Origin of the sequence: Halodesulfovibrio sp. MK-HDV (genome assembly GCF_009914765.1) — a bacterium.
Taxonomy (GTDB): domain Bacteria; phylum Desulfobacterota; class Desulfovibrionia; order Desulfovibrionales; family Desulfovibrionaceae; genus Halodesulfovibrio.
This window is the reverse complement of record NZ_WYDS01000023.1, coordinates 1-57,671: the sequence shown is the minus strand read 5'-3', so window position 1 is coordinate 57,671 and position 57,671 is coordinate 1. Positions and strand designations below refer to the sequence as shown.

Sequence of the window (57,671 nt, the reverse complement as noted above, 5' to 3'; positions counted from 1 at the left end):
CGTTTTTAAATCGATAGGTTCCATAATTACTCGTGTACCATCTTTCTCGTTTGAATTCTAATCTTGCTTTTTGAGCTGCTTAAATCTGACATCTCGTAAATATCATTCCCATCTATACCAGTGATACATAGCTTAATGATAGACTTTAATCTCAACACGTTATGCCATGAAAAAAAAGTATCTCACTTCTATTATTATTGTATGCGCTGCTCTCGCCTCATTTCTGTATCTGGCGACGCCATGTCTTGCGCTGGAAATACACCCATCAGGAACATTACAAGTGTTCACGCAATGGTCAACAGGTTCTCTTCTGGGATTTGCTTCTCCATACTCAGGCAGAGATATCAACAACAACTTCCGAGCTTCCCAATATTCCCGATTCCAGTTTGATTTCAATCCACATCAGGTGGTTTCCGCCATGGCGCTATTTGAAATCGACACCTTTTGGGGCGTTGATAAGGAAAACAGTGAATTTGAAGGCGGTCAAATAGGCACAGACGGCGTTAACATCCAAACAACCTATGCCTTTCTGAAAGTTGAACCTAGAGACATTCCACTAAAGGCAAGAGCCGGTCTCACGTCTGTCCATCTCCCTAATCAGGTGGGTGGTTCCATAATTCTTGATGACAACTTGGCTGCCTTCGTTCTTCAATATGAATTTACAGACAAGATGAACGGATCCTTCATTTGGGGTAGATCATATGACCGATTAAACCAATCCCGTTCAAATGAAACCATGGATCTCTTTGCTGCCACTTATACCTACGCTCCAGACGATCATGTTTTCACACCGTATATCGTATGGAGTGATTTTGGAAAAAATGTTGCGGGTGATCCATTAGGCTCAGCGTGGGTCGATGGCGGCAATATAGGGTTATGGAATGGATTTTCTAATTTTTCAGGCAACCCATGGGCTTTTTGGGGAGGATTTTCAGGTCGATATCACGGAATTCGCAACCTAACAGTGAAAACTGATCTTATGTGGGGAACATTGCATGGCGGCACTGATTCTGCCAGCAGGCAAGGTGCTGTTCTTTTAGGTGAGGTAGACTGGGCATTCGATTTTATGACTATTGGTATTCTTGGCTGGTGGGCAAGCGGTGATGATGACAATGCATATGAAAACGGCGCAGGAAGAATGCCCTTTATAACAAACCAATGGGGTCTTACAGACTTCGGGTATTACAAGTACGCAATTACAACAGAATCATCACTTCTCATTCAGGATGCTACAGGTCGTTGGACATTAGGACTTGTTGTTGATGATCTAGTCTTCACTGAAGACCTTACAACATCCTGCAAATTTCTGTACATGCATGGCACCAACAGTACGGATGCGGTACAAAACAACAGATTTTCTCCTGAGCTCCTTCAAGGTGGATATAGAAACAACTGGGGAACCTATCTCACCAACAAAGATTGGCTTGTTGAAATAGATTCTGAAACCACACTGAAACTGTTCGAAAACTTTAGTATAATTTTACGCCTCGGATATATCCATATCGAGGTAGACCCTCAAGTTTGGGGAACTTCCGATACCCGTGACGCTTACCGTGCCGTACTTCTTTGGGATTATCAGTTCTAGATAAAACCTTCTGCTGTGTCATTTTTACCGCCGTAATGCTCTCGACTTTTCCGACACCCTCTTATAAGGATGGGGCGTCGGATTTAGTTTTATGAACCTTATTTGATTAGGAGCCAGTATGCCCTGTCGTATGATCAGCTACCAGTCCAAAAAGGATTGGAAGGGGATCAGGGAACTTCTCGCTGGACGGGATAACCCTGAGAATTCTGTTGAACCTGTGGTGCGTGAGATTCTGCATCATGTGCATACAGAAGGGGATAAGGCTCTTGTTCATTACACGCAAAAGTTTGACTGCCCTTCGTTTACCGAAGATATGGTGCGAGTGTCCGAAGCAACCTTAGCAAAGGCTGCACAAGACATTCCTGCAGAAGATTTTGATATTATCAAAGAAGCTGCACACAATATCCGCACGTTCCACGAAAACCAGAAAGAGAAATCCTGGTTTACCACAAGCGAAGACGGAACAATTTTGGGACAGGTTGTTCGCCCTGTTGACCGAGCCGGACTGTATGTTCCGGGCGGCCAAGGTGGCGACACCCCGCTTATCTCCAGTATGCTTATGAACGTTATCCCCGCACAGGTTGCAGGCGTAGAAGAAATCTGCGTTGTATCACCACCGCGCGCTGATGGCGTTCCGAACCAGTATATCCTGGCAGCCGCACATCATCTTGGCATTACAAATGTGTTTGCCTGTGGCAGCGCATGGGCAATTGCAGCCCTTGCTTACGGCACAGATACCATTCCTGCTGTAGATGTTATTGCCGGCCCTGGAAATATATTTGTGACCACCGCTAAACGCCTGTTTATCGGTACTGTAGGCATCGACATGGTTGCCGGTCCTAGCGAGATTCTAATTCTTGCTGATAACACCGGAAACCCTGTGCAGATCGCCGCAGACATGCTCTCTCAAGCAGAGCATGATCCGCTTGCTTCCGCCATGCTTGTTACTGACGATGACCAGCTTGCTAAAGCTGTTCTCGAAGAGCTTGGCACGCAAACCGGTTTGCTCCCGCGCAATGAAATTGCCGCAACAGCCCTTAAAGACTGGAGTGCTATTGTTGTTACTCCGGACATGGCTACCGCAGTGGAGCTTTCCAACAGTGTTGCACCTGAGCATCTGGAAATAATTGTTGAAGATCCTTGGGCGTTGTTACCGACTATCCGTAATGCTGGCGCTATCTTTATGGGCGCTAACTCACCGGAACCTGTCGGCGACTACTTTGCAGGCCCGAACCACGTACTGCCAACCAATGGCACTGCGCGTTTTTCATCGGCTTTGTCCGTTGAAACCTTCACAAAAAAATCCAGCATTATTGCTGCGTCTGCTTCCTTCACGCAAAAGAATGCGCCAAAAATTGCGCGCCTTGCACGTCTTGAAGGACTGGAAGCACACGCCCGTTCCGCAGAAACCCGCTTAAAGAAATAGCCCCTTGCAGGAGTTCTCGCATGAAAATCGTTACGAAGACCACTATCACGGATTATCCGCTTCTTTCTCGCGGTAAAGTTCGCGATATCTACGAAATTGATGAATCCAGTCTGCTTATTATTACTACCGACCGCATGTCAGCATTCGACGTGATCATGGCAGAACCTATCCCGTACAAAGGTGTTATCCTTAACCAGATCACCCTGTTCTGGATGAAAAAGTTCGAGCACATCATAGCCAACCACCTCATCGCATCTGACGTAAAAGATTTCCCTGAACCGCTGCATAAATATGCAGATGAACTGGAAGGACGCTCCGTGCTTGTTAAAAAAGCAAAGCCGCTTCCTATTGAATGTATTGTACGTGGTCACATTTCCGGTTCCGGCTGGAAAGACTACAACAAAACCGGTTCTGTGTGCGGCTATGAACTGCCGGAAGGTATGCTTGAGTCTGAAAAATTTCCGACCCCGCTCTTTACCCCTTCCACCAAAGCAGAACTGGGCGACCACGACGAAAACATTTCTGTAGAGCGTGCTACAGAAATGATCGGCAAAGAACTTGCTGAAAAAGTAGCAGATGTAAGTTTGCGCATTTTCTCTGAAGGCCGTGAATTTGCAGAAGAAAAGGGCATCATCATTGCTGATACCAAATTTGAATTTGGCATGGTTGATGGAGAACTGACACTTATTGACGAAGTTCTCACTCCAGACTCTTCCCGCTTCTGGCCTAAGTCCAGCTACACCCCAGGTCAGGGACAGCCTAGCTTTGACAAACAGTACTTACGTAACTGGCTCAGCGCACAGGACTGGGATAAGACCCCGCCAGCTCCTGCTCTGCCAGACGAAGTTGTTGCCGAAACAGGCAAAAAGTACGCTGAGGCCTACACTATACTTACAGAGCAAACACTGCTACTCTAATGAGTGCAACCACAATAAATACCGAAGATGTCCGCTACCCTGCGGACAAACTGAAATGGAGTTCATATGCTTCTTGAAGGGAAACGAGCCCTCGTCTTGGGCGTTGCCAACAACAAAAGCATTGCATACGGCATTGCCAAAGAATTCAAAGAAAATGGCGCTAAATTAGCGTTTAACTTTCTTGGCGATGCTCTGAAAAAACGCGTTGAGCCTATCTGTGAAGAGCTTAATGGTGATTTCATCTTCCAGTGTGATGTAAGCAGCGATGAAGAAATTGCTGCAGCAGTGAAATTGGTTGAAGAGAAATGGGGTGGTGTGGATATCATTGTTCATTCCATCGGTTTCGCAGACCGTAAAGATCTTCAGGGACGTTTTATCAACACATCCCGAGATGGCTTTAAACTTGCCATGGACATTTCTGCTTATTCGTTGACTGCAGTCTGTGGTGCTTTTGAGCATCTGTTAACTGACAATGCGTCAATTATCACTATGTCCTATTACGGCTCTGAAAAAGTTATTACTAACTACAATGTAATGGGTGTGGCAAAAGCTGCTCTGGAAGCTAGCGTACGTTACCTCGCTGTTGACCTTGGTACTAAAAATGTACGTATCAATGCTATCAGCGCAGGTCCTATTAAGACTCTTGCAGCTTCCGGTATCGGTGGCTTCCGTAAGATCCTTAACTACATCGAAGCAAACGCTCCAATGCAGCGCAACGTTACCATCCAAGATGTTGGTAAAAACGCACTGTACCTTGCTTCTGACCTTTCTGCCGGCGTTACCGGTGAAGTACTCCACGTTGACTGTGGTTACCACACCGTAGGTATCGGTATCAGAAACGAAGAAAAGAAATAGTGGAGCGCCTTCTCAGGAGACCCTATGCTTGGATACCTAATTCCCCTAGTGGGACTAGTAATTATAGCACTCGTCTGTATCAAAGTTGTTCCAAAAGGCCATAAACCCTCGGGTTGAGGCATTAGCTTTGACGGACGGGGAGGCTCCTCGTCAGGATGCTCATGCGGTTCTGCAAACAAGAAAAAGCACAACTGTAAATAGCTAGTAAAAGGGCGGCATTTATGCCGCCCTTTTTATTTGATTTCCTACTCCGCCTGTTCTAAAGTTCTTCTAACGCAAACCAGTTGAGCTTCTGAACAACAGAGACTCTACTATCTCAGTAGATATAACATGAACACAGTTGTATCACCCACAACAAGGTAGCACACCTAATGTCATGTTCATTTTTTGGAGGCTTTGGAAGCTTCGGAGGTTTTTCAATGAGTCATATTTTTTCTATATTAGCACTCATTTTCGTAGTCTTTTTTTTCGCGAAAATGATTCGTAATGGCGGAGGCTGATGCCCCGGTCATCATCGGGGAGGCTCCCCGAAAGACAAAAACGATACTCACGACAATAAATAACATTGTAGGACGGCACTTTTGCCGTCCTTTTTTTATTTTTTTTTGCTTTTTCGCTTGCCAAGTACTATCCTGTTTGCTAGTTATCCACCTCGACGTGGAGAGGTGTCCGAGCCCGGCTGAAGGAGCACGATTGGAAATCGTGTGTACTGGCAAAACTGGTACCGAGAGTTCGAATCTCTCCCTCTCCGCCACGTCAAAACTTACCCTAATTGAGTAGGGAGTCGGGCGGCATATACGCTGTCAACTCGGTCAGGTTCGAAAGAAAGCAGCCGTAGCAGTTGTATGTGGGTGTCCGACTCCCAGAAGGCGCAAGCAGAAATGTTTGTGCCTTCTTTTTCACATCGCGGAGAGGTGTCCGAGCCCGGCTGAAGGAGCACGATTGGAAATCGTGTGTACTGGCAAAACTGGTACCGAGAGTTCGAATCTCTCCCTCTCCGCCAGATGATTTCAATAAACCCCTTTGATTCAATGAATCAAAGGGGTTTTTTTGTTCTCACATCAAGCCTAACAATTCCAGATACATAATCACCTCACCTTCCCAAATATCTTACACACCTCTCCCCTCAATATAATATTAAATTTTGCGTTTCCCCAATTGTAGACTACAATAGTGTTCGCCTCAGTCTTGAACATAAGACTGATGACCTATAACACTTGAGGAAGCCTTTATGAGATACAAGATAATCCGAAAAGGTGAAGCTGAAGCCTACAGCCAACGAAGTGGTGAAAACATAGCGTTTCTTGCGACAGGGAGTGATACGGATGGAAAAGTATCCATCTTCGACAGCATTCTCACAAAAGGAAATGGTGCCCCTCTTCATTATCATGAAATTGATGATGAAATTTTCTATACTATCTCGGGCCAAGTTGAGTTTACCATCAATAACGAGACACTCACCACCACCGAGGGAGATTTGGTCATCGCTGGCCCTCAAGTACTTCGAAGTTTCAAAGCGCTTACTGATAGCCACATATTAGTAATCAACGCGCCGGGAGGCCCTTCCGAAGGATTCTTACGAGAAGTCTTAAGCTTAAACAAAATTTCTGAAGCTGATAAAAAGCGTTTTGCGGAAAAATACAAAATTCACATCTTATAACTCGATCTATGCAAATCAGCATTAGCTCGTTAATAAGTTTTCAAAACCTCATCTTCCTAGAATGCATCCTTTTTGTATTTTTTGCTTGCAACGCTCCCACACCTTTGATAGCTACACATTCGCAACGCGGAGAGGTGTCCGAGCCCGGCTGAAGGAGCACGATTGGAAATCGTGTGTACTGGCAAAACTGGTACCGAGAGTTCGAATCTCTCCCTCTCCGCCAGATAGAAATTATTGTCCAAAGCTTAACGCTTTGGACTTTTTTTTGTATCCTTAAATCACCGCCAACAAGACTTCCCATATCAATTTCCCTTTCTCCTCGCACTCCCCATTACAATTATCTACATCTAATTATCATAACTGAAGAATTAACCTTTTGCTTGTTTTCCCTATGCCCCTTGAGTCAATGCAATTGTCGGGCTATGAGTTTGGCACTAAGGAGCAAGACATGAACAACACGCTACGCACCAATCCACAACAAGGGCGTGCGATCGCGACTATCAACAGCATTCTTGAAGCTTCTAAACGCGTACTGCTTTCACAAGGCTATGAAAGATTTACCACCAATCGCGTTGCTGCTGCATCAGGCTTTAATATCGGGACCGTGTACCGCTACTTTCCGGACAAAGAAAACATCATTAGTCAGCTTTATCAAAAGCGTCTGGACGAATCTTACCTATTCCTCACCACACAGCTGACAAATGGCACAACCTGGTCAGGCGTTGACGAGTTCTTTGGCCACCTGCTCAGAGAGTACATTGCGGGACACTCAAACGAAGATCACGCCATTGCAGTGGAGCTTACTAAGGCAGCCGTCATGAATCAGCACGTTAAACAACTAGACAAAACCCATGACGAGCGAATCCTTACGACTCTTAACCAAGCTATACATGAACGCTTTGATACAACCTTCGAACACCACTTGATTAAATTTTTTCTCGAACTCGGAATGCATCTCGCTCTCATGGTCAGCATGAAGCCAGAAGAGAACCGCGAATTCACAGCTCAACAGGCCGTTATCTCTGTTATTGCCGCAGTCCGCATACACACGATGCACCGCACCGCCACTTAGTCATAAAAAAAACCGCTACAATCCATAGCGGTTTTTTTGTGTTTGCTGATTACTTGCAGCTATAAAAAATCTCTCCAATCTTCCTCGTGCCTCTTCGCCATAGTCGCCAGTAGCTGCTTAATCGGGGAATACAGCATAGTACAACCAAGTCCTGTAGCAAGACCGCTAAATGTGATCGCCGGATCGGGATCAATCTCAAGCAGGTTAAATGCAGTTCCGCCAAGGCTGGCAATGCCGATAATCAAAGCAACATACCATGCTGCCCGTAATCCCTGTTCTGCACCGTTTGCCAAATTAAGCAGGAATAATCCATAAAGAACAACAGCAAGAATGTAGGCGGCCATATGCACAAATTGAGCAAACGGTCCCGCATAGAGAAAAACGCACAGCATTGCAGTGAACACAGAACCAAGCCACAAGCCGGACTGAATATTCATCCCCGTCTCGTTATCAAGACGTTTGAGAAGATAACAGAAAAGCAAGCCTGAACTGAGCAGACATCCTGCCACCACTGTCCATTTGACCGGTACAAAAAAACCTGCACTAGCCATTACTGCTGCCAAAATAGCGATTCCAGCACTTGCAACATCAAACTCGCCATCACGGACAAATGCACTCATTTCACCTAACAGCATCGCACCGATACACCCCAAGATGCCACCGAATGCAATAGCCGCAAAGACGCTACCGGCAGCGTAGAATGCACTCAAGAGCAGTAACAGACATATGCTCCACATCATCCAGAATGATCGGCATTGTGCGGCAAAAACACCACACAGATCACCCCACTTTGTTTGCATCGACTGTTTCATTTGGTACCCTTTTTTCCTTTCCTTTATTGGATGGGGAACTACCATATATAGTCCCTGCCTGCTACCACCTCTTTTTTGACATCCAAGTGGCACAGAAAAATAAGCACCTGCAATTCAACACGACATGCTCAAGCTTTACAAGAGTGTAAAAAAAGCAATATATAACAAGAATACCCAACAAATATTGCGCATTTTTACAACTCAAATCTTCATTTTTTCGTTATCCATCTTTCAACACATCTCTAAGGTACTATTTTTCATACTTTTGAGTGTTTAATCAGACTGCTAATTCTTGTTTACAATTTTGTTAAATCATACTTTTTGTTTGCATTTTGACAGTTTTTTCTGATAGCAGCGGAGACGAGACTTGAATATTTTTGTGTTTTCAATTTGGAGTACTCTGTGATTCGTTTCGAACAAGTGAATAAGTGGTACGGTAGTGACCACCATGTGCTGAAAGACATAAACCTTGAAATAAAACAAGGCGAAGTAGTTGTAATATGTGGACCTTCTGGATCTGGCAAATCAACTCTTATTCGCTGCATAAACAGACTTGAGCCCATCCAGCAGGGCAAAATAATCGTCGACGACATGGATCTTCATAACCCACGTCTTGACCTTACGACATTGCGTGCAGAGATTGGTTTTGTGTTTCAGCAATTCAATCTGTACCCGCATATGACAGTTTTGGAAAATGTGACACTTGCACCTACAATGGTACGCAACATGCCTCGTGCAGAGGCTGACCGGCTTGGCATGGAACTACTTGAAAAAGTAAACATTCCAGACAAAGCGGGTGCGTTTCCCAGCCAACTTTCCGGTGGACAGCAGCAGCGCGTGGCAATTGCCCGCGGCCTTGCTATGAAGCCAAAAATCATGCTTTTTGATGAACCGACATCCGCTCTTGATCCTGAAATGATCAACGAAGTTCTTGATGTAATGAAAGCGCTTGCCCGCGAAGGTATGACCATGGCGTGCGTTACGCATGAAATGGGTTTTGCCCGAGAGGTTGCTGATCGCGTTATCTTCATGGATGAAGGCATCTTAGTAGAAGAAAACACTCCGCATGAGTTCTTCAACAATCCACAGCACGATCGTAGTAAAGAGTTCTTAAGCAAAATTTTGTCTCATTAATTGAGCCGCTGCTCGTAATTTTGCTTTTTTGTCATTCTGGAGGCTTACCGCTTTTGCGGTAGAAATTAATACACCGAAACTGGGAGTTGACCATGCGTATTAGTAGAGTTCTTGCTTTAACATTGGCTCTCGTAATGATGGCGTCCGTTGCTTTTGCCGGCCCGTCTTACGACCGTATCATGAAGGATAAGAAAATTCGTATCGGCATCATGACCGACTCCATCCCTGGCGCATTCTTTAATGACAAAGGTGAGTGGGTTGGTTTTGACTATGATGTTGCTACCGAACTTTCAAAACGCCTTGGTGTTGATATTGAACGTGTAAAAGTGAACAACAAAACTCGTATCGCTTTTATTCAGCAGGGTCGTATTGATGCATCTGTTGCAAACATGACTCACACTCGTGAGCGTGAAAAATCCATCGACTTCTCTATCACATATTTCTTCGACGGCCAGAAAGTTCTCGCTAAGACTGGTAAATACCAGTCTCTTGCCGACATGAAAGACAAAAAGATTGCTACCATGCAGGGTACAACTTCCGAAATTAACGTAAAACGTGCTCTTAAAGCTATGGGTGTTGCCAATCCTGCTGCACACGTTATTTCTTTCCAGAAAGAATCTGAATGCTTCCAGGCTCTTCAGATGGGTCGCGTTGCTGGCTGGTCCACAGACGCAACTATTCTTCTTGGGTACGCCTCCAAAACTCCTGGTAAATTTGAGCTCGTAGGCGAATTCCTTTCCGACGAGCCTTACGGTATCGGTCTTCCACAGAACGATTCCAACCTGCGCAACGCTGTTAACGCCAGTCTTCAGGATATGTGGCGTGACGGCACCTACATGACCATTTACAACAAATGGTACGGTGCAGACACTCCTTTCGCTATGCCTATGTCCGGTTCCATCGAACTCTGGCCATAAGCGTCTGATCTACTGATCATTATTCGTACGTCCGGTTTGCGCCGGACGTACGTTTTACCACTACCGCACAACAGCAGTAGGCACTTTACGCTGTATCCATTTGCTAAAAGGTTCGCTATTTCATGCTACGCTATTGGTTGGAAAAAGTTTGGGTTCAGAACACAGTTCTCGCTGTGCTCGGCATTATCAGCCTCTATTACTGGGGCTGGGTCTTCGATTTCGGGTACGACTTTCAGTGGCCGATTCTCTTCACTGTTAACGACACCTACCAGCTCAACTTCGGTGTTGAGATTCTGAACGGTCTCTGGCTTACCGTTAAAATTACCCTTATCAGTTCTATCATTGGCATTTCCCTTGGCACAGCCCTCGGCCTTGCCCGCCTCTCGGACTTCAAACCCTTGAACTGGACAGCAACCTGTATTGTAGAATTTTTCCGTAACACGCCACTGCTTGTAATTCTGTTCTTTTTCTATTTCGCTTTCCCGCAGGCATTGCCGGAAGCAGGTAGAGAACTTCTTTTTGAAACGCAGTTTGAATTCTGGACAGCCACCTTTGCCGTCGGCATATACACCAGTGCGTTCATGGCAGAAGTTATCCGTGCAGGTCTTCAGTCCATTCCGAAAGGCTTACTTGAAGCAGCATATTCTTCAGGCCTGTCGTATGTTCAGGTACTGCGTAAAATCATTCTGCCTCTTGCATTCCGAGAAATCATTCCGCCTCTCGGTAGTGAATTTCTCAACAACATGAAAAACACTTCCCTTGCTATGGTTGTAGGCGTTGCAGACCTCACATGGCAGGCACAGCAGGTAGAAGCACTGACATTTAAGGGATTCGAAGCAACTACAGCTGCGTCTGTGCTGTATCTTTCCTTCTCTCTTGTCATTGCTTTTGTAATCAACGGAGTTGACGGACGCATTCGTTCTTCAAGCAACGGAAAAAACAGCCTGCCGGTTATGTTCATTAACTTGCTGCTTATTCCTATTAACTTCGTAAACAAAATTTTATTCCACCCTGCTGCTCAGTTTTTACGTCAAAGACGTAGAAAAAACATGCAGGCCGGAGTTACCACAAATACAAGCCAGTTGCTCCTTAAAAAGCTCTACACCGTGCTCGTGCTTATCAGTAAAGGGGCATTTCTTCTCATACTTGCGGGTCTGGTATTCTCGCTGGCAAAAGGCTTTTACAACTTCGACTGGTCTGTCATTTTAAAAGAACTACCAACCATGCTGGTATGGCAGTTCCCGAACGCAACAGGTGATGATCTCTTTATGGGGCTGGGTGGTTTCTCCCTTTCCTTCATCATTGCCATTGTTGCTATCTTCGCAAGCTTCTTTATCGGACTTATTGTCGGGCTTGGACGTAGCTCCACAAACCGCATCTTCCGCATTCCAAGCTTGATCTACATTGAACTTATCCGAGGAAACCCGCTGATTATTGTAATCTACTGGGTATACTTCCTCATCCCTGTTTTGTTTGACAGCTTCATCAATACAGTATGGTCAGCAGCCATCGCTCTTACGCTTTTTACAGCAGCGTACCTTGCTGAAATTGTACGAGGCGGCATCCAAAACATCCCTCCGGGACAAGTCGAAGCTGCAGTCTCATCCGGCCTTTCCTACTGGCAGACAATGCGTAAAATCATCCTCCCGCAGGCTCTGAAGCAAATGATTCCGCCAATCGTAGGTTTGTTCATTGCAATCTTTAAGGACACATCACTTGTCACTGTTCTTGGTGTAATGGAGCTTACCTCTGTAACCAAGGCACTCGATAACCGACTGATGATTGCATCAATGGAGCTCTGGACAACAGCAGCTGTTCTGTATTTCCTCCCTTGCTTGCTTATGTCCAAGTACGCAAAGCACCTCGAAAGGAAGCTCTCACCGGAGCAGATTAACTTGAAGATGTAATCTGATCCATTGCACGTAAAGCGCCCCGCAATAGTTATTGCGGGGCGCTTTTTTGTTAGCTTTATTTTACCAAGCAAAAAGCATCATCAAAGAAATTAGCTTCATTCATCTCTTGATTACTTTATGAATTTGGTGCCTTTTTGCCTTCTTTCATTTGCCCTAAATCCTGCACATGGCACAATACGCATTCAGAGAACTTATAGTTTTTACAGGCAGGTGAACTATGCGAATTCGTTCTTTATTCAGCTCTTCAAACAAAAGCACCAACTACACAGCAACCACTCTGGACAAAACTATTGCAGTTGCAATATCTGACGATGTCCTTTCCCCCTGCCCTATCTCTCCCAACTGCGTTTGCAGTAAATTGCCTCAAAGTGACAGTCATTACGTAGAGGCGCTTGTTCCCACAGCAAGCACTCTTGCAATATTCCCCATGCTTGTAGAATACGTTCAGCAGCTTCCCAACGCTGAGCTGGAAGAAAAAGCAAGCCACTATATCCGCGTTAGCATCCGCTCCATGTTTTTTGGTTTCACAGACGATCTGGAGCTGTTTTTTGCAGGCGACAAGATCCATGTGCGTTCTGCATCACGCACTGGCTGGTACGATTTCGGTGTAAACCGAAGACGTATTGAATCTATCCGACGGTTCATGGAAGACGAGCTCGAAGGCTGATTTTTTTCACCCTCTTCACACAGGACAACCGATGGGTACAAGTGCCTACGAAATTCTGACGCACTACATTCCCACGTTTCCACGTAAACGTGCAGGTAGAATCGTCACCAATACCACAGAGTTTATGTCCATTGATTATGGTGACGTAATGCTCCTTGATGGAAAACATCATCTTGTGACCAAAAATCTTTCTGAAAGACGATTCGGGCTTGAAGACCCAAAATACTGGGTGAAGCGATGTAGGGAATTGGAAACTGGGAAGCATCATATTATTAAGCTGGAATTTTATGAAAAGTTTGACATTTCCATAGGAAGCATCCGCTCCAGTTGCTACCGGAGCCCGCGTAAGGAATCCAGAATACTCGAGCTTGTTGATGGAGATATGCGGTTTATGCAAGGCAGAACAGTTCTGGATGAAAAGGGAAACTGTGTCAGAATATTAGACATCATCCACGGGTCAGAATTGGATATAGCACTCGACCGTATTGAGCTGTCGCACGAAGAATATTTCAATACTATTTTTCCGGACTACTTTGCAAAATTTATTGGCGCCGCTAAGGCCATTGATCATCTACATCAAAATCACGAACAGCATGGTGATATCCGACGAGATCATTTGCTTGTTGAGGCCGGAACCAAAGAGTGGCGCTGGATTGATTTCGACTACACTTTCGGCCTACGGGATAATCCCTTTGCACTGGATTTATTCGGCCTTGGCAGCATTCTTCTATTACTTGTCGGACAACGGGAAATTACTGCCAGACAAGTCCTCGCACTAAACCAGAACATAAAAGTAGCTTCAGAAGACATGGCACTTGCAATGCCGCACAGACTGGCAAACATTCAAAAAAGATATCCGTATATCCCCGACACCTTGAACAATATCTGCATGCACTTTTCGGCAAAAAATAGCGTTTTTTATTCATCAGTTACGGAGTTTGTAAGCGCGCTGCTTACATGTTTTCACGAACTCCCCGTATTTAAGTCAGCCCGTGGGAGGTATCCTGAAGTATGAACATCTACAACATCCTTGTGGCATTCGATTCTTCCAAGCCTTCTTTTGAAGCTGTGGAATATACAGCCAGAATGATTCGATCCATTCCAGACGTACTTGTGACGCTGCTCATTATCGAAAGGCTTCCAGACAAAGATTTATTTGAATCTGAGTATCGGTGGCGTGCTGAATGCGCCGAACTTGTCGTTGAGTATAAACAAAAGCTGGCAAAGGCTCGAGGCCTACTTGCCAGCAACAACATTAGTAATAGTGCAATTAATGATGAATACATCATCAGTTGCAGTTCACCTTTTGAAGACGCAAAAGTCTGCACGACAGGTGAATCCATAGCGGACGACATTCTTGCTATTCAGAAAGAAGGGAACCACGGCACCGTAGTCATCGGACGCCGAGACATAAGTAAAGAAGAAGAGTTCCTCTTCGGAAGTGTTTCTAGTGACCTGCTCCGCCAGTTTACAGACTGTGCTCTCTGGGTGGTTAACTCCAAGAGTGAGTAGCCAACCTTACATATCACCTGCCTAGTACGTTTGGTTAATTCAAACGTACTAGGGTGTGTTTCTTAATTCACTTAAGAAACACACCCTAGGCATACATCTACTTAAAAAGTCACAGTAACGGCTGAAGAAGCACGTTTAGCTTTGGCTTTTGCCTTCTCAATATCTTCATCAAGGGCAAGTGCTACACCTAGACGACGCCGTCCCTGTACTTCTGCTTTACCAAAAATAAGAAGCTGGGTTTCCGGTTCGCTCAAGGCTTTATCGAGCCCTGAGAATGTCGCACCTGTGCCATTTCCTTCCACCAGAACAACGCTAGATGCTGCTGCACCACGCTGAGTGATTTCCGGAATCGGAAGTCCGAGGATAGCACGGGCATGCAAAGCAAATTCACTCAAGTTCTGAGAAATAACAGTCACAAGACCTGTGTCGTGTGGACGTGGTGAAACTTCGCTGAAGATCACATCGTCACCTTTAATGAAAAGCTCAACCCCGAAAATACCAAATCCGCCTAATGCATCTGTTACAATGCGGGCAATTTCCCGTGCACGTTCCAGCGCAATGGCGGACATAGGTTGCGGCTGCCATGACAACCGGTAATCTCCATCTTCCTGATAGTGACCTATGGGATCGCAAAAGCTGGTTCCACCGGCATGACGAACTGTCAGAAGTGTAATCTCGTAATCAAACTTTACGAAGCCTTCAATAATGATTCGTCCACCACCGGTACGTCCGCCTTCCTGCGAATATATCCATGCGGATTCAATATCTGCTTCTTTTTTGACGGTGCTCTGTCCTTTACCGGAAGAACTCATAACCGGCTTAACAACGCACGGCATACCCACTTCTGCTACAGCAGCGCGGTATTCTTCTTCGGTATCGGCAAAACGGTAAGGGGAAGTCGGCACACCAAGGTCTTCTGCTGCCAGGCGGCGAATACCTTCACGGTTCATGGTGAGCCAAGTTGCTTTAGCAGTCGGAACAACAGTTACGCCTTCTTTTTCAAGTTCAAGAAGAGTATCTGTTGCAATTGCTTCGATTTCAGGAACGATCAAATCCGGCTGTTCCTTTTCCACTACATCCCGCAACGCTTTGCCATCAAGCATATTGATAGCATAAGAGCGATGAGCAATCTGCATGGCGGGAGCATTCTCGTAACGATCAACCGCAACAACTTCCGCACCAAGGCGCATTGCCTCAATGGCTACTTCCTTACCAAGCTCACCCGAGCCAAGTAACAAAATTTTAGTTGCAGAATGAGTTAAGGGGGTTCCAATAGATGCCATGTCGCTGCTCCTGTCAAATTAGGGAATCACTATGACTATATTTACGCGTGCACAATGCACCTTTTCTGCGGGGGGTTTGTCATACTTTTTCGCCTGTTGCAAGGGAGTGTCTAATGTTGTCTCACTACTCTTCCAGCTTCGCAAAAAGCTTTATAGAACATAAAAAAAGAGAATGATGTCGAGCAACTACTCAACATCATTCTCTTTCGCATTTGTTACTACATATCTCTACACAGCGACGTTGTCAGTAGCCTCTGAATACATGGATATCGTATTTTTTCCTTCTTTCTTAGACTCGTACATGGCGGCATCTGCCCGCCTCATCAAGTCATCAGGGCCTGTCACGTTCTCATTCCAGTCAGCAATACCGATACTTGCTTTAACATACACTCTACTGCCGCATTCTAAAACAACAGGAGTTTCAAACGATGTAAGGATATTAAATGCAATCTCTTGTGCCTTATCAGTGGTCGGCATCCTTTCTAGAAGGATCGCATATTCGTCCCCACCAATTCGAGCAACCGTATCTGTAAGACGTACATTTTTACGGAGTACAGATGCCACATGGCGGAGCACAATGTTACCTGACTCGTGCCCGTATCGATCGTTTACAAACTTGAAATCATCCAAATCAATGTACATAACAGAGAACTGAATGTTGCTTATTTTGGCTTTCTCACAGGCTTCTTCCAATTTAATGAACATATGCGGCAAATTGGAGAGCCCTGTTAACCAGTCGTGATGTGCCAAAACTTCCAGTTCTTCTCTGTGCTCCTGACTTCGCTGGATGGATAACAGTGTAAACCATAAGGTACAGCCAGTAATGAACGAAATAACTATCCACGCCAACAAACACGTTTCATAAATTGAATCTCTGATAGCATTGAGTTTTTCAATGCTTACATGCTGCATTACAACCCATTGATACGGGCTGACAGCCACAGGCGGATAAGCTTGCTGGCCTTTGCCAATTTTTGGAGAAATAGCAAACGCAGGACTTACCGTTGTCCATGTGAACATTCCGTCCTCATTCTTAATTTGACCGGTAGCTCCCTGCTTCACCATTTTCCAAATAGCTGGATACTGCGCAGCAAAAGCTTTTTCGCAAAGCTTTGTCGGATCTTTTTCAAACATAAAAGCCCAGCACGCTTCTTCATGGTCAGAAACAAGCCAGTGCCCTTCATTATTCAACAGCATCGCGTTGCTCATAATATCAGAAGCGACATCCTGAAAATGCATGAGCATTTCAGCTGCATAAAAATTAAGAATCATTAATCCCCTTCGCACACCAGTATCGTCCACAACCGGAGTCATAAAACGAATTACAGGTACATAAGGAGTTTCTATTTTTTGATTTTCTATATTGAGGTCAAGACGGGAAACAAACACATCACCAACACCAAGCTTTTTTGAGGCTTTAAAATACCCGCGATGTGCTTTTTGCTGCAATTCATCCTGAGGAACCACGCGGATTCGTCCACGTTCTCGGTTAATACGAATTTGCTCATATCCCTGAGCATTCAGAAGACGTACCTGACCATACCCGCGTTTATTCTCTGCAAATGAATACAGCACACGCAAGGCGTCTTCTTTGTAAAGGCTGTAGCTGCTTATTCTGTATGACAAAATATCTGCAAGTATACGAACATCAGCAAAAGGGACGTTAAAGTCCTCCATCAGGCTGGATTTTCGAATACTCACGGCTCGATTCTGATCAATTCGTATCAACTCTTCTTTGTTGGCAACTTTATCTTGGTAAACAGCAGTTATCGCGAGAAAGATTACATAACAGCAAACGATGAATATTAGAAAAAATGGCTTTAACAAGCGTGCCTTCAACTTCCATCCCATATACCCCCCAAAGAACTCTTAATCACATATAAGAACATATAAACAACATGTGGTTATTCTATAAAAAGATAGTAAGCACTACACAACTTAGTCAACGATACGTAAACCTTATGATATTTACAAATATGTATACAGAAACATAAATCTAAAACAAAGTAAAAACATTTACCAAAAGTAAAAAAGGCTGAATTGCATTGCAATTCAGCCTTTTATCGATACTGCTAACAATAGTTTTTCTTATAAAAACCAGAGTAAAAAATCATTCTTTGAAAAGTCTACAACTAAGAAGAATAACGCAAAGAAAAGTTGCATGAAAATAACGAGGATATACAGTATAAGTTCCTCAGATCTTTTTATTACTTCGACGAAGCGAGATTCGCCATCAGCAATATCCCGTATTGCCCATAGCAGGAACATAATCCCGACGCCCCATTGCCAATTTAAAATAATACATATCAACGCAAAAACCAGTGCGCAGATCGTACGCCATCTCTTTGCAAACATATTCCACTCCCTTCCTCCTGCCGGACATGCAGGGCTTTAACTCAATTACAGGATAATGGAACTATAGTACCTTCCTACGCATCTTTCGGGCAACAAAAATACCTATTTATTCTTTAAAAAAAACATAGTTATACCCAAAATACACAACACGCATCCTAAATACGAACCTGCACCGTATATTTTCCTGACGAAAATTGTTGACAGCCAATCAACCTATCGATAATAGGAACCTGTATCAATAATGAAAACATCAGGAGTTACCCATGGAAGCAAAAGTACTTGAAGCAATGAAAAACGCAGGCAAGCCTGTCCGTCCGGGTGAAGTAGCAGAAGTTTTGGGTGTTGATAGTAAAGAAGTATCCAAAGCTATTAAAAAATTAAAAGAAGCTGGTGATATTCACTCACCTAAGCGTTGCTACTACGCTCCGACAGAATAATATATCCGCCTGAATGCGTGTATGCCAAACCTCCTTCACCTTTGTTAGCAGCATAAGCACGTATCTAGAGCAAAAAAACAGCCTGTATCATTTCTGATACAGGCTGTTTTTTGTGTATTTTCTAACAGAGTCTATTCTTCATCAAGGCGACAATGTGATGGAAGGTCTACATCGTACTGACGAATCAGCTTAGAATGTTCACGTAAAATTGCATACGTGGAGGACTTACGGAAAGAGCTGTTACGGTTGGTTCTGAACAGCAGGTTCAGATCCCAGATTGTATCAACATCGTTCCAGTCCGGAAGACGGATAAGTTCGAGGTCTTCTTTCTGAATTTTCGCAAGAGTTGCACGGTACACGTCGCGTGTAGACCAAGGAATATCGTCGAAGACTTCAGGAATGAATGTGTCTTTTCTGAAACCGATCAGGTAGTAGCCGCCATCGTATGACGGGCCTACAGCTGCATCCTGTCTATCAAGATCTAAAAATGCTTTTGTAAGTAATTCCGGTGGGAAATCCGGAATATCGCTGCCGATAATCAATACACGGCGGAAACCTTCAGCAAAAGCGGACTGCATAGCGTGCTTCATACGCGCGCCAATATCGTCACCCACCTGCTCACGGTATTCGTACTGAGAGCCAAGCCAGCCCTTAAAGTCCTTTTCCGGATCTTCAGTTCCGCAAGGTGCATAACAAATACGCAGCTGTGATTCTACCTTCTCAAATCCCTTGAGCATATCCTGTACGAAATTACGGTACAATGAGGTAGCAACTTCTTCGCCAATAACTTTAGCGAGCCGTGTTTTAACATTGCCGTGATTCGGATACTTAATGAAAAAAAGAATACATGTGTCGGTCATTAAAGCTACCCCTTCATGGCGCGATACCAATGCGAAAGTGTTTGAGCAGAAACTCCTGCCCCGTATAATAAACGCAACAGCACGTTGCGTAACGTACATCTATACATACCTTCCGTCTCCCACCTGCGTGCAGATGTAGAAACCGGAGCATCGATGACTGCGATAGGTTCGTTACGTCCACGAATCCTACGCATTATCTCCACGTCTTCCATAAGTGGAACGGGAGCATATCCTGAAAGTTCTTCAAAATATGATCGTACAAAAAACTGCGCTTGATCACCGTACGGTGTACGGGTGAGCCTGTTACGCCAATTTGCCAACGCGCTTACAAGATATAAAAACCTGTTGTCGCTGGCAATGGACAAGGTAAATGCGCCCGCCTTTGCACTAACTTCTGCATGATTGCTCTCTTTCAATGCATCCTGAATTAAATCAAAAGCACCGACGGGGAGAACCGTATCTGCATGCAGAAACAACAAAACTTCACCCGTTGCCTGTGCTGCCCCTGCATTCATCTGCGCAGCACGACCTTGAGGAGATTGTATGGAAATAACCGCGTCATGCTCAATTGCTGCAAGCGTTGTTGCCTCTGAATCACCATCAGCAACAATGACTTCTACAGCAGTAGCACACAGCGATTCTGCCGCGCGTTGAAACACATGCGCGATGCGTTCATTAATTCCAGCAGCTTCATGCCAGACGGGTATGATTACGCTTACAGAAAAAGAGTCCATATCCCCTCAGAAACAATAGATGTATTGCCATAGTACATAGACAGCACAAAGCCTGCAAGCCGTGCCGTCCAATACTACTAAAACGTTTTATTTGCGGTTCTGTTTGTACGCATGAGTAGCAAGCCGTCCAAGTTCTTTAAGACGACTATCAACACGGCCAAACAACGAATCTTTAGTGAAAGAACCGTCTTTACGTCTGGAACCGCATTTCATGCCGGTAAGAAGCTCCAAAGCTTGCTCAATGTGTGTCACAGGATAAATGCTGAAGAGACCTTCTTCCACCTTGTCGGCAATCTCACGTTTCAGCATCAACTGATCCACATTGTCTTTAGGCAAAATAACGCCCTGCTTGCCTGTGAGGCCACGGCGGGAACAAATATCGAAGTAGCCTTCGATCTTACGAGTTACGCCGCCTACAGCAAGAATTTCACCGCTCTGAGATACAGCACCGGTGAAGGCATACGATTGTGACAACGGCACCTCTGCAAGAGCAGAAAGCAGCGCGGCAAGTTCTGCACCGGAGGCTGAATCCCCTTCAACTCCGGCATAGCCCTGCTCGAAATATAATGAACCGGTCAGAACCAGTGGCTTGTTATGTGCAAACATACCGATGAGATAACTTTTCAGGATCATCATCGCTTTAGTATGAATAGGGCCACTCAGCTCCGCATCACGTTCAAGGTCAATAACACCGCCATGACCTACGCCTACAGTCGAGGCAATCTGATGCGGCAAACCAAATTCGAAATCACCATACATGGACACAGAAAGTCCGTTAACACGACCAATTTTTTCACCCTGCATGGTTACTTTAATCAGATCGCGATCATACTCTTCAAAGAATATTTCTTCGTACAGGTTGTTTCTGTAATGACGAGTAATCAGCGTCTTATGAACTATGGCACCGTCCACAACTTTCTTTTTATCCATTGATGCAAGCGCAGACGCTTCAATCATGATTTCTCTGACCAAAGGAAATTTGAGAGAAAGACGAGTCTGGTCTTCCACAATGCGGGAGCCGTAATCGATAACTTCTGCCATTGCTTCTTTAGTGAACGGCAACAGATCGCAGTCATCAATAATACCGGCCATACGGTGCAGGTACACACCATAGCCTTCCTTGCCTCGTGGCATAGCATCATTAAGGTGCGCTTTAATCTTAAACAGTTTCGGAAACCGATCATCGGATTCGAGCAACTGTTCGTAAATTTCTTCGCCACCAATCAAGATGACTTTAAGGTCGAGTAAAAGCGGCTCAGGCTCAATACCTTTGGTCTTGGTTGCCTCCTGCCCTTCTTCGCTGTCTTCGATACGAACCAGACCGGAACGAAGCGCACGCATAAGCCCTTCCCAAGAACCATTCTGGGAAAGAATATCTTCAATATGCAGCAGCAGAAATCCACCGTTTGCCTGATGCAGAGAACCGGATTTGATGAGGGAGAAGTCAGTAATCAACGCACCCATTTCGGCTTCGCGCTGAATACAACCAAGTAAATTTGCAACTGTAGGGTGATCGTCCATAATGATCGGGGCACCCTTAGTTTCTGAATGATCAACGAACACGTTGATATCATACGGTGCAGTAGCGTCTTCCGGATGCTGTTGCTGCAAAGCTTCCGGCAAAGACAATGGAGCATTGGACGGTTCTTTCGGCAACAACGCTTCAACGTGCTCTAAAATATCTGCTTTTGAAGCTTTGAAAAATTCTGCTAGTGGTTCACTGTGGCAGCATTCTTCGTATTGTTTAATGACCGGCTGCAACAGTTCATCAAGAACTTCTGTAGTCAGTTCATTATCTAAATTTTTCTCTTTGGTACGAAGCCCCTGTTCAGCATTGCTCATATTGCGGAGCAATGCGTTCAGCGCTTGAAGAAGCTTGTCACCCTTTGACTTCAAACTCTTTTTCAAAACAGAATCAATACGTTCAAACTCATCTTCTGAAAGACGCTTACCATCAATAAGCGGGTACAGTGTAATACTGCCCTGCTCATCAAGATCCATATGGAAGCCTTCTTTGCCTGCAATCGAGTCCATCTCTTTGAACAAGGAATCACGTTCTTCAGCAAACTGATCCATAATAATGGTACGTTTTTTTAAGTAGCTGTCGCTTTCAAAACGTTTTGGCAGTTCTTTGCGCACATTGGAAATAGCCTGAGAAAAATCCTGTTTCAGCGAGCGCCCTTTGCCTGCCGGAACGGTGAGCAAAATCGGTGCGTCTGGATCATCAAAGTTATTCACGTAAAGCATATCTGGCGGAACAGGCAAAGCCTTTGCCCTCTCACGCAAAAATTCTTGCAACATGTAGTTGCGACCAAGGTTTGCGCTCCCTGCCAAAAAGATATTGTAGCCGATATCTTTTATGTGCAGTGCAAGTTCGAGCGCCTGCATTGCCCGGGGCTGGTGGGCATGAAAGCTGGTTGCATCTAATTTAATATCGGTGCTGCTTTTGTACGGAATGTGAGAAAGCGCGAGTTTGGCGCGCAATTTCTTGGCAGAAAGAGGCCGGATCTTGCTCATGGTGCTCCAGTTATTATTGGTAACTGATTTGAGATTTGATAAATATCGAACGAGTATTGAATTGCGTCGCGGCTAGCCTACAAAGTCGCGTGCTGTACCTATTGTAAACATACCTGTTTGATATTTGAATGTCACTACAAGGGTTTCTAAATGTTCTTTTCATACCACCCTCAGACACTGCAACTACTATTGCACTTAGTTAGTGCATAAATACCACTTTTACATCGTACACAAAAACGCACGTGAATAAAAGAAAGACCCAAACACGCAGGACGTGTTTGGGTCATACTATCTATGGGAAGCACTGTCCCCATGCAGCTTATTTCTTCAACTGCATATCGCAGTCAGAAAAAGTATCTCTCACGCGGTGTCGGAAAGGATCCTTACCCGCCAGAGACAAAAGACTACAGTCTAGTCTTAGCGCATGGTTTCTTCAGCAGCTTCTACAACATGCTCAACGGTGAAACCGAAGTGCTTGAAGAGTTCGCCTGCCGGTGCAGATTCACCAAAGGTGGTCATGCCGATTACGCGACCTGCAAGGCCAACATATTTGTACCAGAAGTCAGCCGCAGCTGCTTCAACAGCAACACGAGCTGTAACAGAAGAAGGCAGAACGCTTTCTTTGTATGCAGCATCCTGTGCGTCAAATACGTTAGTACAAGGCATGGAAACAACGCGAACTTTACGACCTGCGGTGGTGAGGCGGTCGTATGCTTCTGCAACGAGACCAACTTCAGAACCGGAAGCGATAAGGATACACTCAGGAGTGCCTTCACAATCGCGGAGTACGTAGCCGCCACGTTTAACGTTGGCGAGTGCTTCTTCAGTACGTTCCATGAATGGCAGAGTCTGACGGGACATGGATAAACAAGAAGGAGCAGTCTTTGTTTCAACACCGGATTTCCATGCTTCGATGGATTCAACGGTGTCACAAGGACGCCATACGTGGCAGTTAGGGATCAAACGCAGACTTGCAAGGTGTTCTACTGGCTGATGAGTAGGACCGTCTTCGCCAAGTCCGATGGAATCATGAGTGAGTACCCAGATAGTACGGATGCCCATGAGAGCGGAAAGACGAATTGCGTTTCTTGCGTAGTCAGAGAAGACGAGGAAGGTACCAGCGTAAGGAATGATACCGCCGTGCAGTGTCATACCGTTCATCATAGCACCCATGCCGAACTCACGAACACCGTAGGACATGTAGTTGCCGTTCCAGTGATCTTTAAAGAGCAGCTCATACTGATCCCACTTGGTGCCTACAGAACCGGTAAGGTCTGCAGAACCGCCAAGGAGTTCAGGCATTACAGGGCCGAATGCGTTAAGAGCAACCGGGGAATCTTTACGGGTTGCAGCAGATTTAGCAGCAGCGTTAGCTGTATCAATTGCTTTCTGTGCAAGAGCCTCGAAAGATTCAGGAAGGTCACCAGCCATGCGGCGGATAAATTCTTTAGAAAGTTCAGGATGTGCAATCTGGTAGCTTGCAAACATGCCGTCCCATTCTTTTTCTGCTGCTGCACCACGCTCACGAGCGTTCCATGCGTCAGCAATGTCAGCAGGGATATCAAATGCAGGATGATCCCAACCGATTTCTTTACGGGTAGCTACAATCTCGTCGTCACCAAGAGGTGCGCCGTGAGTAGCTGCAGTGCCCTGCTTGTGCGGGGAACCGAAGCCGATGATGGTGCGGCAACAGATAAGAGAAGGTTTCTCAGTTTCTGCTTTAGCTTCTTCAACAGCTTTTTTGATTGCTTCAGGGTTGTGACCGTCAACGTCACAAACAACATGCCAACCGTACGCTTTGTAACGGGCACATGTGTCTTCGTTGAACCAATGGCCTACTTTGCCGTCAATGGAGATACCGTTATCATCCCAGAATGCGATGAGTTTACCAAGACCCAAGGTACCGGCAAAAGAACATGCTTCATGAGAAATACCTTCCATCATACAACCGTCACCCATGAATGCATAGGTGTAGTGGTCTACAACGTCAAAGCCATCGCGGTTGAAGTGGGCAGCGAGTGTTTTTTCAGCAACTGCCATACCAACTGCGGTAGCAATACCCTGACCAAGAGGGCCAGTAGTGGTTTCAATACCCGGGGTCATTCCGTATTCTGGATGACCTGGAGTTTTTGAACCCATCTGGCGGAAATTTTTAATATCTTCGATGCTCAAGTCGTAACCGGAGAGGTGCAACAAAGAGTAGATAAGCATTGAAGCGTGGCCGTTAGACAGAACAAAGCGGTCACGGTCAGCCCATGCAGGGTTGCTTGGGTTATGCTTAAGAAAGTCGTTCCACAGAACTTCAGCAATATCTGCCATGCCCATTGGCGCGCCTGGGTGGCCAGAATTTGCTTTCTGTACAGCGTCCATGCTTAAAGCACGAACAGCATTTGCGAGGTCTTTACGAGACGGCATCGTTTCCTCCAAAAGAATGGATGCAATAAATTTTTTCCAACTGGTTGCTGAGGCAGTCGATAGACATTAATCGCCGCCATGACAACCACTGATAACAATTTTCAAAAAGTCCGCTATGCGTTGCGGGCTATTTCTTCAAACGTCTTCAAGCGTTCAGCGTACGGTGGGAAACCAAAAAATGCAGAACCGGATACAAGGACATCTACGCCGTTACGTACCAATTCTGCAGTGTTATTAGGATCAACACCGCCATCAACCTGAATAAGGGTTGAAAGACCACGCTGTTTAATCATGCTGGAAAGTTCTGCAACCTTGCGCATGCTGAATGGAATAAATTTCTGTCCGCCGAAGCCCGGGTTAACACTCATAATGAGTACCATGTCGAGTTCGTCGAGAACATAATCAAGAACAGAAAGAGGAGTATGCGGATTAAGAGCAACACCAGCCTGTGCACCTTTGCGTTTAATTTCCGCAATGGTACGTTCAAGGTGGTGAGTAGCTTCAGCATGAACAACAACCATGTCTGCACCGGCATCCACAAAGTCGTCTACATAGCGCTCTGGCTGCTGAACCATCAAATGCACATCGAAAAAGAGGTTACTCTCTTTACGCAGGCGCTTGATAATTGGTGCTCCGAGAGTAATATTAGGTACAAACATGCCATCCATGACATCCCAGTGTACCCATTTAAGTCCTGCCTGTTCGAGTGCCTGTAATTCTTCAGCAAGTCTGCCGAAGTCAGAAGACAATAACGAAGGTGAAAGGATCATAGTTATGTTCTCTGTGGCTTTCGCCGGTTATGGTGCTATGTTGGTGCGCTCGTCCACTACGGACAAACCACACAAAAAGACGGGTGCATCAGCGACGCCCCGTTAAAAGCATATCACGGAGTGATGTGAGCTCGGTTATTATCTCCTCAACATCAACAGCACCGGTCGCCTCTTGCCCTAGCAAAAGAGTCTCAGTGCCGCTCCCCGTACAAAAAGCCTCTATCTCCGGCCCGGGTTGTTCCGGACCGGTGATAGAGCCATACATTTCTTCATATTGACCAAGCACCTTTCGGGCACCTTCAATGGTCAATCCGCGTTCGTAAAGCAAATGCCGTACCGCCCGAAGCAGAAGCACATTCTGTTCGGAATACATACGCTGTCCCTTTTGGGTGCGTATAGGGATAAGCTGTTTAAATTCTGTTTCCCAAAACCGTAACACGTACGGCTTTAAGTTAAGCAGGGTAGCAGCCTCTCCGATACGATAGATCTTTGCTTTCATACGTCTCCCTGCAGGGCTGTTTGCTACTAGATGCGAACAGGCAATGCGTTTTCGAGAGATTTAACCACCTTTTTACGCTCTTTGTCCACATCCTTATCTTTTAACGTCTTAGAACTATGACGAAAAGTAAGGCGGAAGGTCAAATTGCGTGTTTCTTCAGCATCTTCTGAAGATTCAGGCACGAACACGTCGATCAGTTCCATTTTCTCAAGAAGTGGCAACTTAGTAGCTGCAACCTGATCAAAGATAGACTGAACATTAAGTGTAATCGGAGCGATTACAGTGATGTCATTCCAAGCAGACTGATGCACAGCAAGGCCTTTAAACTTAATGCAGCTTGCTACATACAGTTTGCTCAGCACGTCTGTGTCGAGGTCTGCAAACCAGACATCTTTTTTAGCGTTGTAGGCATCAGCAATCTCAGGGTTGATTCTGCCGATAGTGCCGACCTTATGGCCGCCCGCTACAACGTCTACAGCTGGAGACATCCATGCATGGGACTCTGCAAGAGTGAAGCTAACTTCACCAGCATGCAGGTGTGCAAGAAGATGTTCTACACAACCTTTAATATCAGCATACTCTGCTTCAGAAGCCATACGCGGGTACGCAGAATCAAAACGATCACCGTAGAACAGAATGTTCAGACGACCGGATTCACGTACAGTTGTATCACTTGTTTCGTCAGCTTCAAAGATATGCGCAAGTTCAAACAAGCGCAGACCTGTGTTGCCATGACCCAAGTTGTGACGAAGGTTCTGCAAAAGACCCGGAGCAAGCTCAGTACGCATAGCATCCTGCTCAGAGGAGAGCGGGTTCATGATAGTAATGCGGTTGTCTTTCGGCAGATTAAACAGATCAAGATCTGCATGACCAACAAAGGAGTAGTTGATTGCTTCGTTAAGACCGAGACCGCAGCCCCAGCGCTTAATGAGAGACCAAAACTCGTATTCGTTGCAATCGTCGTTACGTGCTTCGAGAGTACGTTTTACCTGAGGAAGAATAGGCTCGATACGGTCCATGCCGTATACGCGCGCTACTTCTTCAATAAAGTCTACTTCACGCTCGTAGTCAAGACGGTTGCTAGGAGGTACGATAGTCCAGTTTGCTGTATCGGAACCGGAAATAGTACAACCAAGCTTTTCAAGGGTAGCTTTGCAGAAAGAATCTTCTACATCTACACCGAGAAGGTCACGACAGCGCTGCGGGCGGAACTGAAGCTCTGGAGCGATCCAAGGCTTAGGCTCTGCTTTACAAACGCCTTTGCGGATTGTTGCGCCAGTGAGTTCGGCAAGCATTGCTGCTGCGCGATCCATTGCCTGTGGGCAATTTAACTGGTCAACACCACGTTCAAAGCGGAAAGAAGCATCAGATGAGAGAGTAAGGCGACGAGCGGTACGACGCACTGATGCCGGATGGAACACAGCAGATTCAAGGAAAATGCGTGTTGAACCATCATGGATTTCGCTGTTAGCGCCACCCATAACACCAGCAAGAGCAACGCTTCTGCTGCCGTCTTTGATCAGGAGGTCTGTTGCTTTAAGTGTGCGTTCCTGCTCATCAAGAGTAGTAAACTTTTCACCTTCAGCAGCAGTATCCACAACAATTTTGCCACCTTCAAGGCGATCAAGATCGAATGCGTGGAGAGGCTGACCAAAGCCCATCATGATGTAGTTGGTTACGTCTACAATATTAGAGATAGGACGTAATCCAACAGCTACGAGACGGTAACGCATCCATGCAGGAGACTGACCAATGGCAGCACCTTCAAGAATACGACCGTAGTAGCAGTAACATTTATCTGCATCGGCAATTTCGATTGCAACTTCTTCAGAGCAATCAACGCCGGATTCAACAAGATTGTACTCAGGAACGGTGAGCGGCAGATCAAAAGCAAGAGCAACCTCACGAGCAACACCAAGTACGCTCAGAGAATCTGCACGGTTAGGAGTGATGGAAATATCCAGCACTTCTTCATCAAGCTTGAGAGACTCAACAAGGTTTGCACCCGGCACGAGCCCTTCAGGAAGCTCCATGATGCCATCATGTTCGTCTGAAAGACCAAGCTCACGCTCGGAACAAATCATGCCGAAGGATGGAATACCGCGAAGTTTTGTCTTTTTAATCTTAGTGCCGTCAGGCATTACAGAGCCAACTTTAACTACAGCAACTGTCAGTCCTTTACGAACGTTCGGTGCACCGCAGACAATAGTCAAAGGCTCTTCATCGCCGACTTCAACCTTACAAACAGAAAGTTTTTCTGCTTCCGGGTGTTTCTCACACTCAACAACGTGACCGATAACCATTGGCTTAATGCCTTCAAATGGACGAATGACTTCTTCCACTTCAAGACCAAGCATGGTCAGCGCGTCGTCAAGTTCCTGAATTGTTCCGGTAAACGGAACAAACTCTTTCAACCAGTTAATACTTAAAAGCATGGTACTATTCTCCCCTGCTATATGAACTGGTTAAGGAAACGCACATCGTTCTCGAAGAACATGCGGAGGTCGCCAATGCCGTATTTGAGCATTGCAACACGTTCCACACCAAGACCGAAGGCAAAACCGGTGTATTTTTCCGGATCATAGCCAACTTTCTTGAACACTTCAGGATCGACCATGCCACAGCCAAGGATTTCAACCCAACCGGTCTGCTTACAAACACGACAAGGCTGACAGTCCACTTCACCTTCACCACCGCACATGCAGCAAGAAATATCTACTTCTACGCTAGGCTCGGTGAACGGGAAGAAGCTAGGGCGGAAACGAACTTTTGTTTCCGGTCCAAACACTTCCTGCAAGAAGGCTGTAAGAGTACCACGAAGCTCCGCGAGGCTTACTTTTTCGCCAACCAGCAGACCTTCGATCTGGTGGAACATAGGTGTGTGTGTAATGTCGGAATCACGACGATACACTTTACCCGGTGCGATAATAGCAAGCGGTGGCTTCTGCTTGAGCATGGTACGTGCCTGCATTGGGGATGTGTGTGTACGCAGAAGAATATTATCTGTTACGTACAGGGTATCCTGCATGTCACGCGCCGGATGCTCTGGAGGCAGATTGAGCGCTTCAAAGTTATAAAAATCGTTCTCAACTTCAGGACCGGTTACAATGTCGTAACCAAGACCTTTGAAGATGTCACAGATCTCTGTCATTACCTTAGTAACAGGGTGCAATGAACCCTGCCAAGGCATACGTCCCGGCATGGAAGGGTCAAACTTGGCAAGTTTGTCCGCTTCTTCTGCGCTTTCCAGTTTGGTTTTGTATGCATCAAGCAAACCAGTAAGTTTGCCTTTTACGATGTTTGCAGTTTTACCAACTTCCGGACGCTCTTCTGCTGACAGTTCTGGAAGACGTTGCATGATCTGCGCGAGTTTACCCTTTCGGCCCAAAAAGGCTACACGCAAATCTTCCACTACGGTTAACGAAAAAGCCTGATCCAGGCCGCTGTTAAGCTCCTGAACCAGGCTTTCTAATTCATGTATCAGGCTCATATACCTGAAACTGCTACTTAGCTCAGCTTAGCTTTTGCGATTTCGCAAAGCTGTGCAAAGTGCTCTTTTTCACGAACTGCAAGGTCAGCAAGGACCTTACGGTTCAGTTCAATGCCAGCCAGGGCCAGGCCGTGCATGAACTTGCTGTAGGAAAGACCGTTCAAACGGGAACCTGCGTTGATACGCAGAATCCAAAGACGACGAAACTCACGTTTCTTAGTCTTACGGTCACGGTAAGAATATACTAATGCATTTTCTACTGCTTCACGTGCGGTACGGTACAATTTAGAACGACCGCCACGGAAACCTTTAGCCATCTTCAGATATTTCTTATGGCGACGATGGGCCGCCAAGCCTCTCTTGACTCGCATGGATACCCTCCAGGGTCTTTGTCACTCCGTGAGGCGAGAGAACTGCCAACGGAGCGCGTAAAAAAGTTATTTACTAAGTTGATAATGTCTTATGCGTATGGAAGCATACGACGAACAGCTTTCTCGTTGCTTTTATCAACAATAGCAGACTGACCGAGGTTCATTTTACGCTTAGCACTTTTCTTTGTCAGGATGTGACGAAGGTTCTGCTTGCGACGTTTGAACTTGCCGGTACCAGTCAAAGAAAAACGCTTTGCAGCGCCACGTCTGGTTTTCATCTTTGGCATGTTAATCTCCTTACCGTTATTGCTGTACTGTCATTCTACAGCGTAACGACAGCACGCGAGAGAAAACCCCCTGCAATACAGGGAGTTTTCAAAAAATTCCTCTGAGCAATGCGCAGAATAACAAGTATGACTACGCGAAACGGGGATATTGCTCCAAATCAATCACAAAATCAAGTCAGAATGCTTATTTCTTTGCAGTCGGTACCAGCAACATGTGCAGGGTACGTCCTTCGGAACGTGGCATCTGATCTACTTTTGCGATATCTTTGGTATCCTCCATAGCCCGTTCCAATATTGTAAGACCGCGATCTTTATGAACGATTTCACGTCCACGGAAGAACACAGTAACTTTACAACGGTCACCGGCTTCGAGGAAGCGACGAATGTGCTTGAGTTTGGTCTGGTAATCATGCTCGTCAGTTTTTGGACGAACTTTGATTTCTTTAACCTGAACTACAGCAGCATTTTTCTTTGCTTCCTGTTTCTTCTTCTTCAGCTCAAACTTGTACTTACCATAGTCCATAATTTTACAGACTGGTGGCTCAGCACTAGCGGCTACCTCTACGAGGTCGAGTCCTTTTTCTTTGGCGATGTCGATGGCCTGGTTTCTTCCGAGAATACCCAGCTGCTCACCTGTTTCACCAATAACACGAACCTCACGCGCACGAATTTGTTCGTTGCGCTTTGTCATATCCTGCGGCTCTTGCCTACGATACTTAGGAAAAGCGATAGCTTAACCCTCCGCTTTTAAACGGTTCTTCACAATCAGCTTTAATAAGCTCTGCCACTTCCGAAACGGATTTCAGACCAAGGTTTTCGCCCTTACGCATGCGTACGTTCACACCTTGCTCTTCAATCTCTTTATCCCCGATAACTAGCATATACGGGATCTTAGAAACCTGGGCTTCACGAACTTTGTAGCCCAGCTTTTCATTACGAGTATCTGCCTCAACGCGGATGCCTTCTTTAAGAAGTTCCGCTTTGATTTTTTCTGCAAATTCGTTGTGTGCATCAGTAACAGTCAACACGCGAGCCTGCATCGGTGCAAGCCAAGTCGGGAATGCACCAGCGTAGTGTTCAGTCAGAATACCGATAAAGCGTTCAACCGAACCAAGGATAACGCGATGGACCATTACAGGACGGTGGCGTTCACCATCTTCGCCGACGTACCCCAAGTCAAAGCGTTCTGGCAAGGTAAAATCACACTGAACGGTAGCACATTGCCATTCTCTGTCAAGGCAGTCACGAAGCTTAACGTCAATCTTAGGTCCGTAAAATGCCCCATCACCTTCGTTAATCTCGTAAGGAAGATCAATGACTTTGAGCGCTTCAACCAAAGATTCTGTTGCCAGATCCCAGTCAGCGTCTTCGCCAATGGATTTTTCAGGACGGGTGGAAAGCTCAAGTGAGTATTCAAAACCAAAAACATTCATAATGTCTTTAACGAAGTTAAGAACACCAACAATCTCTTCCTGAAGTTGGTCAGGGCGGCAAATAATATGAGCATCATCCTGAGTGAACTGACGGACACGCATAAGGCCGTGCAATACGCCGGACTTTTCGTGACGGTGAACCACACCAAGCTCAAAGTAGCGCATTGGAAGGTCACGGTAGCTGCGCATGTGAGACTTATAAATAAGCATGTGCGCAACACAGTTCATAGGCTTAACGCCATATGGTACATCATCGATTTCGGTGAAGTACATATTTTCGCGGTAGTTCTCGTAGTGGCCGGAACGTTCCCAAAGCTCACGCTTAAGAATCTGTGGTGCCTGTACGATATCGTAACCGCGTTTTAAATGCTCTTTACGTTCGAAGTCTTCAAGGATGGTACGGACAAGAGCACCTTTTGGATGCCAGTAAGCCATACCAACGCCGCCTTCTTCCTGAAAGCTAAAGAGGTCAAGCGCAGCACCGAGTTTACGGTGGTCGCGTTTTTTCGCTTCTTCAAGACGATGAAGGTACTTTTTCAATTCTTTAGGATCAGCAAAAGCGGTACCGTAAATACGAGAAAGCATCTGGTTCTTTTCATCACCGCGCCAGTAAGCACCAGCAACAGACATGAGTTTGAACGACTTAACGTATCCGGTAGTCGGAAGATGTGGACCACGACAAAGGTCTGCAAATTCGCCATGACGGTAGATAGATACAACTTCATCATCAATGGCATCGATAAGCTCAAGCTTGTAGCTTTCGCCCATATCTGCAAACAGCTTCTTCGCTTCATCCTTGGAAACAACTTCGCAAGTAAATGGAGCGGCCTCACGGATGATCTTAGTCATTTCCGCTTCAATTGCTTCAAGGTCTTCCGGTGAGAACGGGCGCTCTACGTCAAAGTCGTAGTAAAAGCCGTTTTCAATGGAAGGACCAATAGTAACCTTAGCAGAAGGGAACAGACGTTTTACTGCATCAGCCATAATGTGTGCAGTGGAGTGTCTGAGCAAATCAAGACCTTCCGGCGTGTCCACGTAGACAGGCGTGATCTCTTCACAGCCCGTCGGAATAGTTGCTGTGAGATCAAGCGTTGTCGTGCCGCACTTTGCAGCCAACACAGTCTTGAATTTTTTACCGCTGAGTACTTCTCTCAGGGCATCTCGGAAGCTTGCATCTGCTGCTACCTCTACAACTTGTCCTTCAATAGACACGTTCACGATGGCATCTCCTGAAAATTTTCGATATATATAAAAAAAAGGGAGGCTAACGCCTCCCTACAATCCGTCAGTGTTGGTAGGCACGAGCAGTATCGAACTGCTGACCCCTACCATGTCAAGGTAGTGCTCTACCACTGAGCTACGCGCCTACACCGTTACGGCGAAGATGGTATTTACGCATTCCCAACTCACTCGTCAAGAAGAAAAAATATACTTTCTCCTTTTTTCTTGCAAGCAAACGGCAAATAAATGCGCGAGAAACGCTGAGTACACCCTATATAATGTCCCTCACAATGGGAACATGAGAAATTCAATACGATAAAAGTAATACCGTAAAAAATGTTTTTTTGCGCACTACCCATGTTTTTTGACTCGCGTCACAGAATAAAACACATGGGATAGGTAGGTTGCATTCAACAGCAACGAACTTCCTTCTTACATCACCTATTTTGATGAATTGCTTTCCAGTTGCTGTTAGATGATATACACAAAAATTTCCTATACCATACGAGGTGTACCAGTATGTTAGAATTCTTCAAAAAGCTTTTCAAATCAGACGAAGCAACTCAAGTAAATGTACCTTCAAAGGAGTTATCTATGTTCTGTAACCAGTGTGAGCAGACAGCCAAAGGCATCGGCTGTGATAAAATCGGTGTATGCGGCAAAAAAGCAGACGTCGCAGCCCTTCAAGATCTCACAGTTTATGCACTTCGCGGCCTTGCTCTTGCAGCACTTAAAAAAGGTGACAGCAGCAACAACCTTGGCCACTTCACTGCCAAGATGCTCTTTACAACACTTACTAACGTAAACTTCGCTCCAGAAGATTTTCAGAAATACATCAACGAAATCGTTGCACACCGTAAAGCTCTCGATACTCACTTCCAGAGCGGTCCGGGCGCATTTGAGCCAGCAGAAACCATTGAAGGCTTAATCGCTCAGGGTGAAACTCACTCAACAAAAGATTTCGATGCTGACGAAGATATCCGTTCAGCTAAACAGCTTCTCATTTACGGTATGAAAGGTCTTTGTGCCTACGTAGATCACGCTGGCGTTCTTGGTCAGCAGGACTCTTCTGTATATCACTTCATCTACACCGGCCTTGCTGCAGGTTACGATGGTGAAGAACGCAATCTTGAAGCATGGCTCGGTCTTTGCCTCAAATGTGGCGAAGTTAACCTTCGTGCAATGGAACTTCTTGATACTGCTAACACCGGTACATTCGGTCACCCAGAACCAACAGAAGTACCTCTCGGCCACGTACCGGGTAAAGCTATCCTCGTTACCGGTCACGATCTTCAGGACCTCTTCCTCCTTCTCAAGCAGACTGAAGGAAAAGGCATCAATATTTACACACATGGTGAAATGCTCCCATGTCACGCATACCCAGAGCTCAAGAAGTTTGATCACTTCTACGGCCACTTTGGTACTGCATGGCAGAACCAGCATAAAGAATTCCCTGAGTTCCCTGGTGCAATCCTCTTTACAACTAACTGCATTCAGAAACCTCAGGACGTCTACAAAGACAACGTATTCACAACTGGTCTCGTTGGCTGGCCTGGTCTTACCCACATTGGCCCCGGCAAAGATTTTACTCCAGTTATCGAACGCGCTCTCGCACAGCCAGGCTTTACTGAAACAACAGAGAACGGCAGCGTACTTTGTGGCTTCGGTCATAACACCGTAATGAGTGTTGCAGACAAAGTAATCGAAGGCGTTAAAGCCGGTTCAATCCGTCACTTCTTCCTCGTTGGCGGCTGTGATGGCGCAAAACCTGGCCGTAACTACTACACTGAATTCGTAGAAAAAGCTCCAGAAGACACCGTAATTCTTACTCTTGCTTGTGGTAAATTCCGCTTCTTTGATAAGAAACTCGGCGACATCGGCGGCATTCCACGTCTCCTCGACATTGGTCAGTGTAACGATGCATACTCTGCAATCCAGATTGCAATCGCTCTTGCTGGCGCATTTGAATGCGGCGTAAACGAACTTCCATTGTCCATGATCCTGAGCTGGTACGAGCAGAAGGCTGTTGTTATTCTTCTCACCCTTCTCTCTCTCGGTATCACCGACATCCGTCTTGGACCTACACTTCCTGCATTCATCAGCCCGAACATCCTTAACGTTCTGGTAGAGAACTACGGTATCAAACCTATCTCTACTCCAGACGAAGATCTCAAAGCTATCCTCGGATAGTGTCCTAAGCACGAAGGCCCCTCTCGCATTACGCGGGAGGGGCTTTTATTTACTGCACACCCTGTCAGCCTGTCATGAACCAGCAACTACTGTGCTGCTTTATGACGGATTGACAGCTTAAAAATAAGTATAGCGATTTTTAGCTTCCCTTTCTCGCTTTTGGAACACCCAACTCCCCAAGTTCCTATGTCCGGTACGTTTGTTGTGATATGTACATGCAATCGTACTGGAGCTTATAAAAGCACAATGTCACTTTGATGACGTCTAATTTATTCAGCAATATGATAAGACTCTTCTTAGAAGCCGTTACCTCCTTGCGAGGCGATTTCAACTTTCGTTATTTTTAATGATGTTGTATTCACCTCTTGGCTATCAGTGATAAAGCGCCCTGTGGCAACGTACAGGGCGCTTTTTCTATGCCTATACCAGTTGAAATCACTTGAGAACACACCACAAAAACAACTCTTATGAGCTTTATAGCTTTTTTTAACTTCTCCTGAACATTGTTCATGCGATACGAGTTGCAGATTGTGCTGCCCTCTTTGTCCTCATACAGCATAAAAGTATTCAGACCCAACGGTTCATCATCAATGACATGATGAGGAGATTCTACAATGAAACACTCACAAGCAATTCACGCAGGACAGGCCATATACACAAAACCTGTCCTTTCCTTATACGATATATGGGTACTCGGCGTTTCCAACTCATTCATCTGGCGTTGCCCGACCAAACACCTACGCCATCACTTTCGTAAACACGTTACGCTAAACCACCTTGATGTCGGTGTCGGCACCGGCTACTTCCTCGACAAATGCCTGCTCGAACAAAAACGCCGCCTTGCTCTGCTAGACTTAAACAATACAAGTCTCGAAACCGCAGCAGCACGCGTTAAACGCTTCAATCCAGAAATATATCAGGCAAACATTCTTGCACCGCTTAACCTGCCATGCGCAAAATTTGAATCCATAAGCATTAACTACCTCTTCCATTGCCTCCCCGGAGCAATCAAAGAAAAAGCCGTGCTTCTGGACACTCTTTCTGAGTACCTGCACGACGGTGGTAAAATATTCGGCTCAACTATCCTGAGCCACGGCGTACGCCAGAACTTTGCCGCACAAAACCTTATGGCTTTCTACAACAAAAGAGGCATCTTCTCCAACAATCGCGATTACCGTAACGGACTGCGCGATGTGCTGGAGTCCCGCTTCTCCAATGTTAAAATTGAAGTCAAAGGTTGTGTTGCCATGTTCAGCGCACGCAAAGACGATAGATAGCAACAAACAAAAAAAGAGCATCCTTAACAAGGGTGCTCTTTTTTTGTGTCTGCGGTGCTTTTTTCTTTTTCTTTTTCTTTTTTTGCCTGCGGCGCTTGAGTTTTTCGTGCCTTCGGCGAGTCTCCGACGGCTGGAGGAAACCCTTTTGGAAAAGGGTTCTCCCCCAGACCCCCTTCCTAAAACTTTTATTATGCGAAGAACGCCCGTAGATAATTTTCGCACACGGCTTAACATTACTGACTTGAACAACAAAAAAGGCTGCCCTAATATTTTAGGACGGCCTTTATAAATTTCTGGAAAGGTAGTGAGGCATAAGCCGCGAGCCTACGTAAAAAATAAGCTTATCTCGCAAATAAAAGTCTTTGGAGAGTCCAGAGAAGCCTTTCTACAGAAAGGTTCTCTGGCCGCCGGAGGCAAGCACAGCAGGTTCGCCGAAGGCATCCCGCTGGTAAGCCCGCCGACAGGCGCCGTCGGAGACAGCAGCTCTAAACATCCGCTCCAAAGCTTGCTAACACTTGTTCAACAACTAGATCAATTTTTTCATCTGTCAGACCAAGCACGTTGCCGGTTTCCAACTGTCGTGCTGCGAGAGATGATAGGTACGGCATGGAAACCACTTGCTTGGGGAGTCCTTCAAGCAGTGGGAGTTTTGGTGTTTCTATGTCAGAACGATTAAGAACAAGAACTTGTTTATTCAATCCTAGATCTGCTGCCATTGCGCCCACATCGGCAGCAGTTTGCAGCCCGCGCATACTTGGTTCAGATACCACAACAAGTCCGTCTACGTGTGCAACGGTTCCGCGCCCTAAGTGCTCCACTCCTGCTTCCAAATCTACGAGCACCCAATCGTTTCTTTCGAGAACGAGGTGCGCGAGAATGGCTTTAAGAAGTGTGTTGGCAGCACAGGCACAACCGCCTCCGGCTCCTGTCACAGTACCCATCACAAGCAAGCGTTTTGATCCGGCAGTTGTACCTTGTTCAATGTCTCCTGTAACTGGAAGCTCTACGGAAAGAGCCTCCGGCAAGTCACTAACCTCAGGATTCAAGGTGAACATGCTGGTATTTTCCTGCCGAATTCGCTCGCGAATCAAATCTTCACGGTGAATAAGGGCTTCTGGTAGACTGCTGCGATCAATCCCGCAGGCTTCGCCTAGAGAAAGTGCTGTGTCTGCGTCTACCAGCCACACATTCTGCCCTTTTCGGGCAAGATAATCTGCCATCCATGCGGTGAGGGTAGTTTTACCCACGCCACCTTTGCCTGCAAATGCTAACTTCATTCTACATTATCTCCCATGCCGTACCGAAAAAGCAGCTAACGTAGTGCGGGGGATGCAGCGCCGCACTACGTTAAGCCGTACTTTACTTATTATTCAGAAAGACCAAGACCAAGACGCTTCATACGGATGCGTGCATCCAGAAGCCCTGCGGCTTTCACGTAGTCTTCTTCCACAACAAAGTGGGCGCCTACGATGTCTTCCAACCCTTCAAGGGCAATGTTGGTTACAGTTTCGGAACCCAGAATGTTCGGCGGCAGACCAAGGTGAGTCATAACACCACTTGCTACAGCATACATGCCGATTGCAGCAGCTTTCTCTGAATACCATTCTGGAGAAGAAGCACCTACTGGAAGATCGGAGATGTCCACGCCAAGCTCTTTTGCAACAAGGCCGCAAAGGTGCATGATACGTGAGTTATCTACACAACTACCAAGGTGAAGTACTGGCGGAATGCCGAGTGAACCACACACTTCTTTAATGCCCTCGCCTGCCATCTCGATACCTTCAGGTACAAGAAGCCCAGCTTTACCGGCGGCAGTTGTTACACAACCGGTAACGAGAACAAGAATGTCGCGTTTGAGGAGCTCTTTAGCAAGGCCGACGTTTGCGGAATCCTGTTTTATTTTAGGGTTGTTACAACCCACGATGCCAACAATACCGCGAATTTTGCCAGCTTTGATAGCATCAATCAGAGGAGTAAGGGTTCCGCCGAGTGCAGAAAGAATAGCTTCGTTGGAGAAGCCGGTCATAATTTCTACTGGCTCTACTGGAATCTCCACACGACCGCTGTCGCGCTCTACGTATGCTTTAATAGACTCTTCAACAATTGCAGTTGCCTGCTCAAGAGCATTGTGCGGATGAACTTCAAAGTGCATTGCACCGGTAAATTTAGCTTTTTCCGCAGTGGTGATAAAGCGGGTATGGTAACACTGTGCAACAGTTACCATGGAAGGCATAATACACTGGTAATCAACAACAACTGACTCAACAGCACCGGTAACGATGGCGAGTTCTGTCATGAGATGGTTACCAGCCATAGGGATACCCTGACGCATAAGCAGCTCGTTACCGGTACAACAAAGACCGGCTACGTTGATACCAGCTGCGCCAGCAGCTTTTGCTTTTTCAACAAGTTCAGGAAGACGTGCTGCAGCAAGAATCATTTCGGATACAACAGGGTTATGACCGTGTACCAAAATGTTTACTTTATCTTCTTTGATAACACCGAGGTTGCTGGTGGAACGAGACGGAGTTGGAGTACCGAAAATAACATCGGAAAGCTCTGTACCAATCATGGAACCACCCCAGCCGTCTGCCAGTGCACAACGTGCTGAGTGAAGGAGCGTGTTCGGTGCATCGTTGTCACAGCCCATGTGAGTACGGTGCATCATTTCTGCAATTTCGCGGTCAACACCACGCGGGGTAATGCCTACGCGATCCCACAACGCAAGACGCTGTTCTGGAACTCGGGATAAAAAGGCAAGGGAGGAACGACGGGAGCCAAAATCTTTATAACATTCATCAACAAGATCAATTGCAATGTCGTTCAATTCGCGGCCTTCGGTGGCAATGCCAACCTCTGCTGCGATGCGAATAAGCTTTTCTGGTTCGGTAATCTTGTAGTGCTTGGTGTCACCTTCAACAATCGCTTCCAGTACTTCAATCAAATCACGACCGTGATCTGAGTGACCAGCGCTACCACCAGCGATAAAGCGACCAAAGTTACGGGCAACCACAACGTCTGCGTCGGCACCGCATACGCCAAGGTTCATTTTTGCACCCGGTTTAGTACTGATTCGGCAAGGCCCCATGATACAGTTTCGGCAGGTTGTGCCAAGATCACAGAACTTACAGTGTGGAGTTTGACGCTCCAATCTGTCCCACGCAGTTTCAATGCTTTCCGCTTTCGCTTTACGGATCATTGCTTGCGCGTCTTCCCACATAGAAAGATCTTCAGGTCGTTTTGGTTCTTTTACCATAAATGCTCTCCTCCAAAAATTTTTGTTCAGTCTCCTCTATTGCACACTCACAAATCTCATTCTGTCGGCAAGCTGACAATTACTTTAAAAATAGACGAATAGGCATTGCATTTCTATTTATTAAGCTCATCCAAACGTGTTTCGTCTACAATTTCAAAAACTCCGCGTTTTACCCGAACCAGAATGCCGGATCGAACCATATCATTAAGCAAAGTTGAAACAGTCTGACGAGTGGAACCAACGTGTTGTGCAAGTTGTTCACCAGTCATACCAAGCCGAGCTACGAGTTTTCCGTCTTCTTCTTTTGCTACAGATAACAAGAAATCAGCAAGACGTGTAGAAGCATCCCCGAAAACAAGACCATCAATAATGCCGAAAGTGCTTTTCAGCATATTACCGAGAATACGAACCATGACTTTACTTACCTGCGGAATATCGCGCATGTAGGTATGGAACACAGGGATACTTGTGGTAAGCAACACTCCTGAAGTAAGTGCCTGAACAAATGTTCCGGTATGACAGGTATAAATATCACCCTTTTCCAAAATAGACAGTGTAAACTCTTTACCTTCTGCCGCGAGGAAAACTCTCAAACGCCCTTCTTTAACAATGAAAACACTACCGGCACCGGATGCATTCGGTTTTGATATTTCATCAATTGAAGGATCAGAAGGATCTGCTATCATCTCGGTGGCAACAAATTTTCGCTCGTTCATTGCGGCGCGTAAATCTTTAAACTCAGGCTTTGCTAGCTCTGAAAGCAAGTTTATTTCAGCGAATTTCATGGATTTTTCCTTATTAAGAGCTCTTTAAGCAATTCACTACACACTAAAGATTGCCCAAGAGAAGCGAAACTTGCAAGTCTACTTTTGTAATTTTATAAGCATATATTCTGCAACCAATGGAAGTTATGACTACTGAAAAGTTTTTCAGAAAAAAATGTAATTATTAGAGAAAAAGTCCTTATTTTTGCCGTATGTCACAACATGAAAAAACGAATCGAGTATTGTGAACTCAACAGACAAGGAATTAAAGCGACTTCGCTAAAAGGAGTTTTTATGAATAAAGTAATGCGTAAGATTATAGAGATTGATGAAGAACGTTGTGATGGCTGCGGCTTGTGCGTTCTTGACTGTGCTGAGGGTGCTATCCAGATCATCAACGGCAAAGCAAAAATCGTTAAAGATGAATACTGTGATGGCTTAGGCGCATGCCTTGGTGCATGTCCTCAGGACGCATTGCATATTATTGAACGAGAAGCTCCTGAGTTTGACGAAGAAGCTGCAATGGAATGGGTAAAAGAGCGCGACGAAAAAGAAGCACCTCAGTCCAGTCCGTGCGGTTGCATGGGATCTCATGTTAAAAGCATGAAGACTGTTGAGATTGCGGTACCGGGCAGCAAAGTTTCCGGCCCTGGTCACTGGCCTCTCAAAATCCGTCTTGTTCCACCGACTGCTCCATACCTTAAAGACGCAGACGTGCTTGTTGCGGCAGACTGTGCAGCAGCAGCATCACCAATTTTCCACAGTGAGTTTGCAAAAGATAAAGTTGTTCTCATTGGTTGCCCTAAATTTGATGATACCAACGAATACGTAAACAAACTTGCTGACATTATCCGAACCAGCGGCATCCGCTCCATCAGCGTTCTTCGTATGGAAGTACCTTGCTGTACCGGTCTTTCCCGCGCATTAGCAGACGCAATTAAACTTGCCGGTGTTACTATTGAAGCTAATGAAACTATCATGACTTGTGGTGGCGGCAGAGCTCAAAAAACAATGTTCGGCTAATCGACCCAAACAATATTTTCTCCACAGAACGACACGTTCACCTTACCAGACAAAGTTAGAAAAAGGCCGCAGTACCAAGTACTGCGGCCTTTTCATATGAATTTCTTGTGCGGCATTGCAATGTGCCTGCACAGTTAAAATGTTAGTTACTTAACACGAGGGTAGCCAGCCCACCATCTGCCACAAGGGGACAGACAACGACTCATGCAAGCGCCACGGTACATTGGACGTCTAACTTTGCATTTTGATGCATTAGAAAGAACTCTATTAATTGCCATCTGGTTGCAAGGAACAGATAATACAGCAAATTGTGGACAAGGTGAGCAAGGAACTACCTTCTCAACAACTACTGGCGGTGGGCACGGCTTTGGACACGGCATTGCAGACGGTAACGGCTTAATGCACGGTTCAGGACGTACACACGGTGCAGGTTGCGGACACGGAACAGGCTGTGGACAAGGAACTGCTTTCACACACGGTTGAACCTTTACACACGGCTGCGGGCCACATGTTTGTGCTTTAACAGCTGTCGGCATAATCAATATAGCCAAAACCAATAATGCTCCAATATTACAAGCAATCATTTTTGCTCTTACCATAATGTGCCTCCTATCAATACAGTTTTTTAATCTATAAGAATCTGTTACGTTCAACATTAGAAAATGCAGCCTGCTGCTACACTGATCGCAACAACCTTAAGCAATTACCAACACGCTAGCAGAAAGAACACAAAACAAACATTACTACATCGTAATATTGTTGATAGATTGCTGTATTCTTTCTTCACTGCGTACAAAAAACACTGCATCATTCTTTTATTACAGCAAAAAACCGCCGTTGAAGTATTTCAACGGCGGTTCATAAACAACTCTTTAGTTCAATCTAGTAATGCTAACAACATGTTGCAGAAGACACTCATCGTAATCAAATGTAATCACAAAAAACAAGATGAATGCAACAGTTGGTAATTATGTACAAAATCAAGCAACTGTATTTTTGACCTGCTAAAAGAAAAAAAGCTGAGATATGCTGTAACCTCATTAGTGTTGGTATTGTACCTACCTGACTAATTTGTGCTGCGTAATGAAACCTTATGAGGGACACAGCCTCGCGACAAAAAGTCCTGATCTGGCGCGCTCTACAGCCGACCGACTCAGGAATTAAAAAACTATGAGCGCAAAACTATATTATGAAATTGCGGGTGGATAGATTTAAAGAACTATTTCACCTTCCGCCAAATCTTCAAGCGCAGCCATGTCTTCAATGGTAATCTGTCGCCCTTCTACCGAAACAAGTCCCCGATCTGCCATTTTAGAAAGAGTACGGGATAGCGTTTCACGTGCTGTTCCAAGCATACCTGCGAGCAATCCTTTAGAAACATCAAGCTTAAAGGTAACAGCTCCATTTTTTTCTTCACTGGTGTACAGCAGATACGATGCAAGACGCTGAGGGGCTTCGTGAAGCGTTAGCGCTTCTACTTGCTTGGTAAACATTCGTAATTTCATAGACATAGCACCAAGCATGGCGAGTGCAAGCGCAGGGTCTTTGGCAATGCAATCCAACAAACCTTTGCGCGGGAAAAATGCCAATGAGGACTTTTCTACTGCTTCAGAATGTGCAGGGAATGAACTGTTCTGAAAAACTGCTACTTCGCCAAATGTTTCGCCTGAGCCATACAGGTGAATAATCGCCTCTCGTCCATCAGGGCCTGTCTTGTAAATCTTAACTCTGCCGGACAAAACAATATAGAAACCTTCTGCCGGAGCGGATTCATAAAAAATAATTTGTCCGCGTCCTACATCTTTTTTTACAGCAATGGCTGCCAATCCTGAAAGCTGTTCTTCAGAGAGTCCACTAAAAAAGGGCATTTGAGAAAGCACTGTAGTAAGTTGCATGACAATCCTTTTTACTAATCTATATAATATGTTGCGTCATCAAAAAGACGCTCACACACGGTAGACACGTTTCTACATTCTAGGCATAGCCACCTTATAGCAACTTGCGGGCAAGCCGTCATCATTCCAACTAAGTTGTCACTGTTTACATTCCAACACCTCAACACAATTGCGAACTATTGCAATCAAGGATATAGTCCGCTCAGCATAATGAGGAGAAATCTATGACCAAGATGTCCCAAAGCGCTGCAGCGCGTGTTGAAGACCTGCTGCGCGAACAGTTAAGTGAACTGGGAATTGAAGTAGCAAAACTAGAACCACATGTTGTCGCAGAGAACATGAAGTGTGATGTTTTCTCTGACGAATCCATGATATATTACTGGAAAGGTGAACCTATTCTACGTGTTGAGCCTGAATCGTCTGAGGACGGTACAACAAGCTGGCGTATGTATACCAAAGACGATCTACCAGCGCAGTAAGACTATAGCAGCAGATGCTGCATTGTCTGAGGACGATATTTATCGTCCTCCGGCCACGCAATGTGTGTTGCTCAACATAGCGCTCGTATGAAAATATAGGGTGATTCTACATGTACGTAGAATCACCCTTTTTCTATTCAATTTCCAAAGTAATATTAAGAGAAAGATAAAGAATCGTATCGTTGAAACAGCAACATTCGCAGTAACAATACAGAACATTACCTACAATATTTTGTTATCTTACGCGCAGCACTCGGTTGACTTATGCCCAATGCTTTCGCTGTGGCCACCGTTGTTTTATGTTTATGGAATGCGCGCGTTACAAGTTTCTTTTCCAACTCGTGAAGCGCATTTTTCAACGGCAGCTTGTTTTCACGCTCTAGAAAAGCACCATCCTGAATGTGTGACGGCAAATCTTCTTCCGCGATAATGAGCTGTTCCGAAATAATGACAAGTCGTTCCACTACATTTCGCAACTCCCGCACATTACCCGGCCATGAATACATTTCCAAAGCATCCATCACTTCCGGTGAAAAATATTTATTTGTAGAATACTTTCCATTGGCTTCTTCCAAAACATTATTCGCAAGCGGTACAATGTCTTCGGTACGTTCACGAAGTGGAGGGATAACCAGATGAAGCACATTCAAGCGGAAAAACAAATCGCTACGAAACAATTTTTTATCTACGAGAGAGCGTAAATTCTGATTCGTCGCGGCAATCAGCCTGAAGTCCACATTGATGGCGCGAGTACCGCCAAGTTTGGTAAGTTTTTTTTCCTGAATTACCTGCAAAAGCTTTGCTTGCAATTCAAGAGGCAGCTCGCCGATTTCATCAAGCACAAGCGTTCCACCATTAGCAAGTTCAATGCGCCCGACCTTTCCGTGTCGACTGGCACCGGTGAACGCTCCGGCTTCGTACCCAAACAATTCTGATTCAAGCAAGGTTGCCGGAATACCGGCACAGTTAATTTCCATAAGCGGACCGTTGGAACGATCACTCTGCTTATGGATCAGGCGGGAGATAACATTTTTACCAACACCGGACTCACCGGTAATCAAAATGTTTGTATCAACGAGTGCTACTTTAGAAACATACTCGAGCACCCTTTGCATTGCCGGACTGATGGCAACAACTCCCCACGAAGAAGGGTCAGGGCTCAAGACAATCTGCTCACCATCAAGCGCGGTGTTCAGCTTTTCATATTCATTGTTGAGCTTCAGAAAATATCGAGAATCCACGGTATAGCTGATAACCCACTCTACATCTCCGGCTTTATCATAAATAGGTACACCCGTAACAATGTTACGCCCCCCAAGCTGATTGCCTTCGACAATGGTCACAGTCTGTTTTCCCTGTAACACAAGAGAAGCTACGGATGGACAGAAAAAACCTTCTGCTTCCATATCGTATGTGGTTCTACCGACAATTTCACTTTTTGAAATTTCGTATGTTTTCTCAAAGCAGCCGCTCACCCAGATAATGACGCCTACTTTATCCACGATAACAACATTATCGTGCATGGATTCGATTACAGAATAAAGATCGTGCAAATCCGGTAAATTTGCGCGAAGGGGAAGAGACTCTGCCAAGAAGTCCCGCACCCCGCTTTCATAGGGCGTGTAATTGCGCATACACAATTCCTAGTGAAAAAAGGTTGGTACAGCCATAATCCAGTCTGCCTACCGAACTACAACTGTTATACAGAATATGCAGAAGCATACATTCTTATGATGTCAGCACGGTTGACCCTAGCAAATGCGGTGTCCTCAGGCAAACCGCTCATTTACAAAAAAGCCCGGAGAGAATCTCTCCGGGCTTTTATTCTTTGTATCAATATATTCCGCTGCAAATTAGCTGCTAATGCATTGCCGCTGGCTGTGCCTGAGCTTGACGCTCTTCATCAGTCATTGAATCTGCATCGTACTGTTCAGAAGCTGCAAGACGAGCTTCCCAATCTGCAAGTTGTGCAGGATTCGGAGGGCCGGTCATCAAGCTAACGACAACCAGAACAACCGCGCTGCTCAAAATACCGTAAATGATGGTGTATGCGGAAAACGCACCGTAGGTCATAATGCATATAGTTGTAACAATACCACTTACTACGATTGAAGATACAGCACCCTGTGCTGTCGCTTTTCGCCAGAAAAATCCAGCAACAACCGGTACGAAGATACAACCGGAAAGCAGTGCATATGCGATATCAAGAGCATGCATTACGTCACCGATAACAACTGCAAGAAGAAGTACAACAATACCTACAGCAAAGGTAATTACGCGGGCAAGGAACATCTCCTGCTTGTTATCCATCTCACCACGGAAAGGCTTAACAAGATCGTTAATGATAAGTGTAGAAGAAGCGAGAATTGTACCACTAACTGTGGACATAAGTGTGGAGAGCAAGCCCGCGACAACCATACCAAGCAGGCCGCTAGGCATAACTGTTACAACAAGCTGACCGAGAGCTTTCTGTGGTTCGTCAAGATCAGGGAGCAGAACAAATGCTGCCATGCCACAGATTGCCATTGCTCCGCCCCAGAGTATGGAGAAGAAGCCAGCCGTAATCGTACCACGGGTTGCAACTTTACCGCTCTTAGCGGTGAATACACGCTGCCAGATGTCCTGACCGATCATAATACCAAGATACATGAGCAGGAAGTACATAAGAAGCTGATCCCAGCCGATAGCAAACGGATCAAAGTAGGAAGGTGGAACTGCGTTGAACAACGCATCAAGGCCACCGGCTTTTTCGACAGAAAGCGGTACGAGGAAGCCGAACACGCCAACCATCATCAACACAAACTGGATAACATCTGTAATGGTTACAGACCACATACCGCCAAGCAGGGTGTACAGCAAAGATACTGCACCACCGGCGACCATGGATGTAACCATATCCCAACCGAAAAATGCGTGGAGAATAGTACCGATGGCGATAACCTGAACAACCGCGATCATTGCGGTGTATATGCAGGAGATAATTGCACTGATGTACCGTGCACTGGCTGCATAACGCACTTCCAGCATTTCACTCAGGCTGATAACGCGAAGGTTAGCCATTTTGCTTGAAAGCAAAATGCCCATGCTCATCACACCAAAGCCATACATAAGCACAACCCATGCTCCGGAGAAACCAAACTGATAGGCAAGCTTTACAGAACCGAAGGTAGCACCACCACCAAGAATAACACTGGCAAGACAGGGAAAGTACATCCAAAATTTTAAGTTACGACCGGCAACAAGAAAATCTTCATTACTTTTTGCGAAAAAGATTCCAGCAATACCGCACCCGATCATTACGAGGAAATAGGCGAGGATAATTATAAGATCGATAGACATATGTTACTCCGTTCCAGCTTGTCTCTTGTTGTAGGCAAGGCATGACAGAAAGGCATGCATGATTCCGGCAGCAGCAAAGGATGTAATATCAGCAGTGTCAGATTCAGGCAGAACTTCAACAAGATCCATCCCGATCAGATTCAACCCCTGACAAGATTCGAGCACAAGTTTTAGTGCTTCATGAGTGGTAAAGCCACCAATTTCAGGTGTACCGGTTCCCGGTGCATATGCAGCATCAAGGAAGTCGATATCAAAGGTCAGAAAAACTGGAGTTCCCGGAGCGATGCGTTCGCGAATGCGTTTAACAGCAGCTTCAATGCCTATGTGATGCAATTCCCATCCGGTAATCACATCCATTCCACTCTCACGTGCAAACTGTAAAGCATCACGGCTGTACAATGGACCACGGATTCCCACCTGAGAAGATGCTTCAGGCTTGATCAGTCCTTCCTTGATAGCCCAATGGAAGGTTGTTCCATGGTTGTACGGCTTACCAAAGTAGTCACTACCTGTATCGGAGTGGGCATCAAAATGAATAAGAGCTACCGGCCCATGCTTTTTAGCGACAGCACGCAATTCCGGTAATGTAATTGAATGATCGCCGCCCATGATTACAGGAATAGCGTCTTCCTGTAGCACGGTTGCCACGCCTTCTTCAATTTTTTCAAAGCTCTCTTCCAAGTAACCAGGAACAATATCAATATCGCCCCAGTCCACACCGCTACATTCTTCAAAAATATCTACATCAAGCACTTCGTTGTAATTTTTCAAAATGCTGGAAGCCGCTCTAATAGATTCGGGACCAAAACGACAGCCGGGCTTATATGATGTCGCGGTATCAAACGGTACGCCTAAAATTGCGAAGTCTACACCTTCTGCTGAAGCAACATGAGGCAAACGCATAAAAGTACGCACACCGCAAAAACGTGGGGATTCTAAAGAATTAACTGGTTTACTCATACTTTCCTCCTGAGATTGCCCTGCCCATGGGACAGTCTCAGCAAAACAAACGGGCACAAAATCAATATACAAGTTAAATTCGTCATGAAACACGACATCAATTTATCAAAGTAAATTGCCGGACAAGGGCAGGGTTGTACCTCTATAGAGGCAAGCCTCATGCCAAAACATAACCCGTTAAATTTTATTGATAATATCTGTAAGAAAGTTTTACCGACTATTCACTTTTGAATAGTTTTATAAGAGCAAAAAGAAAAAAGTCTGTAATCACAACACATTTCAACCTATTCACTTTTGCATAGGTATTAATTCAACATTGAATACAGCAATTCAATGTGTTTTTTGAGCGCCTCAAAAGTGCCTGTGCCCTGCATCCCGTGGCTTAAGCTCCCTCCGCTCTGCTATCTTTTCCGTAGAATTCCAAGAGGCACGGCTTCAACTTGCGGAGCTCCCAAAAACTTCAAAAATATCCACCCCACAAATCCCGTTTAAGCATTTCTCACGCGGTTTACTCGTTTTTACTCAACCCATGAGATTCAATCATGAAATTCTGCTCTTGAAATTCAACTGTCAAAATTCAACTTGTAAAATTCAATCCTTAAGCTCCAACTGGTAACTACAAAAAAAGCCGCTACGTTTGTAGCGGCTTTCTGAATGACAATAATAAAAATCTTACTGCTGAAGAGCACGGTCAATACGAGCAAGGGTACGCTCTTTACCGATGATCTCCATAACGTCAGGGAGGTTAGGACCACCCATCGCACCAACAAGTGCCACACGTAATGGAGGGCCAACAGCTTTAAACTTGAGGCCATTATCAGATACATAGTTACCCATAACATCGTGGGTAGTATCTTTAGTGAAAGCTTCAAGTGCTGCAAACTGTTCACGCATATTTGCAAGATGCTGTTTGCCTTCTTCAGTTAACGCTTTGGTTACTGCTTTTTCTTCAAACACGTATTCGGAATCAGAAAGAAGCATGAAACACATTGCGTCTACAAGACTAACAAGATCTTTTGCACGATCTTTAAAAAGAGGAGCCATTGAAGTTAATGTTTCAATGGAAACCTCAAAACCGGCTTCTTTTACGAACGGTGCAACCAGTGCTGCAAGTTCAGCGTCAGTAGATTCTTTCATGTACTGAGAGTTGAGCCAGAGAAGTTTGTCTGAATCAAAACCGGCAGCGGAAGAAGAAAGATTGTCAGCTGAGAATTTTTCGATGAGTTCGTCCAGAGCGAAAATTTCCTGATCACCGTGAGACCAGCCAAGACGTACGAGGTAGTTAACCAGCGCCTGCGGAAGCAGACCCATTTTTTCGTATTCCATAACGGATTTTGCGCCATGACGTTTGGAAAGCTTTTTACGATCAGAACCAAGAATCATTGGAACATGACCGAATTCAGGAAGATCCCAGCCCAGTGCATTATAAACCATAATCTGTTTAGGAGTGTTGTTCACATGGTCATCACCGCGAAGCACATGAGAAACTTCCTGTGAATGGTCATCTACAACAACAGCAAGGTTGTACGTAGGAGAACCATCGCTACGGCGGATGATCATGTCATCGAGCTCTTCGTTGTCAAAAGCAATGCTGCCTTTAACAAGGTCTTTCCAAACAGTACGACCAGTAAGCGGTGCTTTAAAACGCACTACACGGCCTTCTGCTTTCTCCAGACCAAGCTCACGACATTTGCCGTTGTACTTAGGCTTTTTGCCATTAGCACGGGCTTCTTCACGCATTGCTTCTACTTCTTCAGAAGTACAGTCACAGTAGTACGCTTTGCCTTCTGCAAGCAGCTGATCAATGTACTTGTTGTACAGATCATCGCGCTGGCTCTGGTATACAGGTTCTGCATCCCAGCTAAGACCAAGCCATTCCATAGAAGCAAGAATTGCGTCTGTGTACTGCTGTTCAGAACGTTCTTTGTCAGTATCTTCAATACGCAGAACAAATTCGCCGCCATTGTGGCGAGCAAGCAACCAACTGAAAATAGCGGTGCGTGCACCACCGATGTGTAAATGCCCGGTCGGGGACGGAGCAAAACGGGTGACTACTTTAGTCATGTAACTATCTCCTAAAAATATAAAAAACCGGACGCATCCAACTGTGATTGTCCAAAACAGATAAACAATCCTCGCCTAATAAGGCGATGCCCTGAGGCAAAAATATATGCGCCTAGATTACTACTTATTTGCTAATAACATTCCTGCCGCGCAGATTGATTCAAACCCGCGCAGTGCAACCTTTTGCCGCTAACAACTCTTCAAGCTTTACGGATAAAAAAGTGTAACGGCATGAGAAAAAATCAAGATCAAACCTGAGTTAGACCTCTGTGAAAATCTTTCTTTTTCAACGAAACGCCGCAAGATGCGGAGTTGCCATCAATTTTTTAGTCTTCAGCTGGCTCAACAGCCTTAACTTCAGGCACTGCTTTCAGAACAAAACGCTCTACAGTATTTCGCAGGGTCATCTGGGACATCGGGCAGCCCTTGCAAGCGCCGGTAAGGCGTACAGTTACAATGCCGCGTTCAGAAATATCTACCAGTTCAACGTCGCCACCGTCATTCTGAAGGTAAGGGCGAACTTTATCCAACGCTGCTTCAACTTTTTCATTAAGAGTCATGTTATTCCTCACAGGTCTGTATATGATGTGTGGCACTTCTATCTCCGTTAAAAAACGGTGTCAAACGTAGACAAAGATAGCCCTGCACTTTGCGCTGTTACGAGGAAAACGTCAAACCCGCACATACAGCCACTGCATGCTCCGAATCTGACGTTTTTCATACATTCTATAGTAAATGAAAAAATAACCGGCTGTTTTCAGCTCATGAAATTTTACTTTTCTTCTGCTAATTCAACCACAAACTTCTTCACAAAATCGGTTGGGTTGTAGCTCATCTTCGCTTTACGCAACCCTTCGTCTGCTAAGTCCTGCTCGCGGTTTACATAGGTAAATCGGGAACCACCGTCAGTCAGGAAGAAATTGTTGATGGCCTGATAAATACCTTTGTAGTCAGTTTGACCTTTTTCAAAATGGATAACAACGGTCTCGTCGTTGATAGCTTCTGCTACCGTATAAGCAATAACTTTGCCTTCCACTTGAATAGAACCACCAATAAGAGATGGTATTTCGTCCCACTGTTCCAGTACGCGGCGGATTGCGTCGTTTTCAGCAAGAAGAGACTGAGAGTCTTCACATTCGCGCCACATGCACCACTCTTCCTGCATTTCAAGCACGGCTTCAACGCAGTCAGCGGTCATTGGCTCATATGTGTAGGTATAAAGCTTCTTAAACTGGTTTACGAGGTTCTTCTTTTTATGGAATTTCTTACCACGCAGCTCACCAAGCTCTTCGACGTCATAAATGTAATCCCACTGTCCACGATCTTCTTGAGAAGTGACGCGACCGCCAAGCTTTTCATTCCAGATTGCAAGCAGACGCTCCGGTACACGATGGAACGTGCGGGCTTGCTTCATATACGGACAATCCGCCCAGTTCACGTTATCCCAGTTACCAATTGGCGCCCAGTGACGAACAACGGGAATCTCTGAATCACCGGTAGTAGACTGACGAATCCAAACTAAATTATCTGTCCACGCCCATTCAAGGCCGTACTCGTCTGCCCAGCCCCAAATATTTGTAAAACTGAAGTCGGATGACTTGGTGTTGCTTCGAGCCAAACGCTCCATGTATTCATCTTTACGTTCAAAAGTAATCGGTTCAAAAACAAGTTCTTTCATGAAGACTCCTACGCAGCCGGAGCGGTCGCATTTTTGCGTTTAATCATGCTGAAGCGATACCAGTCGCGACGCATAAATATATAAAACATTGTTGTGGACTGGAATACCTGTGAAACGAGCATGGCAATGTAAACACCCTCTGCATCTTTTAAAATCAGATGACCGAGGATATACGCCACGGGTAACCGAACCAGCCACGAAGCACTGCTATAAATCCAGAAATTGTATATCGTCGCACCTGCACCAGTCATAATACCGCCAAGTGTCATACTGGCAACAGTGAACGGAATAGAAATAATGTTGTATTTCAAATACACGGCCGCCTGTATGGTGACATCGGCTTCAGGTGCAAGAAATTTTGCCATAGGGTCAATAAATGGCCAGAATATGATGGCGATTATGGACATAAGCCCACATGCGGTACCCAAAATACGCAACCCGACGCGTTTCGCCTCGGCCTTGTTTCCGGCACCCAGTGAATGCCCGATAAGAATGCTTGCAGTCATGTTAAACGCAAACGCAGGCAGGAATAAAAGGGATTCGATACGCATCCCCGCGGCAAGTCCCGCAAGCGCGTCAACCGCGTCGTACGGCAACGAAGCAACAATGGCGAAAAGCACTATGTACCCTGTGTGCCACAGAGCCTGAGTCCCGCCAGCTGGAGCCGCTACTTTTACCAGATAAGGCAACGCACGGCGAACCCAACGCATCGGGGCGAAAGAGCGTCTGACAAGAATTTTTCGTTTAACAAGCACACTAAAGTTATAAATTGTACCACCAGTAACAGAAAGCAGAGTTGCCCATGCTACCCCTTGGTAACCAAACTCTGGGAAGCCGAACCAGCCAAGTCCGAACCCCAAGTCAGCAATAGTATTCACCAATGCAACAATGATGATTGCCCGCATTGGGATAAAGACCAGCATCTTTGCCCGAAATATAGAGTTTGTAATAACAAACACATAGTACACAGGCAGGAGCACTAAATAAATTTTTAGAAAATACATTGCGATGGGATAAATCTCTTCAGGAGTCTGCAGTATTCCCAAAAAGGCATCGCGGAAAATTAAGCCCAAGCCAGAAACACACAGACCACAAGTCAACCCAAGCAACACAACTAATCCAACATACCGTGCAGCCCTTTTATGTAAACCTGCCCCTATGGACTGGCCAATGGCAGCAACACAGCCATTACCAATGGCTATAGCTATGACAAAGAAGAACATAGAGGTCTGGGAGATCATCCCGAGAGCCGCCTGAACATTTGAATCTATCTGCCCGGCTACCCAAACATCGACAAAGCCGATTAAAAAATGGAACATCATCATAAGAATCTGCGGCCACGCAAGATTCCATATAGATCTATATGATGTCGGGTCTGGTATCTTCTCTGAGTTACTCATTAATTTATTACCAAGTGAAAGTGTTGAAGAGCAAAGAGTAATACGGATGGGGAAAAAGTACAGCCAAGAAAATGCAAATACTACTTTATACGTAGGGACACATTTATACCCAACTGTCTTCAAATTCTTGCAGCGTTCTTCAACGCTACACTAGATAAGGAGGTGCGAATTCTTCATATGATATTTTTGGAGAAACTGAATAGGAAATAGGACAGTCAGCGCCTTGCCGGACAAAAAGGAACTAAATCTACAGCCGTTTTTTTTGTAATTAAGAATTTACCGCTCGGACAAAAATAAACGCAACTGCCAAACGGTGCGCCCTCTCTTTGGACATTAAAACACTGTCCTCAGAGAAAACGACAAGCCTACGATCAAAGGCTGACATCAAGAAGAAAATTACAAAATATCGCCAGAAAACAAACGATGTTCAACACCGTTTTTACTGCGCAAAAGCAACATACCGTCAGTAGAAACATCGGTCACGGTGCCTTTAATTGTTTCTCCACGCACCTGCACTGTAAGCTCTTTACCAACAACATCAGTAAGCTCTTTCCAGCGAGTTAGGAGCGGAGCAAAGCCCTGCTCTTTCACAAGCATATACCAATGCTCATATCGAACTAAATACGCCTGAAGAAGTTCCACACGAGAAATGCTTTTGCCAGCAACCCCTTCAAGAGAGCACGGAGCGGTGCGAAGATCCGGCACCAATTTCTTCGGTAACGGACGTACATTGATTCCAACACCGGACACAATATGTCCGACAGCATCGCCGGAAAGAAAAATCTCAGTAAGGTTACCTGCAATCTTGCAACCTTCAATAAGAACATCATTCGGCCATTTGCAAACAGGTAAAATCCCAACCAGTTCGTAAACGGCTTCTGCAGCAGCCACGTTGGTTAACAACGTAATGATTGGCGCCTCATTCGGGGCAATGTCAGGTCGCAAAACTACCGAGACATACAACCCGCAGCCAAGCGGAGAATGCCACGTGCGTCCTTGTCGCCCACGTCCCCCTGTCTGCTCATCAGCTACAACAACGGTGCCTTCCGGTGCATCAGTAAATGCAAGCTGCATTGCCTCAATATTGGTAGATCCAACGCTCGGCAGATAATGAACGCCACGCTGACCAAAAATCTTTGTTTTCAATCCCTGCTGTACAATATCTTCCGTGAGCAACTCTGCTTTGTGCAACAGACGGTACCCCTTGCGGGTAACAGCTTCAATCTCGTGTCCCTGAGCACGCAGCACTCCAACATGCTTTGACACCGCAGCACGCGAAATTGAGAACATCCGGCTTACATCTTCTCCAGATGTATAGCCTTCTGTATTTTTCTGTAACAATTCCAGAAGCTTTTCACGAACCGCATCACCTTTTGAAGCCATTTCTACCTCTAATTGTAAACCTTACACTTCCACTCAAAGTTGACAATAGCATCACTCTCAGATAATCCGACAGTACAAATACGACACAAGATGTGTCCGCATCAGGTTCTCTCAAGATATGCCTCCGGCGGCTGGGCTGAAACTTGTTTCACTGTCTTTATCCGTAATCTTTCATTCTTCAAGAACGGCTAAAGCTTTGTAAAAAGTTTCCCCCAGACCCGTTACACTCTCTTCGTCCGTAAAACTCGAAGACTCGTTAACGGTCAAAGGCCTTAAAAAACTTTTACTAACGAGTCCAACTCGTCTTAAACTTTAATCTCGACCTTCGCCGCATGCCGTAAAAACAAACGTAACCAAACGCACCATTGGTCTTTACAAAAAACAACTTACCTTCTGAGCTTGCGGCAATGGTTCCCCCCCCCTCACCCATAATCGCGGTCAAGGGGGCGTCCCCCTTGCGGGTGCTTGCGCCAGTAGCCGTTCACGAGGAACGAGTGCTACGGATGCCAGTCCCTTGTGGAGGCAGAGCCCTTGCCCCTCGGAGAGTTGCCGAAGGCACACAGCACTTATCGAACAAAAAATGCGTTTCACATCTAAAAAAATTTCAGAGAAATCATAATGACCACTACTGCTTCAACTGTGTACGCCCTGTGCGAAGAGGTTGTCCAGTCAGGAAAAGGCGTCAGCCGCACTGATGCTGAAATGCTGATAACCCTGCCTGAAAGCGCAACGCTTGACCTGCTTGCAGGTGCACAACGCATCCGCTCCACTGTTACTACAAGTGCAGCATTCACGTGCGGTATTGTAAACGCAAAATCAGGTAAATGCAGCGAGGACTGTTCCTTCTGTGCACAGTCAAAATACCATGACACGAGCGCGCCCATTTATCCACTGATCGACCCGAATGCTTTGCTTACCCGCGCAAAAGAGCTGGAAGCGGGCGGCGCGCATAGATACGGCATTGTGACAAGCGGCATGGCTCTTTCTGACAAAGAACTTGATACCGTTTGCGAGGCAGCACTTGCCATTACTACTCAGACCAGCATCAAGGTCTGTGGCTCGCTCGGTCAGCTTTCACCGGACATGGCAGAACGGTTACGCCAAGCTGGATTCTCCAGCTACCATCACAATCTCGAGACTGCACGTTCACACTTTTCTGCTATTTGCAGCACACACGAATACGACGATGATATTGCATCCGTTCAGAATGCACTTCACGCCGGTTTCCGTGTCTGCTCCGGCGGCATATTAGGTCTCGGCGAAAACCGCAACCAACGGGTTGAGCTTGCCTGCACCCTTCGCGATCTCAATGTACCATCTGTTCCCATGAATTTTCTGACTCCGGTCAAAGGTACACGACTCGAAAACCAGCCGCTTCTTGCACCTTCCGAAGCACTGCGTGCCATTGCTGTCTACCGATTCATTCTCCCGACACAAGACATCCTAATTGCTGGTGGACGCGAGAACACACTCGGCGAATTTCAACCACTGATCCCCATGGCAGGTGCCAACGGTCTTATGATCGGAAACTACCTGACCACTGGCGGACGTAACATGGCAGACGACATCAACATGCTTTCAAGCATGGGCGTATTATAAGGAGCACACATGAGTACTACACAAGAATTACAACATATCGACCGCACAAATGTATGGCACCCGTTCACTCAAATGGCAGAATGGACGCAGCAAGACCAGCTCATTATCGAAAGCGGTAAAGACAACTGGGTTATTGATACAGAGGGTAACCGCTACTTAGACGGTATTTCTTCTTTGTGGACAAACGTACACGGTCACTGTGTGCCGGAGATCGACAAAGCCGTGCAGGAGCAGCTTACGAAGATTGCCCACACAACAATGCTCGGCCTTGCCAGCGTTCCTGCAACAGAACTGGCAAAACGCCTCGTTGATATTCTACCTGAAGGACTCACCCGCGTATTCTACTCTGACAGTGGCTCCACTGCCGTTGAAGTCGCGCTCAAGATCGCGTTCCAGTTCCAGCAGCAAGCAGAAAAAGGCGATCCAAACCGCATCAAATTTATTTCCATGCAAAACGCCTATCACGGCGACACCATTGGTTCTGTTGCTGTAGGCGGCATGGATTTATTCCACGCAACCTACAAGCACATGCTTTTCCAAGGTGAAAAAGTCATCACACCATACTGCTACCGTTGTCCGTTCGGCAAAGAAAAAGACACTTGTGATCGCGAATGCTTCCAGCATGTAGAAGACGTTATCGAACAGCACGGCAATACTGCCGCAGCATTCGTTATCGAACCACTGGTTCAAGGTGCAGCAGGACAGCTTATGCACCCCACAGGCTACCTCACCCACGTTCGCAATCTCTGCACGCGTCACAACATTATCCTCATTGCAGATGAAGTCGCAGTAGGCTTCGGCAAGACCGGAACCATGTTCGCCTGTGAACAAGAATCCATCACGCCGGATATCATCTGTCTCGCAAAAGGTATCAGCGCCGGTTACCTGCCTTTAGCAGCAACAGTTGCGTCAGAAGCTATCTACAACGGCTTCCTCGGCAAGCACGAAGAGTTCAAAACATTCTTCCATGGTCACACATACACAGGTAACCCGCTCGCATGTGCAGCAGCCATAGCAAACCTCGACTATTTCGAAGCCAACAACGTCATGGAAAAGCTTCAGCCTAAAATTGCCCATCTGCAAAACAGGCTCGCAGCCATGCTCGAACTCGACCATGTCGGCGAAATCCGCAATCGCGGGATCATGACCGGCATCGAGCTAGTGCAAGACAAAGCCACCAAGACCTCATTCGAAACAGCAGATAAAATTGCGCACAAAGTCT

48 protein-coding genes, 4 tRNA genes and 1 other RNA gene (1 of these 53 running past the window's edge) are annotated in these 57,671 nt (G+C 45.8%); 23 read left to right on the top strand and 30 right to left on the bottom strand.

What is annotated here, in order from left to right; genetic code table 11:
• Window positions 1–24, bottom strand: partial view of an excinuclease ABC subunit UvrC gene (gene uvrC, locus MKHDV_RS16345; RefSeq protein ID WP_160717192.1) — the 5' portion only. The gene continues 1,827 nt to the left of window position 1, outside the view; the window shows 24 of its 1,851 coding nt (coding positions 1–24); it begins with the start codon at window positions 22–24; its stop codon lies beyond the left edge, outside the window.
• A 142-nt stretch (window positions 25–166) separates the two neighbouring features.
• Between uvrC and MKHDV_RS16340 the strand changes: the two genes are divergently transcribed.
• From MKHDV_RS16340 to MKHDV_RS16295, 10 genes are all read left to right on the top strand, one after another.
• Complete coding sequence (locus MKHDV_RS16340) at window positions 167–1,585, top strand: outer membrane homotrimeric porin (protein WP_160717190.1); 1,419 nt, start codon at window positions 167–169, stop codon at window positions 1,583–1,585.
• A gap of 118 nt (window positions 1,586–1,703) precedes the next feature.
• Window positions 1,704–3,011, top strand: a complete 1,308-nt coding sequence (gene hisD, locus MKHDV_RS16335; RefSeq protein ID WP_160717188.1) for a histidinol dehydrogenase — start codon at window positions 1,704–1,706, stop codon at window positions 3,009–3,011.
• Window positions 3,012–3,031: 20 nt separating this feature from the next.
• Window positions 3,032–3,928, top strand: a complete 897-nt coding sequence (locus tag MKHDV_RS16330; protein WP_160717186.1) for a phosphoribosylaminoimidazolesuccinocarboxamide synthase — start codon at window positions 3,032–3,034, stop codon at window positions 3,926–3,928.
• A 66-nt stretch (window positions 3,929–3,994) separates the two neighbouring features.
• Window positions 3,995–4,783 carry an enoyl-ACP reductase gene (locus tag MKHDV_RS16325; protein ID WP_160717184.1) on the top strand — a complete coding sequence of 263 codons (789 nt, stop codon included), beginning with the start codon at window positions 3,995–3,997 and terminating at the stop codon, window positions 4,781–4,783.
• A gap of 659 nt (window positions 4,784–5,442) precedes the next feature.
• Window positions 5,443–5,537: transfer RNA gene (locus tag MKHDV_RS16320), tRNA-Ser, on the top strand.
• A gap of 21 nt (window positions 5,538–5,558) precedes the next feature.
• Window positions 5,559–5,654, top strand: an RNA gene (gene ffs, locus MKHDV_RS16315) — signal recognition particle sRNA small type.
• A gap of 37 nt (window positions 5,655–5,691) precedes the next feature.
• Window positions 5,692–5,786: transfer RNA gene (locus tag MKHDV_RS16310), tRNA-Ser, on the top strand.
• A 228-nt stretch (window positions 5,787–6,014) separates the two neighbouring features.
• On the top strand, window positions 6,015–6,443 hold the full coding sequence (locus MKHDV_RS16305; protein WP_160717182.1) for a cupin domain-containing protein: 429 nt from the start codon (window positions 6,015–6,017) through the stop codon (window positions 6,441–6,443).
• Window positions 6,444–6,571: 128 nt separating this feature from the next.
• A tRNA-Ser gene (locus tag MKHDV_RS16300) sits at window positions 6,572–6,666 on the top strand.
• A gap of 225 nt (window positions 6,667–6,891) precedes the next feature.
• Window positions 6,892–7,515, top strand: a complete 624-nt coding sequence (locus MKHDV_RS16295; RefSeq protein WP_160717180.1) for a TetR/AcrR family transcriptional regulator — start codon at window positions 6,892–6,894, stop codon at window positions 7,513–7,515.
• Between the two features lie 59 nt (window positions 7,516–7,574).
• On the opposite strand, the gene MKHDV_RS16290 is transcribed toward MKHDV_RS16295, so the two are convergent.
• Window positions 7,575–8,327: a hypothetical protein gene (locus tag MKHDV_RS16290; protein ID WP_216846945.1), complete on the bottom strand. Its 753-nt coding sequence runs from the start codon at window positions 8,325–8,327 to the stop codon at window positions 7,575–7,577.
• 402 nt (window positions 8,328–8,729) lie between these two features.
• Here MKHDV_RS16290 and MKHDV_RS16285 point away from each other — a divergent pair, with 402 nt between their 5' ends.
• From MKHDV_RS16285 to MKHDV_RS16260, 6 genes are all read left to right on the top strand, one after another.
• Complete coding sequence (locus MKHDV_RS16285) at window positions 8,730–9,461, top strand: amino acid ABC transporter ATP-binding protein (protein ID WP_160717176.1); 732 nt, start codon at window positions 8,730–8,732, stop codon at window positions 9,459–9,461.
• A gap of 92 nt (window positions 9,462–9,553) precedes the next feature.
• Window positions 9,554–10,378 (top strand): transporter substrate-binding domain-containing protein, encoded by an 825-nt coding sequence (locus MKHDV_RS16280; protein WP_160717174.1) that lies wholly within the window; start codon window positions 9,554–9,556, stop codon window positions 10,376–10,378.
• 122 nt (window positions 10,379–10,500) lie between these two features.
• Window positions 10,501–12,285 (top strand): amino acid ABC transporter permease, encoded by a 1,785-nt coding sequence (locus MKHDV_RS16275; protein WP_160717172.1) that lies wholly within the window; start codon window positions 10,501–10,503, stop codon window positions 12,283–12,285.
• Window positions 12,286–12,508: 223 nt separating this feature from the next.
• The gene (locus MKHDV_RS16270) at window positions 12,509–12,958 is read left to right on the top strand and encodes a DUF1499 domain-containing protein (RefSeq protein ID WP_160717170.1); all 450 of its coding nucleotides are present in this window, start codon (window positions 12,509–12,511) and stop codon (window positions 12,956–12,958) included.
• A gap of 31 nt (window positions 12,959–12,989) precedes the next feature.
• Entirely contained in the window at window positions 12,990–13,973 is a 984-nt protein-coding gene (locus tag MKHDV_RS16265; RefSeq protein WP_160717168.1) for a serine/threonine protein kinase, read from the top strand.
• Complete coding sequence (locus MKHDV_RS16260) at window positions 13,970–14,470, top strand: universal stress protein (RefSeq protein ID WP_160717166.1); 501 nt, start codon at window positions 13,970–13,972, stop codon at window positions 14,468–14,470. The genes MKHDV_RS16265 and MKHDV_RS16260 overlap by 4 nt, the downstream gene beginning before the upstream one ends.
• Before the next feature lie 101 nt (window positions 14,471–14,571).
• Here the strand turns inward: MKHDV_RS16260 and purT are convergent, their stop codons facing one another.
• Complete coding sequence (gene purT, locus MKHDV_RS16255) at window positions 14,572–15,753, bottom strand: formate-dependent phosphoribosylglycinamide formyltransferase (RefSeq protein WP_160717164.1); 1,182 nt, start codon at window positions 15,751–15,753, stop codon at window positions 14,572–14,574.
• Window positions 15,754–15,981: 228 nt separating this feature from the next.
• On the bottom strand, window positions 15,982–17,604 hold the full coding sequence (locus MKHDV_RS16250; protein ID WP_160717162.1) for a diguanylate cyclase: 1,623 nt from the start codon (window positions 17,602–17,604) through the stop codon (window positions 15,982–15,984).
• A 767-nt stretch (window positions 17,605–18,371) separates the two neighbouring features.
• On the opposite strand from MKHDV_RS16250, the gene MKHDV_RS16245 reads away from it, so the two are divergent.
• The gene (locus MKHDV_RS16245) at window positions 18,372–18,545 is read left to right on the top strand and encodes a MarR family transcriptional regulator (protein WP_160717160.1); all 174 of its coding nucleotides are present in this window, start codon (window positions 18,372–18,374) and stop codon (window positions 18,543–18,545) included.
• A gap of 131 nt (window positions 18,546–18,676) precedes the next feature.
• Here MKHDV_RS16245 and MKHDV_RS16240 read toward each other — a convergent pair whose 3' ends face one another.
• The 13 genes from MKHDV_RS16240 to MKHDV_RS16180 form a co-directional block, all read right to left on the bottom strand.
• On the bottom strand, window positions 18,677–19,405 hold the full coding sequence (locus tag MKHDV_RS16240) for a TIGR04282 family arsenosugar biosynthesis glycosyltransferase (RefSeq protein WP_160717158.1): 729 nt from the start codon (window positions 19,403–19,405) through the stop codon (window positions 18,677–18,679).
• 5 nt (window positions 19,406–19,410) lie between these two features.
• Window positions 19,411–20,139, bottom strand: coding sequence for a TIGR04283 family arsenosugar biosynthesis glycosyltransferase (locus tag MKHDV_RS16235; RefSeq protein ID WP_160717156.1), 729 nt, complete (start codon window positions 20,137–20,139; stop codon window positions 19,411–19,413).
• Window positions 20,140–20,226: 87 nt separating this feature from the next.
• Entirely contained in the window at window positions 20,227–22,656 is a 2,430-nt protein-coding gene (locus MKHDV_RS16230) for a Lon protease family protein (protein WP_160717154.1), read from the bottom strand.
• A 417-nt stretch (window positions 22,657–23,073) separates the two neighbouring features.
• The gene (gene tkt, locus MKHDV_RS16225) at window positions 23,074–25,071 is read right to left on the bottom strand and encodes a transketolase (RefSeq protein WP_160717152.1); all 1,998 of its coding nucleotides are present in this window, start codon (window positions 25,069–25,071) and stop codon (window positions 23,074–23,076) included.
• A gap of 113 nt (window positions 25,072–25,184) precedes the next feature.
• Window positions 25,185–25,841, bottom strand: coding sequence for a ribulose-phosphate 3-epimerase (rpe, locus tag MKHDV_RS16220; protein ID WP_160717150.1), 657 nt, complete (start codon window positions 25,839–25,841; stop codon window positions 25,185–25,187).
• Between the two features lie 88 nt (window positions 25,842–25,929).
• Window positions 25,930–26,340: a MerR family transcriptional regulator gene (locus MKHDV_RS16215; RefSeq protein WP_160717148.1), complete on the bottom strand. Its 411-nt coding sequence runs from the start codon at window positions 26,338–26,340 to the stop codon at window positions 25,930–25,932.
• 26 nt (window positions 26,341–26,366) lie between these two features.
• The gene (gene pheT, locus MKHDV_RS16210) at window positions 26,367–28,775 is read right to left on the bottom strand and encodes a phenylalanine--tRNA ligase subunit beta (RefSeq protein WP_160717146.1); all 2,409 of its coding nucleotides are present in this window, start codon (window positions 28,773–28,775) and stop codon (window positions 26,367–26,369) included.
• A 17-nt stretch (window positions 28,776–28,792) separates the two neighbouring features.
• Entirely contained in the window at window positions 28,793–29,830 is a 1,038-nt protein-coding gene (gene pheS, locus MKHDV_RS16205) for a phenylalanine--tRNA ligase subunit alpha (protein ID WP_160717144.1), read from the bottom strand.
• A 17-nt stretch (window positions 29,831–29,847) separates the two neighbouring features.
• Window positions 29,848–30,201, bottom strand: coding sequence for a 50S ribosomal protein L20 (rplT, locus tag MKHDV_RS16200; protein ID WP_160717142.1), 354 nt, complete (start codon window positions 30,199–30,201; stop codon window positions 29,848–29,850).
• 89 nt (window positions 30,202–30,290) lie between these two features.
• Window positions 30,291–30,488 (bottom strand): 50S ribosomal protein L35, encoded by a 198-nt coding sequence (gene rpmI / locus MKHDV_RS16195; RefSeq protein ID WP_160717140.1) that lies wholly within the window; start codon window positions 30,486–30,488, stop codon window positions 30,291–30,293.
• A gap of 184 nt (window positions 30,489–30,672) precedes the next feature.
• Window positions 30,673–31,179 (bottom strand): translation initiation factor IF-3, encoded by a 507-nt coding sequence (gene infC / locus MKHDV_RS16190; protein ID WP_160717138.1) that lies wholly within the window; start codon window positions 31,177–31,179, stop codon window positions 30,673–30,675.
• A 25-nt stretch (window positions 31,180–31,204) separates the two neighbouring features.
• Window positions 31,205–33,139: a threonine--tRNA ligase gene (thrS, locus tag MKHDV_RS16185; RefSeq protein WP_160717136.1), complete on the bottom strand. Its 1,935-nt coding sequence runs from the start codon at window positions 33,137–33,139 to the stop codon at window positions 31,205–31,207.
• 74 nt (window positions 33,140–33,213) lie between these two features.
• Window positions 33,214–33,288 (bottom strand) — tRNA-Val (locus MKHDV_RS16180).
• Between the two features lie 448 nt (window positions 33,289–33,736).
• On the opposite strand from MKHDV_RS16180, the gene hcp reads away from it, so the two are divergent.
• Window positions 33,737–35,332, top strand: a complete 1,596-nt coding sequence (gene hcp, locus MKHDV_RS16175; protein WP_162859887.1) for a hydroxylamine reductase — start codon at window positions 33,737–33,739, stop codon at window positions 35,330–35,332.
• Window positions 35,333–35,946: 614 nt separating this feature from the next.
• On the top strand, window positions 35,947–36,609 hold the full coding sequence (locus MKHDV_RS16170; protein ID WP_160717132.1) for a bifunctional 2-polyprenyl-6-hydroxyphenol methylase/3-demethylubiquinol 3-O-methyltransferase UbiG: 663 nt from the start codon (window positions 35,947–35,949) through the stop codon (window positions 36,607–36,609).
• 485 nt (window positions 36,610–37,094) lie between these two features.
• Here the strand turns inward: MKHDV_RS16170 and MKHDV_RS16165 are convergent, their stop codons facing one another.
• From MKHDV_RS16165 to MKHDV_RS16155, 3 genes are all read right to left on the bottom strand, one after another.
• Window positions 37,095–37,886, bottom strand: coding sequence for an AAA family ATPase (locus MKHDV_RS16165; RefSeq protein ID WP_160717130.1), 792 nt, complete (start codon window positions 37,884–37,886; stop codon window positions 37,095–37,097).
• Window positions 37,887–37,975: 89 nt separating this feature from the next.
• Window positions 37,976–39,865 carry an anaerobic carbon-monoxide dehydrogenase catalytic subunit gene (cooS, locus tag MKHDV_RS16160; RefSeq protein WP_160717128.1) on the bottom strand — a complete coding sequence of 630 codons (1,890 nt, stop codon included), beginning with the start codon at window positions 39,863–39,865 and terminating at the stop codon, window positions 37,976–37,978.
• 113 nt (window positions 39,866–39,978) lie between these two features.
• Entirely contained in the window at window positions 39,979–40,650 is a 672-nt protein-coding gene (locus MKHDV_RS16155) for a Crp/Fnr family transcriptional regulator (protein WP_160717126.1), read from the bottom strand.
• A gap of 273 nt (window positions 40,651–40,923) precedes the next feature.
• On the opposite strand from MKHDV_RS16155, the gene MKHDV_RS16150 reads away from it, so the two are divergent.
• Window positions 40,924–41,652: an ATP-binding protein gene (locus MKHDV_RS16150; RefSeq protein WP_160717124.1), complete on the top strand. Its 729-nt coding sequence runs from the start codon at window positions 40,924–40,926 to the stop codon at window positions 41,650–41,652.
• A gap of 146 nt (window positions 41,653–41,798) precedes the next feature.
• Here MKHDV_RS16150 and MKHDV_RS16145 read toward each other — a convergent pair whose 3' ends face one another.
• Both MKHDV_RS16145 and MKHDV_RS16140 read right to left on the bottom strand, forming a co-directional pair.
• Complete coding sequence (locus MKHDV_RS16145) at window positions 41,799–42,251, bottom strand: hypothetical protein (protein ID WP_160717122.1); 453 nt, start codon at window positions 42,249–42,251, stop codon at window positions 41,799–41,801.
• Between the two features lie 612 nt (window positions 42,252–42,863).
• Window positions 42,864–43,547 (bottom strand): Crp/Fnr family transcriptional regulator, encoded by a 684-nt coding sequence (locus MKHDV_RS16140; protein WP_160717120.1) that lies wholly within the window; start codon window positions 43,545–43,547, stop codon window positions 42,864–42,866.
• A 224-nt stretch (window positions 43,548–43,771) separates the two neighbouring features.
• On the opposite strand from MKHDV_RS16140, the gene MKHDV_RS16135 reads away from it, so the two are divergent.
• A complete protein-coding gene (locus MKHDV_RS16135) occupies window positions 43,772–44,026 on the top strand; it encodes a hypothetical protein (RefSeq protein WP_160717118.1) in 255 nt (84 codons plus the stop codon).
• Window positions 44,027–44,244: 218 nt separating this feature from the next.
• Here MKHDV_RS16135 and MKHDV_RS16130 read toward each other — a convergent pair whose 3' ends face one another.
• From MKHDV_RS16130 to MKHDV_RS16095, 8 genes are all read right to left on the bottom strand, one after another.
• Window positions 44,245–45,660 carry a sigma-54-dependent Fis family transcriptional regulator gene (locus MKHDV_RS16130; protein WP_160717116.1) on the bottom strand — a complete coding sequence of 472 codons (1,416 nt, stop codon included), beginning with the start codon at window positions 45,658–45,660 and terminating at the stop codon, window positions 44,245–44,247.
• Window positions 45,661–45,886: 226 nt separating this feature from the next.
• Window positions 45,887–47,365: a sodium:solute symporter gene (locus MKHDV_RS16125; RefSeq protein WP_160717114.1), complete on the bottom strand. Its 1,479-nt coding sequence runs from the start codon at window positions 47,363–47,365 to the stop codon at window positions 45,887–45,889.
• 3 nt (window positions 47,366–47,368) lie between these two features.
• Window positions 47,369–48,325 (bottom strand): agmatinase, encoded by a 957-nt coding sequence (speB, locus tag MKHDV_RS16120; RefSeq protein WP_160717112.1) that lies wholly within the window; start codon window positions 48,323–48,325, stop codon window positions 47,369–47,371.
• A gap of 672 nt (window positions 48,326–48,997) precedes the next feature.
• Window positions 48,998–50,389, bottom strand: coding sequence for a glutamate--tRNA ligase (gene gltX / locus MKHDV_RS16115; protein ID WP_160717110.1), 1,392 nt, complete (start codon window positions 50,387–50,389; stop codon window positions 48,998–49,000).
• A 326-nt stretch (window positions 50,390–50,715) separates the two neighbouring features.
• On the bottom strand, window positions 50,716–50,949 hold the full coding sequence (locus tag MKHDV_RS16110) for a NifU family protein (protein ID WP_160717108.1): 234 nt from the start codon (window positions 50,947–50,949) through the stop codon (window positions 50,716–50,718).
• 212 nt (window positions 50,950–51,161) lie between these two features.
• Window positions 51,162–52,067 carry a DUF2156 domain-containing protein gene (locus MKHDV_RS16105; RefSeq protein ID WP_160717106.1) on the bottom strand — a complete coding sequence of 302 codons (906 nt, stop codon included), beginning with the start codon at window positions 52,065–52,067 and terminating at the stop codon, window positions 51,162–51,164.
• Between the two features lie 8 nt (window positions 52,068–52,075).
• Window positions 52,076–53,467, bottom strand: coding sequence for an MATE family efflux transporter (locus MKHDV_RS16100; RefSeq protein ID WP_160717104.1), 1,392 nt, complete (start codon window positions 53,465–53,467; stop codon window positions 52,076–52,078).
• 396 nt (window positions 53,468–53,863) lie between these two features.
• Window positions 53,864–54,850, bottom strand: a complete 987-nt coding sequence (locus MKHDV_RS16095) for a biotin--[acetyl-CoA-carboxylase] ligase (RefSeq protein WP_160717102.1) — start codon at window positions 54,848–54,850, stop codon at window positions 53,864–53,866.
• A 618-nt stretch (window positions 54,851–55,468) separates the two neighbouring features.
• On the opposite strand from MKHDV_RS16095, the gene bioB reads away from it, so the two are divergent.
• Together bioB and bioA are read left to right on the top strand one after the other, a co-directional pair.
• Window positions 55,469–56,449 carry a biotin synthase BioB gene (gene bioB, locus MKHDV_RS16090; RefSeq protein ID WP_160717100.1) on the top strand — a complete coding sequence of 327 codons (981 nt, stop codon included), beginning with the start codon at window positions 55,469–55,471 and terminating at the stop codon, window positions 56,447–56,449.
• A 9-nt stretch (window positions 56,450–56,458) separates the two neighbouring features.
• Window positions 56,459–57,671 (top strand): adenosylmethionine--8-amino-7-oxononanoate transaminase (gene bioA, locus MKHDV_RS16085; RefSeq protein ID WP_160717098.1); only part of this gene is annotated, 1,213 nt, incomplete at its 3' end.

What these genes read in the sequence shown, in the direction of transcription:
- MKHDV_RS16275 (WP_160717172.1), top strand. Translation starts at nt 10,501, where the DNA reads ATGCTACGCTATTGGTTGGAAAAAGTTTGGGTTCAGAACACAGTTCTC.
- MKHDV_RS16135 (WP_160717118.1), top strand. Translation starts at nt 43,772, where the DNA reads ATGACCAAGATGTCCCAAAGCGCTGCAGCGCGTGTTGAAGACCTGCTG.
- infC (WP_160717138.1), bottom strand. Translation starts at nt 31,179, where the DNA reads ATGACAAAGCGCAACGAACAAATTCGTGCGCGTGAGGTTCGTGTTATT.
- MKHDV_RS16305 (WP_160717182.1), top strand. Translation starts at nt 6,015, where the DNA reads ATGAGATACAAGATAATCCGAAAAGGTGAAGCTGAAGCCTACAGCCAA.
- hisD (WP_160717188.1), top strand. Translation starts at nt 1,704, where the DNA reads ATGCCCTGTCGTATGATCAGCTACCAGTCCAAAAAGGATTGGAAGGGG.
- MKHDV_RS16245 (WP_160717160.1), top strand. Translation starts at nt 18,372, where the DNA reads ATGGAAGCAAAAGTACTTGAAGCAATGAAAAACGCAGGCAAGCCTGTC.
- hcp (WP_162859887.1), top strand. Translation starts at nt 33,737, where the DNA reads ATGTTCTGTAACCAGTGTGAGCAGACAGCCAAAGGCATCGGCTGTGAT.
- purT (WP_160717164.1), bottom strand. Translation starts at nt 15,753, where the DNA reads ATGGCATCTATTGGAACCCCCTTAACTCATTCTGCAACTAAAATTTTG.
- MKHDV_RS16270 (WP_160717170.1), top strand. Translation starts at nt 12,509, where the DNA reads ATGCGAATTCGTTCTTTATTCAGCTCTTCAAACAAAAGCACCAACTAC.
- MKHDV_RS16325 (WP_160717184.1), top strand. Translation starts at nt 3,995, where the DNA reads ATGCTTCTTGAAGGGAAACGAGCCCTCGTCTTGGGCGTTGCCAACAAC.
- MKHDV_RS16240 (WP_160717158.1), bottom strand. Translation starts at nt 19,405, where the DNA reads ATGACCGACACATGTATTCTTTTTTTCATTAAGTATCCGAATCACGGC.
- MKHDV_RS16110 (WP_160717108.1), bottom strand. Translation starts at nt 50,949, where the DNA reads ATGACTCTTAATGAAAAAGTTGAAGCAGCGTTGGATAAAGTTCGCCCT.
- MKHDV_RS16250 (WP_160717162.1), bottom strand. Translation starts at nt 17,604, where the DNA reads ATGGGATGGAAGTTGAAGGCACGCTTGTTAAAGCCATTTTTTCTAATA.
- MKHDV_RS16235 (WP_160717156.1), bottom strand. Translation starts at nt 20,139, where the DNA reads ATGGACTCTTTTTCTGTAAGCGTAATCATACCCGTCTGGCATGAAGCT.
- rpmI (WP_160717140.1), bottom strand. Translation starts at nt 30,488, where the DNA reads ATGCCAAAGATGAAAACCAGACGTGGCGCTGCAAAGCGTTTTTCTTTG.
- MKHDV_RS16155 (WP_160717126.1), bottom strand. Translation starts at nt 40,650, where the DNA reads ATGAAATTCGCTGAAATAAACTTGCTTTCAGAGCTAGCAAAGCCTGAG.
- MKHDV_RS16295 (WP_160717180.1), top strand. Translation starts at nt 6,892, where the DNA reads ATGAACAACACGCTACGCACCAATCCACAACAAGGGCGTGCGATCGCG.
- MKHDV_RS16340 (WP_160717190.1), top strand. Translation starts at nt 167, where the DNA reads ATGAAAAAAAAGTATCTCACTTCTATTATTATTGTATGCGCTGCTCTC.
- MKHDV_RS16105 (WP_160717106.1), bottom strand. Translation starts at nt 52,067, where the DNA reads ATGAAAGAACTTGTTTTTGAACCGATTACTTTTGAACGTAAAGATGAA.
- rplT (WP_160717142.1), bottom strand. Translation starts at nt 30,201, where the DNA reads ATGCGAGTCAAGAGAGGCTTGGCGGCCCATCGTCGCCATAAGAAATAT.
- MKHDV_RS16165 (WP_160717130.1), bottom strand. Translation starts at nt 37,886, where the DNA reads ATGAAGTTAGCATTTGCAGGCAAAGGTGGCGTGGGTAAAACTACCCTC.
- speB (WP_160717112.1), bottom strand. Translation starts at nt 48,325, where the DNA reads ATGAGTAAACCAGTTAATTCTTTAGAATCCCCACGTTTTTGCGGTGTG.
- MKHDV_RS16130 (WP_160717116.1), bottom strand. Translation starts at nt 45,660, where the DNA reads ATGCGCAATTACACGCCCTATGAAAGCGGGGTGCGGGACTTCTTGGCA.
- MKHDV_RS16265 (WP_160717168.1), top strand. Translation starts at nt 12,990, where the DNA reads ATGGGTACAAGTGCCTACGAAATTCTGACGCACTACATTCCCACGTTT.
- MKHDV_RS16170 (WP_160717132.1), top strand. Translation starts at nt 35,947, where the DNA reads ATGAAACACTCACAAGCAATTCACGCAGGACAGGCCATATACACAAAA.
- MKHDV_RS16100 (WP_160717104.1), bottom strand. Translation starts at nt 53,467, where the DNA reads ATGAGTAACTCAGAGAAGATACCAGACCCGACATCATATAGATCTATA.
- tkt (WP_160717152.1), bottom strand. Translation starts at nt 25,071, where the DNA reads ATGCCGTCTCGTAAAGACCTCGCAAATGCTGTTCGTGCTTTAAGCATG.
- MKHDV_RS16330 (WP_160717186.1), top strand. Translation starts at nt 3,032, where the DNA reads ATGAAAATCGTTACGAAGACCACTATCACGGATTATCCGCTTCTTTCT.
- gltX (WP_160717110.1), bottom strand. Translation starts at nt 50,389, where the DNA reads ATGACTAAAGTAGTCACCCGTTTTGCTCCGTCCCCGACCGGGCATTTA.
- cooS (WP_160717128.1), bottom strand. Translation starts at nt 39,865, where the DNA reads ATGGTAAAAGAACCAAAACGACCTGAAGATCTTTCTATGTGGGAAGAC.
- MKHDV_RS16230 (WP_160717154.1), bottom strand. Translation starts at nt 22,656, where the DNA reads ATGAGCAAGATCCGGCCTCTTTCTGCCAAGAAATTGCGCGCCAAACTC.
- MKHDV_RS16215 (WP_160717148.1), bottom strand. Translation starts at nt 26,340, where the DNA reads ATGAAAGCAAAGATCTATCGTATCGGAGAGGCTGCTACCCTGCTTAAC.
- bioB (WP_160717100.1), top strand. Translation starts at nt 55,469, where the DNA reads ATGACCACTACTGCTTCAACTGTGTACGCCCTGTGCGAAGAGGTTGTC.
- MKHDV_RS16150 (WP_160717124.1), top strand. Translation starts at nt 40,924, where the DNA reads ATGAATAAAGTAATGCGTAAGATTATAGAGATTGATGAAGAACGTTGT.
- MKHDV_RS16280 (WP_160717174.1), top strand. Translation starts at nt 9,554, where the DNA reads ATGCGTATTAGTAGAGTTCTTGCTTTAACATTGGCTCTCGTAATGATG.
- MKHDV_RS16260 (WP_160717166.1), top strand. Translation starts at nt 13,970, where the DNA reads ATGAACATCTACAACATCCTTGTGGCATTCGATTCTTCCAAGCCTTCT.
- MKHDV_RS16125 (WP_160717114.1), bottom strand. Translation starts at nt 47,365, where the DNA reads ATGTCTATCGATCTTATAATTATCCTCGCCTATTTCCTCGTAATGATC.
- pheS (WP_160717144.1), bottom strand. Translation starts at nt 29,830, where the DNA reads ATGAGCCTGATACATGAATTAGAAAGCCTGGTTCAGGAGCTTAACAGC.
- MKHDV_RS16140 (WP_160717120.1), bottom strand. Translation starts at nt 43,547, where the DNA reads ATGCAACTTACTACAGTGCTTTCTCAAATGCCCTTTTTTAGTGGACTC.
- MKHDV_RS16290 (WP_216846945.1), bottom strand. Translation starts at nt 8,327, where the DNA reads ATGAAACAGTCGATGCAAACAAAGTGGGGTGATCTGTGTGGTGTTTTT.
- MKHDV_RS16145 (WP_160717122.1), bottom strand. Translation starts at nt 42,251, where the DNA reads ATGGTAAGAGCAAAAATGATTGCTTGTAATATTGGAGCATTATTGGTT.
- rpe (WP_160717150.1), bottom strand. Translation starts at nt 25,841, where the DNA reads ATGATCCTTTCACCTTCGTTATTGTCTTCTGACTTCGGCAGACTTGCT.
- MKHDV_RS16095 (WP_160717102.1), bottom strand. Translation starts at nt 54,850, where the DNA reads ATGGCTTCAAAAGGTGATGCGGTTCGTGAAAAGCTTCTGGAATTGTTA.
- pheT (WP_160717146.1), bottom strand. Translation starts at nt 28,775, where the DNA reads ATGCTTTTAAGTATTAACTGGTTGAAAGAGTTTGTTCCGTTTACCGGA.